This window comes from Gordonia tangerina (genome assembly GCF_021556435.1).
Lineage (GTDB): Bacteria > Actinomycetota > Actinomycetes > Mycobacteriales > Mycobacteriaceae > Gordonia > Gordonia tangerina.
The window spans coordinates 1-57671 of sequence record NZ_JAKGCU010000021.1 but is presented as its reverse complement, the minus strand read 5'-3'; the positions used below and the strand labels follow the sequence as shown (position 1 = coordinate 57671).

At 66.6% G+C, this 57671-nt stretch carries 45 protein-coding genes, 3 tRNA genes and 2 pseudogenes (1 of these 50 running past the window's edge); 20 read left to right on the top strand and 30 right to left on the bottom strand.

The window, feature by feature from the left end; all coding sequences use genetic code 11:
- The 4 genes from murI to rdgB all read left to right on the top strand — a co-directional run.
- A protein-coding gene (gene murI, locus L1892_RS18835) for a glutamate racemase (protein WP_235725207.1) crosses the window boundary here: on the top strand, window positions 1-133 show its 3' portion. Its footprint begins 668 nt before the window's first position; 133 of the gene's 801 nt are visible here — the last part of the coding sequence; its start codon lies off the left edge, out of view; its stop codon occupies window positions 131-133.
- A gap of 98 nt (window positions 134-231) precedes the next feature.
- Window positions 232-999, top strand: a complete 768-nt coding sequence (locus tag L1892_RS18830; protein WP_235725171.1) for a cyclic nucleotide-degrading phosphodiesterase — start codon at window positions 232-234, stop codon at window positions 997-999.
- Window positions 1000-1050: 51 nt separating this feature from the next.
- A complete protein-coding gene (gene rph, locus L1892_RS18825; protein ID WP_235725170.1) occupies window positions 1051-1806 on the top strand; it encodes a ribonuclease PH in 756 nt (251 codons plus the stop codon).
- Window positions 1806-2420: an RdgB/HAM1 family non-canonical purine NTP pyrophosphatase gene (gene rdgB / locus L1892_RS18820; protein ID WP_235725169.1), complete on the top strand. Its 615-nt coding sequence runs from the start codon at window positions 1806-1808 to the stop codon at window positions 2418-2420. Before rph ends, rdgB begins: the two co-directional genes overlap by 1 nt.
- On the opposite strand, the gene L1892_RS18815 is transcribed toward rdgB, so the two are convergent.
- The 3 genes from L1892_RS18815 to L1892_RS18805 form a co-directional block, all read right to left on the bottom strand.
- Window positions 2400-3536 carry a glycosyltransferase gene (locus L1892_RS18815; RefSeq protein ID WP_235725168.1) on the bottom strand — a complete coding sequence of 379 codons (1137 nt, stop codon included), beginning with the start codon at window positions 3534-3536 and terminating at the stop codon, window positions 2400-2402. The genes rdgB and L1892_RS18815 overlap by 21 nt on opposite strands.
- A 179-nt stretch (window positions 3537-3715) precedes the next feature.
- Window positions 3716-4060 carry a DUF3817 domain-containing protein gene (locus tag L1892_RS18810; protein ID WP_235725167.1) on the bottom strand — a complete coding sequence of 115 codons (345 nt, stop codon included), beginning with the start codon at window positions 4058-4060 and terminating at the stop codon, window positions 3716-3718.
- Entirely contained in the window at window positions 4057-4494 is a 438-nt protein-coding gene (locus L1892_RS18805; RefSeq protein WP_235725166.1) for a transcriptional regulator, read from the bottom strand. The genes L1892_RS18810 and L1892_RS18805 overlap by 4 nt, the downstream gene beginning before the upstream one ends.
- Window positions 4495-4572: 78 nt before the next feature.
- Between L1892_RS18805 and L1892_RS18800 the strand changes: the two genes are divergently transcribed.
- Window positions 4573-4657, top strand: a tRNA-Leu gene (locus L1892_RS18800).
- Between the two features lie 27 nt (window positions 4658-4684).
- On the opposite strand, the gene L1892_RS18795 is transcribed toward L1892_RS18800, so the two are convergent.
- From L1892_RS18795 to L1892_RS18770, 6 genes and pseudogenes are all read right to left on the bottom strand, one after another.
- Window positions 4685-5344 carry a thymidine kinase gene (locus L1892_RS18795; protein ID WP_235725165.1) on the bottom strand — a complete coding sequence of 220 codons (660 nt, stop codon included), beginning with the start codon at window positions 5342-5344 and terminating at the stop codon, window positions 4685-4687.
- A gap of 6 nt (window positions 5345-5350) precedes the next feature.
- Window positions 5351-5827, bottom strand: a complete 477-nt coding sequence (locus L1892_RS18790; protein ID WP_235725164.1) for a hypothetical protein — start codon at window positions 5825-5827, stop codon at window positions 5351-5353.
- A complete protein-coding gene (locus L1892_RS18785) occupies window positions 5817-7721 on the bottom strand; it encodes a primary-amine oxidase (RefSeq protein ID WP_235725206.1) in 1905 nt (634 codons plus the stop codon). The genes L1892_RS18790 and L1892_RS18785 overlap by 11 nt, the downstream gene beginning before the upstream one ends.
- Window positions 7700-7804 (bottom strand): annotated as a pseudogene (locus tag L1892_RS24940) (flavin reductase); the annotation flags it as partial. The pseudogene L1892_RS24940 and the gene L1892_RS18785, both read right to left, overlap by 22 nt.
- A 181-nt stretch (window positions 7805-7985) precedes the next feature.
- Window positions 7986-8807: a FadR/GntR family transcriptional regulator gene (locus tag L1892_RS18775; RefSeq protein ID WP_235725163.1), complete on the bottom strand. Its 822-nt coding sequence runs from the start codon at window positions 8805-8807 to the stop codon at window positions 7986-7988.
- 108 nt (window positions 8808-8915) lie between these two features.
- Window positions 8916-10331 (bottom strand): sugar porter family MFS transporter, encoded by a 1416-nt coding sequence (locus L1892_RS18770; protein ID WP_235725162.1) that lies wholly within the window; start codon window positions 10329-10331, stop codon window positions 8916-8918.
- A 118-nt stretch (window positions 10332-10449) separates the two neighbouring features.
- Here L1892_RS18770 and L1892_RS18765 point away from each other — a divergent pair, with 118 nt between their 5' ends.
- Complete coding sequence (locus tag L1892_RS18765; RefSeq protein ID WP_235725161.1) at window positions 10450-11475, top strand: LacI family DNA-binding transcriptional regulator; 1026 nt, start codon at window positions 10450-10452, stop codon at window positions 11473-11475.
- Window positions 11476-11661: 186 nt separating this feature from the next.
- Here L1892_RS18765 and L1892_RS18760 read toward each other — a convergent pair whose 3' ends face one another.
- The 4 genes from L1892_RS18760 to L1892_RS18745 are packed head-to-tail and all read right to left on the bottom strand — an operon-like array spanning window position 11662 to window position 15578.
- Window positions 11662-12648: a Gfo/Idh/MocA family protein gene (locus tag L1892_RS18760; protein ID WP_235725160.1), complete on the bottom strand. Its 987-nt coding sequence runs from the start codon at window positions 12646-12648 to the stop codon at window positions 11662-11664.
- Window positions 12649-12688: 40 nt separating this feature from the next.
- Complete coding sequence (locus tag L1892_RS18755; protein WP_235725159.1) at window positions 12689-13564, bottom strand: sugar phosphate isomerase/epimerase family protein; 876 nt, start codon at window positions 13562-13564, stop codon at window positions 12689-12691.
- Between the two features lie 21 nt (window positions 13565-13585).
- On the bottom strand, window positions 13586-14491 hold the full coding sequence (locus L1892_RS18750) for a sugar phosphate isomerase/epimerase family protein (RefSeq protein ID WP_235725158.1): 906 nt from the start codon (window positions 14489-14491) through the stop codon (window positions 13586-13588).
- A gap of 31 nt (window positions 14492-14522) precedes the next feature.
- Window positions 14523-15578, bottom strand: a complete 1056-nt coding sequence (locus L1892_RS18745) for a Gfo/Idh/MocA family protein (RefSeq protein ID WP_235725157.1) — start codon at window positions 15576-15578, stop codon at window positions 14523-14525.
- A 63-nt stretch (window positions 15579-15641) separates the two neighbouring features.
- On the opposite strand from L1892_RS18745, the gene L1892_RS18740 reads away from it, so the two are divergent.
- Window positions 15642-16679: a LacI family DNA-binding transcriptional regulator gene (locus L1892_RS18740; RefSeq protein WP_235725156.1), complete on the top strand. Its 1038-nt coding sequence runs from the start codon at window positions 15642-15644 to the stop codon at window positions 16677-16679.
- Window positions 16680-16706: 27 nt separating this feature from the next.
- On the opposite strand, the gene L1892_RS18735 is transcribed toward L1892_RS18740, so the two are convergent.
- The 3 genes from L1892_RS18735 to L1892_RS18725 are packed head-to-tail and all read right to left on the bottom strand — an operon-like array spanning window position 16707 to window position 18052.
- Window positions 16707-17105: a DoxX family protein gene (locus L1892_RS18735; protein WP_235725155.1), complete on the bottom strand. Its 399-nt coding sequence runs from the start codon at window positions 17103-17105 to the stop codon at window positions 16707-16709.
- 33 nt (window positions 17106-17138) lie between these two features.
- A complete protein-coding gene (locus L1892_RS18730; protein ID WP_235725154.1) occupies window positions 17139-17561 on the bottom strand; it encodes an organic hydroperoxide resistance protein in 423 nt (140 codons plus the stop codon).
- Window positions 17558-18052: a MarR family winged helix-turn-helix transcriptional regulator gene (locus L1892_RS18725; protein WP_235725153.1), complete on the bottom strand. Its 495-nt coding sequence runs from the start codon at window positions 18050-18052 to the stop codon at window positions 17558-17560. Before L1892_RS18725 ends, L1892_RS18730 begins: the two co-directional genes overlap by 4 nt.
- 149 nt (window positions 18053-18201) lie before the next feature.
- On the opposite strand from L1892_RS18725, the gene L1892_RS18720 reads away from it, so the two are divergent.
- Window positions 18202-19716, top strand: a complete 1515-nt coding sequence (locus tag L1892_RS18720) for a DUF7782 domain-containing protein (protein ID WP_235725152.1) — start codon at window positions 18202-18204, stop codon at window positions 19714-19716.
- Between the two features lie 38 nt (window positions 19717-19754).
- On the opposite strand, the gene opgC is transcribed toward L1892_RS18720, so the two are convergent.
- Together opgC and L1892_RS18710 are read right to left on the bottom strand one after the other, a co-directional pair.
- Window positions 19755-20915, bottom strand: a complete 1161-nt coding sequence (gene opgC / locus L1892_RS18715; protein WP_235725151.1) for an OpgC domain-containing protein — start codon at window positions 20913-20915, stop codon at window positions 19755-19757.
- Between the two features lie 126 nt (window positions 20916-21041).
- Entirely contained in the window at window positions 21042-22826 is a 1785-nt protein-coding gene (locus L1892_RS18710; RefSeq protein ID WP_235725150.1) for an AMP-dependent synthetase/ligase, read from the bottom strand.
- A 232-nt stretch (window positions 22827-23058) separates the two neighbouring features.
- Here L1892_RS18710 and L1892_RS18705 point away from each other — a divergent pair, with 232 nt between their 5' ends.
- The 3 genes from L1892_RS18705 to L1892_RS18695 all read left to right on the top strand — a co-directional run bounded on the left by L1892_RS18705 (window position 23059) and on the right by L1892_RS18695 (window position 29643).
- Window positions 23059-24837 carry a DEAD/DEAH box helicase gene (locus L1892_RS18705; RefSeq protein ID WP_235725149.1) on the top strand — a complete coding sequence of 593 codons (1779 nt, stop codon included), beginning with the start codon at window positions 23059-23061 and terminating at the stop codon, window positions 24835-24837.
- A gap of 152 nt (window positions 24838-24989) precedes the next feature.
- The gene (locus L1892_RS18700) at window positions 24990-25322 is read left to right on the top strand and encodes a rhodanese-like domain-containing protein (RefSeq protein WP_235725148.1); all 333 of its coding nucleotides are present in this window, start codon (window positions 24990-24992) and stop codon (window positions 25320-25322) included.
- 109 nt (window positions 25323-25431) lie between these two features.
- Window positions 25432-29643, top strand: a complete 4212-nt coding sequence (locus tag L1892_RS18695; RefSeq protein WP_235725147.1) for a PDDEXK-like endonuclease domain-containing protein — start codon at window positions 25432-25434, stop codon at window positions 29641-29643.
- A 33-nt stretch (window positions 29644-29676) separates the two neighbouring features.
- Here the strand turns inward: L1892_RS18695 and L1892_RS18690 are convergent, their stop codons facing one another.
- Window positions 29677-30471, bottom strand: coding sequence for an SIR2 family NAD-dependent protein deacylase (locus L1892_RS18690; RefSeq protein WP_308191725.1), 795 nt, complete (start codon window positions 30469-30471; stop codon window positions 29677-29679).
- Complete coding sequence (locus L1892_RS18685) at window positions 30468-30896, bottom strand: HIT family protein (RefSeq protein ID WP_235725146.1); 429 nt, start codon at window positions 30894-30896, stop codon at window positions 30468-30470. The genes L1892_RS18690 and L1892_RS18685 overlap by 4 nt, the downstream gene beginning before the upstream one ends.
- A gap of 513 nt (window positions 30897-31409) precedes the next feature.
- Between L1892_RS18685 and L1892_RS18680 the strand changes: the two genes are divergently transcribed.
- On the top strand, window positions 31410-40661 hold the full coding sequence (locus L1892_RS18680) for a type I polyketide synthase (RefSeq protein ID WP_235725145.1): 9252 nt from the start codon (window positions 31410-31412) through the stop codon (window positions 40659-40661).
- 20 nt (window positions 40662-40681) lie between these two features.
- The gene (gene acpS, locus L1892_RS18675; RefSeq protein ID WP_235725204.1) at window positions 40682-41074 is read left to right on the top strand and encodes a holo-ACP synthase AcpS; all 393 of its coding nucleotides are present in this window, start codon (window positions 40682-40684) and stop codon (window positions 41072-41074) included.
- A gap of 69 nt (window positions 41075-41143) precedes the next feature.
- On the opposite strand, the gene L1892_RS18670 is transcribed toward acpS, so the two are convergent.
- The 3 genes from L1892_RS18670 to bcp form a co-directional block, all read right to left on the bottom strand.
- Window positions 41144-42070 (bottom strand): hypothetical protein, encoded by a 927-nt coding sequence (locus L1892_RS18670; RefSeq protein ID WP_235725144.1) that lies wholly within the window; start codon window positions 42068-42070, stop codon window positions 41144-41146.
- A gap of 137 nt (window positions 42071-42207) precedes the next feature.
- Window positions 42208-42840, bottom strand: coding sequence for a TetR/AcrR family transcriptional regulator (locus tag L1892_RS18665; protein WP_235725143.1), 633 nt, complete (start codon window positions 42838-42840; stop codon window positions 42208-42210).
- Between the two features lie 24 nt (window positions 42841-42864).
- Complete coding sequence (bcp, locus tag L1892_RS18660) at window positions 42865-43338, bottom strand: thioredoxin-dependent thiol peroxidase (protein WP_235725142.1); 474 nt, start codon at window positions 43336-43338, stop codon at window positions 42865-42867.
- Window positions 43339-43597: 259 nt separating this feature from the next.
- Between bcp and L1892_RS18655 the strand changes: the two genes are divergently transcribed.
- The 6 genes from L1892_RS18655 to L1892_RS18630 all read left to right on the top strand — a co-directional run bounded on the left by L1892_RS18655 (window position 43598) and on the right by L1892_RS18630 (window position 49422).
- Window positions 43598-43819, top strand: a complete 222-nt coding sequence (locus L1892_RS18655) for a DUF3618 domain-containing protein (protein WP_235725141.1) — start codon at window positions 43598-43600, stop codon at window positions 43817-43819.
- Complete coding sequence (locus tag L1892_RS18650) at window positions 43816-45030, top strand: L,D-transpeptidase (RefSeq protein ID WP_372475236.1); 1215 nt, start codon at window positions 43816-43818, stop codon at window positions 45028-45030. Before L1892_RS18655 ends, L1892_RS18650 begins: the two co-directional genes overlap by 4 nt.
- A gap of 82 nt (window positions 45031-45112) precedes the next feature.
- A tRNA-Lys gene (locus tag L1892_RS18645) sits at window positions 45113-45188 on the top strand.
- 193 nt (window positions 45189-45381) lie between these two features.
- On the top strand, window positions 45382-46602 hold the full coding sequence (locus L1892_RS18640) for a L,D-transpeptidase (protein WP_235725140.1): 1221 nt from the start codon (window positions 45382-45384) through the stop codon (window positions 46600-46602).
- Between the two features lie 102 nt (window positions 46603-46704).
- Entirely contained in the window at window positions 46705-47847 is a 1143-nt protein-coding gene (locus L1892_RS18635; RefSeq protein WP_235725139.1) for an acyl-CoA dehydrogenase family protein, read from the top strand.
- A 78-nt stretch (window positions 47848-47925) separates the two neighbouring features.
- Complete coding sequence (locus L1892_RS18630; protein WP_372475234.1) at window positions 47926-49422, top strand: DUF4185 domain-containing protein; 1497 nt, start codon at window positions 47926-47928, stop codon at window positions 49420-49422.
- 41 nt (window positions 49423-49463) lie between these two features.
- On the opposite strand, the gene L1892_RS18625 is transcribed toward L1892_RS18630, so the two are convergent.
- The 5 genes from L1892_RS18625 to L1892_RS18605 form a co-directional block, all read right to left on the bottom strand.
- Complete coding sequence (locus tag L1892_RS18625) at window positions 49464-50072, bottom strand: DUF8020 domain-containing protein (protein WP_235725138.1); 609 nt, start codon at window positions 50070-50072, stop codon at window positions 49464-49466.
- 101 nt (window positions 50073-50173) lie between these two features.
- Window positions 50174-52231 (bottom strand): neutral/alkaline ceramidase, encoded by a 2058-nt coding sequence (locus tag L1892_RS18620; RefSeq protein ID WP_235725137.1) that lies wholly within the window; start codon window positions 52229-52231, stop codon window positions 50174-50176.
- Between the two features lie 61 nt (window positions 52232-52292).
- The gene (locus L1892_RS18615) at window positions 52293-52913 is read right to left on the bottom strand and encodes a TetR/AcrR family transcriptional regulator (RefSeq protein ID WP_372475232.1); all 621 of its coding nucleotides are present in this window, start codon (window positions 52911-52913) and stop codon (window positions 52293-52295) included.
- Between the two features lie 33 nt (window positions 52914-52946).
- On the bottom strand, window positions 52947-54425 hold the full coding sequence (locus L1892_RS18610) for a flavin monoamine oxidase family protein (protein WP_235725135.1): 1479 nt from the start codon (window positions 54423-54425) through the stop codon (window positions 52947-52949).
- Between the two features lie 278 nt (window positions 54426-54703).
- Window positions 54704-54865 carry a hypothetical protein gene (locus tag L1892_RS18605; RefSeq protein ID WP_235725134.1) on the bottom strand — a complete coding sequence of 54 codons (162 nt, stop codon included), beginning with the start codon at window positions 54863-54865 and terminating at the stop codon, window positions 54704-54706.
- Window positions 54866-55161: 296 nt separating this feature from the next.
- Here L1892_RS18605 and L1892_RS18600 point away from each other — a divergent pair.
- A pseudogene (locus L1892_RS18600) lies at window positions 55162-56378 on the top strand (MFS transporter).
- Between the two features lie 76 nt (window positions 56379-56454).
- Here the strand turns inward: L1892_RS18600 and L1892_RS18595 are convergent.
- Window positions 56455-56527: transfer RNA gene (locus tag L1892_RS18595), tRNA-His, on the bottom strand.
- 104 nt (window positions 56528-56631) lie between these two features.
- Window positions 56632-57231: an oligoribonuclease gene (orn, locus tag L1892_RS18590; RefSeq protein ID WP_235725133.1), complete on the bottom strand. Its 600-nt coding sequence runs from the start codon at window positions 57229-57231 to the stop codon at window positions 56632-56634.
- Window positions 57232-57671: the final 440 nt, after the last annotated feature.

The following is a 57671-nucleotide window of genomic DNA, read 5'->3' as shown; positions in this document are numbered from 1 at the left end:
GCTCGATCTGCTGCACCCGCACGGCGATCGCGATGCGGTACGTGAGTTCCGGGCTACCGGCGACCCGGAGTTCTTCGCCCGCCTGTCGACCCGCTTCCTCGGTCCCACGATCGGACAGGTGCAGCACCTGTAATTCGTGAGCAGATTCTCAGCTCGCGCCCAGACCATCGTTGGACACTCGTGACCCCGTAGCCGGACATCGCGGCGCCGCGGCGTGGCACAGTAGGGCGTATGCGTCTCACCGTCCTCGGCTGTTCCGGAAGTGTGGGCGGGCCCGGGAGCGCCTGCTCGGGATACCTCGTCGCGGTGGATGGACAACGACCGGTCCTGATGGACTGCGGACCCGGGGTCCTCGGTGAACTGCAGAGCCGCGTCGATCCCGTCGACGTCGACGTCATGCTCAGTCATCTGCACGCCGACCATTGTCTGGATCTGCCGGCCATGCTGGTGTGGCGTCGGTACGCGCCGAATCCGGCCGGCAACCGGGCTCGCCTGTACGGGCCGTCGGGCACCGCGGTGCGCGTGGGGGCGGCGTCGGCCGAGGTCGCCGGCGAGGTCGACGACATCTCCGACACCTTCGACGCGGTGGAGTGGCAGGACCGCGTCGATGTGGAGCTTCACGGTCTCACGGTCACCCCCGTCCGGGTGAACCATCCACCCGAGACCTACGGGCTGCGGGTGACCGGGCCGCAGGGGCAAGTGGTGGCCTTCAGCGGCGATACCGGGATGTGTGACGAGGTGGTGGAGGTCGCCGAGGGAGCCGATGTGTTCCTGTGTGAGGCCACCTGGACACATGCACCCGACGAGCGGCCACCGAACCTGCACCTGTCCGGGTATGAAGCCGGTCAGATCGCGACGAAAGCCGGTGTTCGCAGCCTGGCGTTGACGCACCTCGCGCCCTGGTTTGATGCCGAGGAGATTCTCGCGGAGGCGAGGTCGACCTTCGCCGGGCCCGTCGACCTGGTGCGGCCCGGACAGGTGTTCGACCTGGTCGAGTGAGCGCGCTCCCGCCTCGATCGGCGCGGGAGGCCGATCGTTACAGTTGGATCCGTGACCACACGAGCTGACGGCAGGGCCGACGACGAACTGCGACCGATCACCTTCACCCGCGGGTTCACCTCGCATCCGGCGGGGTCGGTGCTGGTCGAATTCGGCGACACCCGGGTGATGTGTACGGCCAGCGTCACCGAGGGCGTGCCGCCCTGGCGGCGCGGTTCTGGATTGGGCTGGCTGACCGCCGAATACGCGATGTTGCCGTCGTCGACTCATGAGCGCTCCAGTCGCGAGTCGGTGAAGGGGAAGGTGGGTGGCCGCACCCACGAGATCAGTCGGCTGGTGGGGCGCTCGCTGCGAGCGTGCATCGACCTGGCCGCCCTCGGAGAGAACACGATCGCCATCGACTGCGATGTGCTGCAGGCCGACGGCGGAACCCGAACCGCGGCGATCACCGGCGCCTACGTCGCGCTCGCCGATGCCGTCACCTATCTGAAGGCGGCCGGGCGACTGAAGGACCCGCAGCCGTTGTCGTGCATGATCGCCGCGGTGAGCGTCGGCGTGGTGGACGGCCGGGTCCGTCTCGACCTGCCGTACGAGGAGGACTCCCGCGCCGAGGTCGATATGAACGTGGTCGCCACCGACGCCGGCACGCTCGTGGAGGTGCAGGGCACCGGTGAGGGCGCCACCTTCCCGCGCGCCACCCTCGACAAACTGCTCGACATCGCGATGGTGGGCACCGACAAGCTCTTCGAGGCGCAGCGCGAGGTGCTGGCCGAGCCCTATCCGGGCACCTTGCCCAGCCCGTCCTGATGTCGACAGTGCTGGTCGCGAGCCGAAACGCTAAGAAGCTCGCCGAACTGCGCCGCGTCCTCGACGGTGCCGGTATCACCGGTGTCGACGTAATCGGACTCGATGCGGTCGCCGAGTACCCGGAGGAACCGGAAACCGGCGCGACCTTCGAGGACAACGCGCTGATCAAAGCCGTCGCTGGTGCGCGCGCGACCGGAATGACCTGTCTGGCAGATGATTCGGGATTGTCCGTGGACGCACTCAACGGTATGCCGGGGGTGCTGTCGGCACGATGGAGTGGTCGCCATGGTGATGATCGGGCCAACAACGATCTGTTGCTGGCTCAGATCGGCGACGTGCCCGACGAGCGTCGTGGCGCCGCCTTTGTGTCGGCATGTGCGTTGGTGACCCCGTCCGGCGAACAGACCGTGGTCCGCGGCGAATGGCGCGGCACCCTGTTGCGGGCGCCGCGGGGCGACAACGGTTTCGGATACGACCCGTTGTTCGTGCCCGATGATGACGTGGCCGCCGGCCGGTCGTCGGCGGAATTGTCGGCCGCCGAGAAAGACTCGTTGAGCCACCGCGGAAAAGCGTTGGCGCAGTTGGTGCCCGTCCTACGGTCGCTGGCCGGCTGAGATCGGCCCGTCGTCGGCGCCGCGATGTACGGCAAGCCTGGCGACCGAATCCGGCCAGCGAAAGCCGCTCGCGCGTCGGCGGGCCGCCCACTCCCGTTCCGGTCGGGGTAGTTCGAGGACCTGTTCGATGGCGGCGGCGAATCCGGCGGGGGTGTTGTGGGCCAGCGCACCGCACGTGGGATCCACCAGGCCGGCAACGGCGGACGAGCGTGACGCGACGACGGGTGTGCCCGACGCCAACGACTCCAACGCCGAGAGACAGAAGGTCTCGTGGGGGCCCGGTGCCAAGGAGATCTCGGTGGTCGCCAGCAGGGCGGCGACCTGCCGACGATCGGCGACGTGACCGAGGAAGGTCACCGGCAGGCCCCGGGCGGCGCGTTCGAGCGAGGGACGGCGCGGCCCGTCACCGGCCACGACCAGATGCACCCGGCGCCGTGCGGAGTGGAGTTCGGCGATCGCTGCGATGCTGCGGTCGGCGCGTTTCTCCGGCGACAGCCGTCCGCAATGGGTGATGAGTGTGGTGGTGTCGTCGGCGTAGCGCGCGCCGACATTGGGGTCGGCATGGCGCGGATCGAATACCTCGAGGTCTACGCCCAGTGGAGCATGTCGGACATTGGTGGCGCCGATCCTCCCGAATTCCGCCGCGGCGAAGTCAGTGGTACACACCACGGCATCGAAGGAGCGGGCGGTGCGTCGATTGGCCTCGTCGGCCATCGACCGGGCCGCGGCACGGGGCAGCACCATCCCGAAAAGTCGATCCAGGCGTTCGTGCGACACCATCGTCGAGTGGACGTCACGCGTGCGTGCCCACTGCCCGAAGCCCCGCAACGTCAGGCGATCCGACACCTCGAGGGCGTCGGGGCGCATGTGCCGCAGAATGTCGGCGACCCGGCCGGGAGGTGCCACCCGGTACCCGCCCGACATCGGGAGCCGCGGCGCACGCACCGACACCCGATGCACGCCGCTGGCGAGGGTCTCGGCGCCGTCGTGAGCCCCGGGCACCACCAATACGACCTCGTGGCCGGCGGCCACGTAGCCGGCGCCCCAACGATCGACCGCCGTGCGGAGTCCACCGGATCGGGTGCCGTAGAAGTTGGCCAACTGCACGATGCGCACGCGCTCAGTGTTGTCCGCAGCGCGTGAACGCACGACGACGACGGGGTCACGCGATGGCGATCACCTGGTGAAGCTCTGGCGGCTCCGGTCGATCGGAGGCGCCGACGAGCTCGCGCGCGCCGGTTGATCACGCGCGCGTGACGTTGCGCGCGCGAAAGGGAATCGCACGCGCGAGAACGTCACAACCCGTACTGGGTCTTCACTTCCTTGGTCCGGACGTGTTCAAACCAGAAGGACAGGAACGGGATGGTGCCCGCGATACAGGTGAGGATGATCTTGCCGAGCGGCCACCGCACCTTGATGGCGAGGTCGATGGTGAAGATGAGGTAGACGAAGTAGACCCAGCCGTGCACGATCGGAACGAAGTCCAGTGCGTCGACGTCGAAGCCGTACTTGAGCACCAGTTCGGCGACCAGCAGCAGCAACCACAGACCGGTGATCCAGGCCAGCACGCGGTAGCGCAGCAGCGCACCACGAACCTTGGCCACGGGCGTTCCGGTGGTGGGGTCGGTCGTCTCGGTCACCTCAGGTGTTCCTCACTGCTCTTGTGGGATGTGTCGGACCTGTCCAGGTCGGCCAGATAGCTGTTGTATTCGGCCAGCGAGGAGTCGTCGTCCGCCGACGATGCGCCGGTCAGCGACGACGCGCTCGGAGTCGAGGGCCGGTCCGGCAGGATTCCCGCCGGGATCTCGGTGGGTCCGCTCGCCTCGTTGGCCGCCTTGCGTTGTTCGTCGGGGTCGCCCTCCAGCACCACGAAGCGTCGGTACGCCCACAGCACGGCTACGGCGAAGGCGGGCCACTGCAACGCATAGCCGAGGTTTTGCGCCGTGCCCGACGACGACTCGTAGCGATCCCACTGCCACCACGCGAGCGCCAGGCACGCGGTGGCGGCAACGACCACCAGCGCGATGAGCGCCGGACGATGTCGACGTCCGGGGGTGGCGGAACCAGATGACATACCATCGACGGTACCTGGCCAGCACTGATCGGCCCACGGGCGGTAGGCTGTCTCGGGCGCCGGTGTGGCCGGCGACACGCGCGAGTGGCGGAATTGGCAGACGCGCTGGATTTAGGTTCCAGTGTCTTAGGACGTGGGGGTTCAAGTCCCCCCTCGCGCACCACCGGTCGTCGCCCCCGACGATGCGGCCTCAGGGTTTCGTGCGTCCCGCCACATGGTGTCGACGGCAGAGCGCTCGGTACATGACCGGTCCGTCGCCGGTGTCGCCGACCGCGACCACCTCTCCCGTGCGGGCAATCTGTCCGTCGACGATGCGCGCGTTCAGAAACGCCGGCCGCCCGCACCAGCACAGCACGATCGCCTGCATCCGATGCACCTCGTCGGCGATCTCGACGAGACGAGCCGAACCGGAGAACAGTATCGACCGGAAGTCGGTGAGCAAGCCGAAGGCGAACGCGTCGACGCCGCAGTCGTCGACGACCCGCGCCAGCTGCTCCACCTGCTCGGGCGTCAGGAACTGGGCTTCGTCGCACACGAGGTAGTCGAGTGGGTCGTGGAGGTGCCGATCGGTGACGATGGCGTACACGTCGTCATCGGCCCCGAGTGCCAGAGCCTGCGCGCGCAGGCCGATGCGACTGGTCACCACCGGTTCCGCGCTGCGGTCCATCGTGGTCAGCAGTAGCCCCGATCGTCCCTGCTGCCCCTGATTGAAGTGGGTCTGCAAGGCGAAAGTGGACTTCCCGGCGCCCATCGGCCCGTGATAGAAGATCAGCTCCGCGTCACTCGCCGTCATCGACACGATGATGCCGCACACACCGCCGGCGTGCGTGGCATCATCGATCTGGTCCATCAACGGTCAGTGCTGCACTCGCGACCGGGTGACGAACCACAGCGCGCCCAGCGCGAACACCAACTCCGCTGCGGTCGTCGCCATGAGCACTGTCATCTGCGAGCCAGCCATTGTGCCCGTGTCCTCGCCCATCGCGTCGGGGACCGCGGTGGCCATGCCGTGGTGATGTTGGTGCACCCCCGCCGAACCCGACCCGCCCATCGCAGTGAGATGGATGGCTACCATCGCCGTCGCCATCACCGCCGTGGTCGCCCATGCCCGTGCCGACGGTGTCCGCACCAGATGCACACCGCAGGCCACGCAAGAGATGGTCATGGCTACCGAGAGCACGTCGGCGAGCGGTCGGAGATGGCCGAGTGCGCTCAGATGTGCGCCCGCGGAGACGAGCGCCATCAGCAGGGCCATCACGCCGGCGATCCGCGGACCGCGGGTGGCGCGGACAACGGGTGCGGCGTGACCGACGGCCACGAGGTCAGCTGCCATGACCATGGCAGTGCTTGGCGGTGGTCGGCGGAACGTTCATCACCGGGCTCGCGTCGCTGAAGTTGTAGGGCTTGAGCGTGAAACCGGCGTAGTCGGTCGGCATGATCGGCCAGTCCTCGGTACGCGGGAAGTGGGTCAGACCGAAGGTGTGCCACACGACGATGTCCTCACCGTCGAGGGAACGGTCGGCCGACTGATAAGCGGGTAGGCCGCCACCCATAGCACTCTGATTGACGAAATCGCCTGCCGCATAACGCTCCTTGGCGTCATAGCGAGTCACCCACAGCTGTTTGGTGGTGAATGCGGCGCGCCCGGCGATCGACGATGCGGGGTCGGCCAGCAGGGTCGGGGTCTGCTCGGCGTGCAACGCATAGGCGGGATGATGGCCCATTCGGCCGGTCTTCTCGGTGTTGAGAATGTGCCAGGTCCGGCCGGTGGCCGCGTTGGCGCCGCGGGCACCGTCGGCCTCCGACCCGATCCGGGTCTTGGCGACGGTGAACGCGTTGCCCCACGGATTACCCTCGCCCATGGGCACTCTCGCCGCCTCGACCTCCTCGACGGCGTTGCGCACACCGTCCACCGCCATGTCCAGCCGGGTACTGAACAGATGCTGGTGGTACGGAAGTCCCAATCCGGGTGCCACCAAGCTCTGGTAGTCCGAGCCCTCCTCCGGGTAGGCGGCGGTGAACGCGATGCCGGTGAGCTTGGCCTCGAGTTCGATGGTGCCGTCGAGGTAGAGGTACCAGTAGAAGCCGTAGTCGTAGTTGCCGACTGTGGTGAAGAAGCTGATCACCAGGCGTCGTTGCCGGCGTACCTCGCTCATCCCGGTGAAGATGTCGGTGTGCTTCCAGAGGGTGCCGTAGTCCTCCTCGTGCATGCAGACTGCGTTGGAGATGGTGCGTGGGCTGCCCTGCTCGTCGGCCAGGGTGGCGTCGAAGTAGTAGATCTCTCCGAGGCAGTCGCAGCCCAGAGTCAATTCGTTTGCGTAGGGGCCGAAGACGTATTCGCCGGTGTCGAAGTAGTTCTGCCAATACCGGTTCGGCGACGGGTCACCGTAGGGCACCACCATCTCGTTGATGGACGCGCGATACATCACGTCGCGCCCCTGGTAGGTGAGCTTGCGTAGGATCAGGCCCTCGCGCTGATCGTAGGAGATGTCGAGGCTCCAGTTGGTCCACTCGATGTGCTCACCGTCGACGGTGAAGCTGGGGCCCTCGGGTTGGGTGATCTCGATCGGCTTGAGCCCCTCCAACGGCGGACCGGCGACCTCGGGGGTGTCGAAGTTGCCCGACTCGGCGGGCACGTCGAAGATCCGGTAGTCGACGAGGTCGACGATCTCGCGGTTGATGATGTCGACGTAAGCGCACAACCCGTCGACGGGGTGCGCCCACGGCAGATCCTTCTCGTGGTCCTGCACGAAGGCGAAGGACCGGATGATGCGGCGGCCGGCCTCGTTGGGATTGTCGTAGGTGCCTGCCGACAACGGCACGGCGACCGTTTTCGTTGGATCGACGCCGCGTTTGCGCAGCGCATCGTTCCACTGCGGTTCGCCCGCAAGGAATTCGGCGACGATCTCGAACTCGGCGTCGAGGATGGGGAGTTGTCCGACCTCTGCGTCGACGTTCTCGACGCCGAGGACGGTCGCGTCGGTCAGCGAGACGATCGCATCGGTGGCGGCGCCAGAGGCCATGTCGAGCATCATGACCCGGGCTCGGCGGTCGGGTGTGGGACCGTCTCCGGCCTCATCTGCGAGGACCTCTGACTTGTCGGGCTCCTCGAGTCCGACGTACACGAACCGAGTGGTGGTGGCGACCTGCTGCGCAGGATTCGAGACAGTAGTGCGGACTGCCGGTCCAGCGCGATCGAGACGAGGGCCGGTCGTAGCGACAGCGATGCGAGCGAGCTGACGGTCGCACCGTGCGGGCCTTCGATGTCGGCGGTGGTGACCACACTGACAGGTGCGCACACCCCGGCCATCAGATCTCGGAACTTCTGGTCCAACATGCCCGGCCTCCAAATAAACATGATTAATTACTTGGATCACAGCGTGCGGGTGACGTGACTCACTTGTCAATAGATTCCGTGAAATTAATCATGGTTATTTCACGCGACCGGCGCGCGGTTGACTGTTTTCCAGCGCAGCGGGTCAGCGGGCGGGTCAGCGTGTCGGCGGACGCAGCGTCATCGTGGGATCTGTGCGGCGCAGAGCGTCAACCGCGGCGTCGGCATCACGTCGGCCGAGAGCGTGCACGAAGTCTGCGGCGACCTCGGCGAGTCCGTCAAAGTAGACGGTGACGTGGGTGTTACCGCTGTCGCTGTCGGCCTCGAGGCGAGCGCGCAGGTGTGAGGTGCCCACGTCCATGATGCTCAGGTAGAGGCTGTCGAGTAGTTGGCTACGACCGAGTTCGGCGAAGCGGGCGTGAACATTCCACACGGCCCAGATGAAGCCGGCGATGTCTCTGGCCTCGCGGGTGCGATCGACGTGGGTGAGCAGGAGTTCCAACGACGCCTGGTCAGCATCGGTGATGGTAGCGAGCACCTCGTCGACGAGAAGGGGGGCCAGGGCGTTGCGGATCTGAATGGACTCCTCGAGTGCGGCCAGGTCGCCGGCGGCGTCTCGGAACCACCCGTTCATGCGTGACAGTGGGGTGGGGTCGGCGGCGAAGATCCCGCCACCGGGTCCGGGCCGGGAGGTGATCACTCCGCGTTCTTGGGCAAGTCTGATCGCCTCGTTGACCGTGCCGACCGACACGGAGCACATCGAGCGAATCTCGTCCTTGCTGCCGATGCGCTCACCGGCCTCGAAACCGGCAGCCACGCGGGCGATCTGGTTGGCGGCCTGCTCGGCACGTGAGTGGCCGACGGGCACAGTACCGGGCAGGCCCTCGGGGCGTCGCCAGATCTCGGGTGACAGGGCGGGTATGTCAGGCGTTCCGGAGCCGTGCGATCCCGACGTCTCGGGGTCGTGCGGCTCGGGCATCGTCAATCCTTGGCGCGTAGTGAGTATCGGGCTGTCCGCCGGTGGTGGCGAACAGCCCGATGGTACCCAATGATCATGATCGTTTCGTGTAGGTCGAGGTGTGCTCGATCAGGCCGCGACGGTGACCTTCGCGAACCGGTCCGTGTGGTCGGCCTCAAGTCGCTCTTCGAGCTCTTCGAGCGTGGTGCCCTTGGTTTCCGGCACGGTGCGGAAGACGAAGAGCCACGAGGCGATGTTGACCAGCACGAACAGCGCAAATGTGCCGGTGGAGCCCAGGGCCGAGTTGAGCAACGGAAACACGAAGGAGATCAGCGCGTTGGTGCACCACAACACGAAAACGGCGATCCCCATGGCGAATCCGCGGACGCTGAGCGGGAAGATCTCAGACAGCAGCAACCAGACGCAGGTCCCGATGAACATCTGTACGAAGGCCACGAATGCCACCATGCACGCGAGGATCACGTAGCTGCGCGTGGTCGATTCGGGGAGTAGGAATGTCGCGGCCAGGGCGGCCTGTGAGGCGGCGACCCCGGCGAAACCGGTCAGCAGCATGGCGCGGCGACCGATATAGCCGAGCAGGATGATCCCGATGATGGTGGTGACCACCGAGGTGACGCCCACCGCAATCGTCGCCACCAAGGCTGCGCTGACCCCCAGTCCGCTCTGTTCGAGGATGGTCGGGGCGTAGTAGTTGACGGTGTTGATACCGGTGGCCTGCTGCACGATCGCCAGGCCGCAGCCGATCAGCACGATGCGTCGAATCCATGGCACGTCCCGGATCACCGACAGTGGGGTGCGGTTGGCGGAGAGCATGTGGTGGGTGTGCCCGACGATGATGTCGAACTCGGCGGCGGCCTCAGCCGGTGTCCGGCTGCGTCCGAGCACTGTTCGGGCGTCATCCATTCGCCCCTTGAGGGCATACCAGCGCGGGGAGTCGGGCAGGGCGAGCATACCGATCAGCAGGGCGACGGCGGGGATGGCGGCCACCGCGAGCATCACCCGCCACACGTGCGGGTCGTCGATGACGTGATCGAGCAGTGCGTTCGTCGCGAAGGCGAGCATCTGTCCGGTGACGATCATCAACTCGTTGATCGTCACCATCCGGCCGCGGCGGTCGGCGGGGGCCATCTCGGCCAGGTAGAGCGGGCAGGTCACTGCTGCTGCGCCGACGCCGAAGCCCAGCAGGATACGGGCGGCGACCATTGCGGTGACCGTGGGTGCCAGCGCACATCCGAGGGCGCCGAGCAGGAAGATGGCGCCACATACCAGCAAGGTCCTTTTTCGGCCGAGGCGATCGGCGATACGGCCGCCGAACAGTGCGCCGAACGCCGCACCCGGAAACAACAGCGAACTCACGACGATGGCCTCGGTGAAGGAGTTCAGCGCGAGGTCGTCCTTCATGTAGAGCAGGGCACCGGAGATGACTCCGGTGTCGTAGCCGAACAGGAGGCCGCCGAGTGTTGCGATGACGGTGAGTTTGGTCAGGAAACGCCCGTTGGCGGCAGTACCTGTCGGAGCGGACATGGGAGAACCTCTGTGTGTCGGGGACCATCTAACGCGCGTTAGTAACGCGCGTAAGTACTATCATGTGAGATCTGGGTCACTGTGTCAACCGTCACGGTGCAATCGAAGGGAGTGCGCAATGCCGGCCAAGAACCGCAACGGTCGTCCGACGATGGCCGATGTCGCAGCTCGGGCGGGGGTCTCGCGGACGCTGGTGTCGTTCGTGCTCGACGGCAAACCCGGTGCCAGTGAGGACACGCGGCAACGCGTCCTTCGGGTCGCCGATGAGCTCGGATACCGTCCCGATGCCGCTGCGCGTCTGCTGGCACTCGGCACGAGTAGGACACTCGGTGTGCTGATGGATGTCTCGCAGTTGTTCGAGGCCGAACTGGTCAGCGGCATCTATCCAGCGGCCGAGAAGCTCGGCTACGACGTGCTGCTGACCGCAAATCTCGCCGGTCGCGACGAGACGTTGGCAGTCGAGACGCTGCTGGACCATCGCTGTGGCGCGGTGATCCTGCTCGGACCGATGGCGTCGCCGGCGGAGCTCGTCGCGCTGGGTGGGCGTGCCCCATTGGTGGTGGTCGGACGGCGGTTACCCGACGATGTGGTCACCGAACGTGTTGCGACGGTGCGCACCGATGACGCCGAGGGGGTGGCGCTGGCCGTCGACTATCTGGTTGACCTCGGGCATCGCGACATCCTGCATGTCGACGGCGGCAATGACCCGGCGTCCGACGACCGGCGGGCCGCGTATCGATCATCGATGCGGCGCCGTGGGCTCAAGGGCCAGATCCGCATCGTGTCGGGAGCGCACAACGAAGCGGCCGGGGCCGTTGCAGCGCAAGTGATCCTGGACAGCGATCACCTGCCCACCGCGATACTGGCCGGCAACGACCGATGTGCCTTGGGTCTGCTCGACGTCTTCACCCGCGCCGGTGTCGACATCCCCGGAGAGGTCTCGTTGATGGGTTACGACGACAGCCGACTGTCAGACAACCCCCGTATTGACCTCACCACGATCCATCAGGACGCGCAGGGCCTTGCCGAGCAGTCGGTGGAACTCGCCGTCGACCTGCTCACCGGCGCGGAGCTGGCAAAAAATGACGTGGTGCTCGAGCCGTCGTTGCGGGTGCGCGGCACGACGGCTGCGCCTCGGGCGTGATCTCGATACGCACGCTCGCCTGGCGGCTCGCGGGCTACTCGATCAGCGGGAGTTCGCGGGCTTCTCGATCAGCGGGAGTTCGCGGCGCTTCTCGATCAGCGAACGGAGCCGTTGAGCATTCTGGTGGTCGAGTAGGGGGCGAGCCGCTAGGCGAGATCCCGTATCGAGACCATCACCACCACAACATCATTCACCAGGAAACAGGATCCCGACCTGCGCTCTGATGCGATCCATGACATCGAGCGTCTCGATCACGTCGGCAGCCGGGTGGACCTCGGAGTCGGCTGCTCCCGCGGCGATCCGTCGGGCAGCGTCCACCGCGGAGAAATGCAGCCCGTCTGTGTGGGTACCCGGCTCCTCGTCGTGGACGAGCACGTCGCCGGTCCGCGGCACGAGCCGGAACGGCCCGGGCTGATAGAACGGCCCAGGCAGTTCCAGGTAAGCGTCCTCGCCGGCGACGAAGGCCGTCGTCGGCGTGTTGGACAGAATCGTCGTGTGCACCAACGACTGGCTGCCCCCGACGTGTCCCAGCGTCGCCGAGACCTGGCCGTTGAGTTCGTCGTTCGCCGGTTGACCGATGGCCGACACGGTAGCGACGTGACCAAGCGTCCAGTAAGCGAAGGCGATCGGATAGGTGCCGAGGTCGAGCATCGGTCCACCTGCCAATGCGGTGTCGTAGATGCGGTGGTCGGTGGTGAAGAACTCGCCGTGATCGGCGGCGACCGTGCGGATCTCGCCGAGCAGGCCGTCGGCGAGGATCTGACCGAGCGCGTCGAACTTGGGTAGGAAGCGGGTCCACATCGCCTCACCGGCGAAGACGCCGGCGTTCTGGGCGGCCGTGAACACCTCGCGCGCCTGACTGGCGTTGATACCCAAGGGCTTCTCGATCAGCACGTGCTTCCCTGCGGCAATCGCGTCCAGTGCGCAGCGATGGTGCTGTGGATGCGGGGTGCTGACATAGACGATCTCGACGAGCGGGTCGGCAAGCAACGACTCGTACGAGCCGTGAGCCGCCTCGACCCCCATTCGCCTGGCGAAATCATCGGCGCGCTGGGCGGAACGCGATCCGACCGCGACGACCTGCTGGGTGGTGTTCTCAATGAGGGCTTCGACGAAGCGCTGCGCGATCCACCCCGGACCCATGACACCCCAACGTAGTACCGGGGCGGTCATGGGATCGAGGGTGCGAGGTGCGGGCAACCGTGTCAGCACGTCAGCCCCGGTACTTGGCGACGTAGTCGGTCATCGCGGACAACTGGTAGCGCGAGACCTCGTGGGCATTCTCGTTCTCCGCGAACACACTCGAGACCATGACCGTGTCGTCGCGATCGTAGAAGCCGATCTCACCCAAGGTGCCGAAGAATTCGTCCCAATTGACGTCGCCATCGCCGATCTTGAGGTGCTGATGTACGCGCACCGCATTTCCGGGCGGATTGGTGATGTAGCGAAGACCATGAGAGGCATGATGATCCATGGTGTCGGCGACATGCACCAGACGCAGCATGTCACCGGCGGTGGTCATGATCTCGGCCATGTTCCCGCCCATGTGGAAGCTGTGGCAGGCGACGTACACCAGCCCGAAGTTCTTCGAGTTGATGCCGCGGATCATCCGGATGGCGGCCAGGCCGTCCTCGACGAAATCGTCGGGGTGCGGATCGATCCGGACGTCGATGCCTTCGCGCTCGATGATCGGCACGAGTTCTTCCATCGACCGGAAGAAGGCCCGTTCGGACTCCTCGGGCTTCTCGGGGCGGCCGGAGAACTCGGTGTTCATCACGTTGACGCCGAGGTCGACGGTGATCTGAATCGCCCGTTTCCAGTAGCGGACTGCGGCCTCGCGGGCGTCCTCGTCGGGCCCCGACCAGCGCAGCACCGGCAGCACCGAGGCGATGCCGACGCCCGCGTCGGCGCAGGCCTTGCGGAATTTCGCCACCAGGGCGTCGTCGGCCTTGGGGTGATTGAAGAAGGGGATCATGTCCACGTGCGGCGTCAACTGCAGGTACTCGTAGCCGAGATCGGCAACGACGCCGGGCAATTCGAGCAGTGAATAGCTGTGGTGGAACGGGGTGGGGTCGAGTGCAACCTTCATCGTCGAAACTCCTCAGCGTGGTCAGCGGAAGCGGACGGCCGGGACACCGCAGGAACCCAGGTACTTCTGGGTCCGCTGGGCGATGGGCAACGGAGCATCCGGGGAGCAGGGGTACATATCCTGCTCGACGATGGCGAAGATGTCGATGTCGAGGTCGGCGACCGCCTCGAGCAGCGGCGGCATCTCCGGGATGCCACGTGGCGGTTCGGTCATCGCGCCCAGGCGCACGGCCTCACCGAACGGCAGATCGTCGGCGGCCACCTTGGCGCGTACCGTTTCGTCTACCTGCTTGAGGTGCAGGTAGCCGATCCGCTCGGGGTGGTTGCGGATGATGGCGAGATTATCACCGCCGCAATAGCTCACGTGACCGGTGTCGAGGCAGAGGTTGACGAACTCACCGTCGGTGTTCTCGAGGAAGCGGTAGATGTTCTCCTCGGTGTCCACGTGACTGTCGGCGTGCGGATGATACTGCGCACGCACACCGTACTTCTCGAACATCGCCTTGCCGAGTTCGTCCATGCCCTCGGTCTTCTTGCGCCACTGCTCCTCGGTCAGGTCGCGGTCCTCGAGGACGTCACCGGTCGCAGGATCGCGCCACATCTCCGGGATCACCACGACGTGCTTGCCCCCGACCGCCGCCGTGAGTTTGGCGACGTCCTCGATCTGGGTCCATACCGCGTCCCACGAATTGTCCTGGTGCAGGTGCTCGAAGACAGTGCCGGCCGACAGCTTCAGTCCACGCTCGCCGAGTTCATCGAGCAGTTGCTTCGGGTCGGTGGGCAGATAGCCGAACGGGCCCAGCTCGATCCACTCGTAGCCCGATGCCGCGACCTCGTCGAGGAATCGGGTGTACGGGGTCTGTTGCGGATCGTCCGGAAACCAGACGCCCCAGGAATCCGGTGCGGAGCCGACGACGATGTTGCTCATGTGGGTGTATCCCTTCGGTGGGTCGGGTCGATCAGTGCGTGGTGACTGCGCTGGGCGTCACCGGGTAGGTGATGGTTTCGCGGTTGCCGGTCCGCAGCGAGCGCGCGGCGGCCTCGGCGATGGCCTGCGCCTTGAGCGCCTCGCCGAGCGTGGGGCCGATGTCTGCGCCGGTGGTGAGGGCCGCGAGGAAATGATCGAGTGCGGCGCGGTAGGTCGGTGCGACACGCTCGAACCAACCGGCATGCAGCCCGTCGCCGACTATGCGGCCGGGCCCGTAACGGGATACCGATCCGATTGGGCGGCAGCCGGATTCGATCATGCCATCCGAACCGAGAACCTCGATACGTTCGTCGTAGCCGTACCCCGTTCGCCGTGCACTGTCGATCTGCACGAGTGCGCCGCTGGGCATCCGTAGCGTGACGACCGAGGTGTCGACGTCGCCGAATTGGGCCATTCGCGGGTCGGTGAACACGGACCCGGCAGCGAACACATCGATCGGGTCCTCGCCGGTGATCCAGCGGGCCAGGTCGAAGAAGTGCACGGTTTGATCGCGCATCTGACCGCCGGAGGTCGCGATGTAGTCCAGTGGCGGAAGCGACGGGCCGCGCGAGGTCAACTGGACGAGCTCCACTCCGCCGATCTCGCCGGTACGGACCGACCGGTGCAACTCGCTGTGATCGCGATCGAATCGTCGGTTGAAGTCCACCATGGTCGCCACGCCGGACGCGGTCACCCGCGCCACGGTGTCGATTGCATGTGCCAGATCCAGATCGATCGGCTTCTCGCAGAAGGTGGGCAGTCCCGCTACGGCCGCGCGACGCAGGTGGTCGGCGTGGGTATCGGTCGACGATGCGATCAGGACCGCGTCGACCTGGTCGGAGTCGTAGATCTCGGCGTCGGTGAGCCGGTGAGTTCCCATCCGGACGGCGAGGTCACCAGCCCGGGCAGCATCGATGTCTCCGACACCCACAAACCGCACCTCGGGGTGCTCGGCGAGGTTCCGCGCATGCACCGAACCGATGAAGCCGGCGCCGACGAGAGCGATGCGTACCAATTGGGACTCCTGTGTGAGACAGCTGTGGGACATGACTGGGACCGGTCCCAGTCACGATACGTGGTGTGGATCACGGAGGCAATAGGATGATCGATCGTGAGTGAGAACGAAGCGGAGATCGACCTCGTCGGCAACCGGCGACCGGCGACGATCCGGGACGTCGCCGCTCATGCGGGGGTGTCGAAGTCAGTGGTGTCACGCGTGCTGCGCGATGAGCCGAATGTCAGTGCGGAGCGGCGGGCGCGGGTCCGCGACGCGATGGCCGAACTCGGGTACCGGCCCAACACCATCGCCCGCGGACTGTCGGAGTCGCGCAGCGGCACGGTCGGCGTGGTCATCAACGATCTGCGCAACCCCTGGTACGTGAGCCTTCTCGAGGGCCTCGCGACGACTTTCGACGCCGTCGACATCGCGCCGTTGTTGGTCGACAGTCGTCTGGACCACCAAGTCGGCCGCGACACCGTGGAGACGCTGCTGTCGCGGCAGGTCGACGGGCTGGTCGTGGTCGGCACCACCGACGCGCGGGTCGACGTGGAGCGTGCGGCGCAATCGATCCCGGTGGTGCTGGCGGGCACGCTGGAGCCCGACCTGCCGACCGTCGACATCGCAGTCGACGACGATCGGGTCGGTGCGCGCCTGGCGACCGAACACCTGCTGACACTGGGGCATCGCCGGCTGGGCCACATCCAGGGGCCGGGAATGGTCGGCCGGCTGCGCCGCGAAGGCTTCGAGGAGACGATTGCCGCGGCGGGTGCTGCCGACGAGTGCGTGGTGGAATACGGCGGGACCACCGAGGAGGGGGGATATGCGGCAACGGTACGCCTACTCGACTCGTCGTCGCCGCCGTCGGCGATCCTGGCGTTCAACGACATGGCCTCGCTGGGGGCGATGTCGGCCGCCGACGATCGCGGATTGTCGATACCGCGCGATCTGTCGTTGATCGGCTACGACGACACGCAATTGGCCAGTCTGCGGCACATTTCGTTGACCTCTGTGGACAATGGCAACTTCACGGTCGGCGCGCAAGCGGCCAAGTTCTTGCTGCGGCGGATGGGCAGGCTCGACGCCCCGCAGCAGATATATCGGCACACACCGCAACTGGTGGTGCGACGCACCACGGCCGAGCCGCGGTGAATCGCGACTCGGCCGTGACGTCGATTGTCAGCCGCGAGCGTGCCAGGCGGCGGCAACCAGCGCGGGCTGGCCGAACAGGCGGATGAATCGCTTTCGATCGGTGTCCAGCCCGAAGGCATCGATCTTGTTGCGGTACTGATGGATGTTGCCGGGGAACACCGCCACGAAGAACGCGGCGGCGACGGTTCCGATCATCCGACGATGCTTCGGCAGTGCGATCAATCCGGCGCCGAGGGCGATCTCGGCGACCCCGGAGCCGACCACGGTCAGGTCGGGGTCCAACGGCACGAAGTCTGGCACTTGGGCCTGGAACTCCTTGCGCTGGAAGGTGAGATGGCCGATGCCGGCGGTCGTCAAGATGGTGCCCAGAATCAGTCGTGCGGCTCGCCGCGACGTCGGTTCACTGCTCGGCAGAATGGAGGCCATGGTGCCCTTCCGGTCAAAAGTGTGTTCGGGTGATCAGTCTTCGGCCACGGAGAGTGAGACCTCGATGTTCCCGCGGGTGGCGTTGGAGTACGGGCACACCTCATGCGCCTTGTCCACCAGTTGGCGAGCTTCGGGTGCGCTGACGGCGGGCAGGATCACCTCAAGTTCCACGGCGAGCTCGAAACCGCCGGAATCGTTGGAACCGAGGGAAACCCGAGCGCCGACCGAGGAGTCGGTGACGTCGGCGCCGGCCTGTCCGGCGACCAGACGCAGCGCACTGTGGAAACACGCCGCATACCCGGCGGCGAACAGTTGCTCGGGATTGGTGCCCACCCCCGACCCGCCCAATTCTTTGGGCATGTCCAGGTCGAGATCGATTTTGCCATCCGATGTCCGTGCGTGACCGTTGCGGCCGTCTCCGGTGGCGAGTGCCTCCGCGGTGTAGATCGGGGTCATGTCGGGCGTCCTTTCGTGGGTTCGTCGAGATGTCGACGGAGCTCGTCGGTGAGTTGATGCAGGGTCGAGCGCAGTTGGGCGAGATCGTCTATGTCAAAGGAGAATTCGTCGTCTCGTTGGTTTTCGGCCGCCTCCGCGATGGCCGCGGTCAGCGAGTCGTAGACGCAATCCGCGCGGGCTCCGAGTGCGACGCCCTCGGGGGTGAGGGCGACGGTGACCGAGCGCTCGTCGGAGGCGGACCGCCGCCGGCTCAGGTATCCGAGCGTCTCGAGCCTGCGGAGCAGGGGTGACACGGTCCCGGAATCCAACTGCAGTCGACGGCACAACCGGGACACGGTGATCTCGTCCTCCTCCCACAGCACCAGCATCGCCAGGTACTGCGGGTAGGTGAGACCCAGTTCGGCGAGCCCCGGCCGTTGCGCCGCGATCACGGCACGAGACGCGGAGTAGAGCGCGAAGCACAGTTGCTCGTCGAGTCGAACGTCGGTCACGGATCCGACCCTACACGATTTATGTTGTGCACAACATAGTTGTGGCAGATCTCGGCCCGATGTCAACCAATGTTGACGATCGACGATGGCTGGTGCAGGGTGCTGGGAGTGTCCACCCAGGCGATGCGCAATAAGTATCGGAGATTCGGATGACCGGGCCACACCCACTGGCCGACCACGCCGTCGTCGATCGTCTCGGTCAGGACCTGCGGGCCGCCGGGTACACATCCGAAGGCGTCAATCAACTGATCGGCGCATCCGCCAATGAGGCACTGGGCCGCGGCGTCTGGTGGCCGGCACTTGCCGCCACCCGGGCGGCCCCCGACCACGACGCGCCGCTGGCCGCCATCGTCCGGCTGTTCTTGCTCGGTGCCGACGAACCCGCCGATGGTGTGGCGCGGGCCTTTCCGTCGGTGCGTCCCGACGCGCTCGTCGACGCGGGTGTGTTGACGGTCGGCGGCGCAGACGATTCGCTGCGCGCCGCCCTGGACATCCGCCCCCACGCCGACGATGTCCGGGAGTACCTGGTGGTGTCCGATCAGGACTCCGCAATGCGCGCCGGTCCGGTGGCCGCCGACCATGTCCTCGGGATCGGTGGGGCGTCGGTGTCGTTGGCGCGGGCGGTGATCCGCACGCCGGTGGGTAGGGCCCTCGACATCGGCACGGGCTGCGGTATCCAGGCGCTGCATCTGGACAACCACTGTGACGAGATCGTGGCGACCGACACCAACCCGCGGGCCCTCGCGTTGGCCGCGGCTACAGCGCGTCTGAATCAGATGGCCTGGGATCTGCGTGCGGGCAGCCTGTTCGAGCCGGTGGCGGGGGAGAGGTTCGACCTCATCATCTCCAACCCGCCATTTGTGGTGGGTGCCGGAGGCCAGGACTACATCTACCGTGATTCGGGGGTTGCCGGAGATGGGCTGTGCGCGGACCTGATCCGGCAGATTCCCGATCACCTGAATCCGGGTGGGACCGCGCAGATCCTGGCCAACTGGGTAGTGCCGCATGACACCGACTGGCGCGAGCGGGTGCGCGGCTGGCTGGCCGGCACCGACCTGGACGCCTGGGTGGTACAATGCGAGTTCGCCGATCCCATCACCTACATCTCGTTATGGCTCTCGGACGCCGGGGAATCGGCACAACAGGCGGCCGACCGGGGTGCGCGATGGTTGGACTGGTTCGCGGCCAACGGTATCGACGGAATCGGCATGGGCTCGATCACGTTGCGCAGGCGCTCCCGGGACGGCGGTGAACCCGATCAGACGATCGAGGAGATCACCGGCGCCGGCGAGGAGGTGACAGGGGTCGAGGCCGAGGCGTTCTTTGCTCGCCGGCACTACTTGCGCGACATCTCCGACGAACGGTTGCTTGCCACTCGGTTGTCGACATCGCCGGTGTTTCTGGAGGAACAGTCCTTGCCCGGGGGTGAGGGGTGGCAACAGGTCTCGGCGACGGTGCGACGTCCGGGCGGTCCGGGTGCGGTCCTCGCGGTGGATGAGGTCTCGCGGGCCCTGCTGGCCGGGTGCCGGGGACAGGTGCCGCTGGGCGCGCTGCTCGAACTGCTCGCGGGCTTCCATGGAGTGGAACCCGATGCCCTCGCCGCAGCCGCTCTGCCGGTGGTTCGCGAAGCCATCGGGCGGGGGATTCTGTACGAGGCGACGTGAGTCGACCACGCCCTTCGTGACGCTCGCAGGCTCGCTCCTCAGTGGTCAGGGGTGACAGTCGCGGGCGAGCTCGGCTCCGGAATCTGAATGGGCGCTGTCGGTTTTCGGGCTGCCCACAGGCGATCACGAACCACCATCGGTAGCCGGTGGAGCTTGTCGATACCGAATTCCTGGCGGAACTCCGCCCAGGCCCAACACAACCCGAACACCAGAACCACGACGCACAGCGAGGTGGCGGTGTTCCACGGCCGGTGGGCTATGTGGATGGGCAGAACCACCAGCGCGAGCGCCTGCAGGACATACGAATCCAGACTGCGCGTGCCGGTCATCACCAGTGGGCGTACCCAGTCCCGGTGCCAGTGGCGCAGCAGGAGGCGGAAGATGCCGTAGACCGCCGGTACCGCCAGCCATGCGCCGACGGCGCGGGCAGGGCGGAAGTCGAGTTTGTCGGCGAGCGTGGGTTCGAACCTGATCCATGGTCCGGCATCCACGCCGAGATGGAGAACGAGGGCGAACCCCACGGCCACCACGATGATCGGTGCCAGATGGCGGTCGACGAAACCGGCAACATCCCACTCGCGCCACTTCCAGCCGACGACGACCGCCGGGACGAACATGATCTGCCAGGCCGCCCAGTTCTGGATCCGGTGTCCGGCCGTGAACGAGGTGACGTAGAACCAGTGCGGTGACCACACCAGCGAGATGGCGTATGCGAGCACCGAACCCGCGAGGATGAGTTGCCACCGGTTGCGCATCAGCAGTGGGAACAGCAGGTAGGCCGACGCCATCAGCAGCATGTACAGCAGCAGGATGTTGCCGCCGCTGGGCAGGTACCGCATGGTGATCGCGAGCTCCAGCCCGTGCCACCAATCATCGACCGGCAACAGCAGGGTGAGCCATCGATGACCCGCCATCCCCGCAGCGACCGCAGTGAGCGCGATCGTCAGCTGACACAGATAGAGCACCACGATCCGACGCGCGAGTCGTCGGTAGGCGAAACCCAACGAGTGCCGCTCGATCCACCGCCGATAGACCAGGCCCAGAACGAGGCCGGACAACAGGACGAACGCCGACATCCCGTCGACGTACGGGTAGATGTGGGTGGGCGCGGCGATACGCGTGCCGGCGGCGAAATGCAGCGAGATCATGCTCCAGATCGCGAGCCCCCGCGTCGCGTCGATGGCGAGATCTCGATTCATCGCGAGTGAGAATACCGCCGCTCACGTCGGAACTCGTCATCGCGCGACAGTGATGTCGGCGACGACAACGCCCGGCTCCCGCCTTGTGTCAGTGGCGGGAAGCCGGGCGTCGCGTCGGCTATCCGATCAGGTGTACAGGTCGGCGATGGCCGCCTTGTGCGCGTCGTGGATCACGTTGCGCTTGAGCTTCATCGTGGGCGTCAGTTCACCGGACTCGATCGTGAAGTCACCCTCCAGAATGGCGAACTTCTTGATTGCCTCGGCGTTGGACACCGTGGTGTTGGCACTCGTCACGGCTTCGTCAATTTCGGCCCGCAGCGTCTCGTTGGTCGCGAGATCCGACATCGAGGTGTCCGCAGGCAGGTCGTGGCGCTCCAGCCACCCCGGTGCCGCCTCCGGGTCGATGGTGATCAGCGCCGCGATGAACGGCTTGTTGTCACCCACGACGAGGCACTGACTGACCATGGGATGGGCGCGGATGGTGTCCTCCAGTTGTGCCGGCGAGACGTTCTTGCCGCCGGCGGTGACGATCAGTTCCTTCTTGCGGCCGGTGATGAAGAGATAGCCGTCATCGAGTTTGCCGATGTCGCCGGTGTGGAACCAGCCGTCGACGATCGCCTCGGTGCTGGCCTTCTCGTTCTTCCAGTAGCCGCCGAACACGACCGGGCCCTTCAGCAGCACCTCGCCATCGTCGGCGATGGCCACCGAGACGCCCGGGATCGGTCGACCGACCGAGCCGACGCGCTGATGTTCCTCATTGTTCGCGGTGACGGCCGCAGTCGTCTCCGACAATCCGTAGCCCTCGTATACGGGGATTCCGACACCGCGGAAGAAGTGTCCGAGGCGGGCCCCGAGCGGCGCACCACCGGAGATGGCGCCCTCGCAGTTGCCGCCGAGCGCGGCGCGCAACTTTCCGTACACGAGTCGATCGAACAGTGCGTGCTTGAGTTTCAGGCCCAGACCGGGCCCGCCGTTCTCCAGGGCCTTGCTGTACTCGATGGCGGTGTCGGCGGCGCGATCGAAGATCGCGCCCTTTCCGCCGTCGTAGGCCTTCTGTTTGGCGGAGTTGTAGACCTTCTCGAAGACTCGGGGCACCGACAACACGTAATTCGGTTGGAACTTGCCCAGATCCTCGATGAGGTTCGGGATGTCGTTGGTGTGTCCGAGGATCACCCCGTTCTCGATGCACCCGACGGCGACGACGCGTGCGAATACGTGCGCCAGGGGCAGGAACAGGAGCGTGGACTTGCCCTCGACCATGCCGGCGCCGACGGCATCGCGGGTGGCTGCGCATTCGGCGAGGAAATTGGCGTGGGTCAGGACCACACCCTTCGGCTTACCCGTGGTGCCCGACGTGTAGATAAGGGTGGCCGCATCGGTTGCCAGTGCGTCGGCGTGGCGGGTGTCGAGTTCGCTGGTGTCGACCTTGGCCCCGCGCTTTGTGACGGTGGCCAACGCGTGATCGTCGATGATGAGCGTCTCGCGCAGCTCCGGCGCTTCCTCGATGACCCGGATGTGGCGGGTGTAATGGGAGTGCGCCTCGACGAACAGCAGTGAGGTACCGGAATCCTCGAGAATCCACTTCACCTGGTCGGGTGCCGAGGTCTCGTAGATAGCTACCGTCGTGGCACCGGCCCGCCAGATGGCGTAGTCGAGAACCGTCCACTCGAACCGTGTCGAGGAGAGGATCGCCACGCGGTCACCGGACTTGACGCCCGAGGCGATGAGCCCCTTGGCCACGGCGTCGACCTCGTCGGCGAATTGCTTCGCCGTGACGTTGATCCATTGGTTTCCCGACCGTCTCTTCAGCAGCGGCATCGTCGGCCGCTCCGCCCGATAGCGGAGAATGCTGTCGATCGTGGTCGCCTTGTCCTCGATGGTGAGGTCGGTCGGAGTGGTGTACTGCTGCATGGCGGCTCCCCTACGCGCACATTACCGGTCATAACGGACATCCGTGAGTTCCGCGACGACACGTCAACTTCTGTTGAGTGGGACTGACGGTACCAGTATCCGTGGCGACCATCACAGAACGGTGACCGTAGGGCGTATCGCCGATCACAGGCTTGGCGGCCGCGTTGCCGAGGATTCCTCTCGTGGGGCCTCGGACCACTAGAGTTGTCAGCGTGAACAGGACTGGATGCGCATGAGTGGCAACGAGGACGCGGCGAGCGGCGACGCACCGGGCGGCGACGTCTCATTCGACGACCTCGACATCGCGCCGAAGGTCCGGCAGGCGATCGTCGACGTCGGCTACGAAACTCCCTCGCCGATCCAGGCGGCCACGATCCCGCCGCTGATGAGCGGTCGCGACGTGGTGGGCCTGGCGCAGACGGGCACCGGCAAGACCGCGGCCTTCGCCATCCCGATCCTGTCGCGGCTCGATACATCCGCGCGCCGGCCGCAGGCCTTGGTCCTCGCGCCAACGCGTGAGCTCGCGTTGCAGGTTGCGGAGGCCTTCGGTCGCTATTCCGCGCATCTCCCCGAGGTGCGGGTACTGCCGATCTACGGGGGGCAGAGCTACGGCGTCCAGCTGGCCGGGTTACGGCGGGGGGCACAGGTCATCGTGGGCACACCCGGTCGTGTGATCGATCACCTCGACAAGGGCACCCTCGACATCTCCGAGCTCGACTTCTTGGTTCTCGACGAGGCCGATGAGATGCTGACCATGGGTTTCGCCGAGGACGTGGAGCGCATCCTGGCCGAGACGCCCGACGACAAGCAGGTGGCGCTGTTCTCGGCCACCATGCCCAGCGCCATCCGTCGGCTGGCGCAGCGCTACCTGAACGACCCGCAGGAAATCACCGTCAAGGCGCGGACTGCGACGGCCCAGAACATCACCCAGCGATATCTGCAGGTCTCTCACCAGCGCAAACTGGACGCGTTGACGCGATTCCTCGAGGTCGAGACGTTCGACGCGATGATCGTGTTCGTCCGCACGAAGTCGGCCACCGAAGAGCTTGCGGAAAAGCTGCGTGCGCGCGGATTCTCGGCGGTCGCCATCAACGGTGACATGGTGCAGGCACAACGCGAGCGCACCATCAATCAGCTCAAGGGCGGCACGATCGACATCCTGGTGGCCACCGATGTGGCCGCGCGTGGACTCGACGTCGACCGGATCTCGCATGTGGTGAACTACGACATCCCCCACGACACCGAGTCCTACGTGCATCGGATCGGCCGTACCGGTCGAGCCGGCCGCTCCGGCAACGCCCTGCTGTTCGTCTCGCCGCGCGAAAGGCACCTGTTGCGTGCCATCGAGCGGGCCACGCGTTCCACGCTCACCGAGATCGGGTTGCCGAGTGTGGAGGACGTCAATGCGCAGCGGGTGGCGAAGTTTGCCGACTCGATCACCGAGAACCTCTCTTCAGATCATCTGGACCTGTTCCGCAAGTTGGTGGAGGACTACGCCGGCGAACACGACGTCGCGATGGCCGATGTGGCAGCCGCATTGGCACTGGAGACGCGTGACGGCGGGTTCCTGATGGCCCCGGATCCTCCCGAGGGTCAGCGGCCGGAGCGCCGGGAGCGTGCACCGCGTGGTTCCGGTGGTCAGTTCGCGACCTATCGCATCGCGGTGGGCCGCAGGCACAAGGTCTCGCCTGGGTCGATTGTCGGCGCCATCGCCAACGAAGGTGGTCTGACCCGCGGCGACTTCGGCAACATCAGCATCCGCGACGACTTCTCGTTGGTGGAGCTGCCGGAGAATCTCGACAACGAGACGTTGGCGTCGCTGCGGCACACCAAGATCGGCAAGAATCCCATCGACATCCGTCGTGACTACGGGCCACCTCGCACGCGGGGCGGTGCCAAACGTGCGCAGGGAGGCCAGCGCGGCGGCCAGGGGCGTGACGGCCACCCCAAGCGCAACGAGAGCTGGGGCAAACGCGGAACCCGCCACATCGCAGGTCGCGGACGTAACTGAGGGAATGCCTTGGAGTCACTGAGAATTCGGTGACGCGTGGTATCGAACTTGCCGGATCGAGATAAATCCGTAACCTTTTGGGAGGGGTTCGTTCATTCCTGAACGGTCCCGCTATTCGACAACGCGATACACATAGGAACGGTGAGTCACCAGTGTCAGTGGTGAATTCGATTACAGCAGCCGACGCGCGCGAACACTGCGAGCACGAGCACGCGGTGCTCGTGGATGCCCGACCGCAGATCATGCGCCACCAGGGCAGCCTTCCCGGGGCGGTGGTGGTGGATCCGGCCGACGTCCGCGAGCGGTTCACGCCCACGCCCTCCGGCACGTTCCCCGTGGTACGCAATCCCGACACAGAGATCGCCGTGGTCTCGGTCAGCTCGCAGGCACCGGTGATCGCCGAAGAGATCGCCGGCCTCGGCTACACCAATGTCCGCTACATCGATGGCGGTTTCCGCGCTCTGCGGTCCGAACTGCCGACATAGCCGACATCCCTCTCCACGGGCCTGACTTGGTAGCGTTCTGCAGGTATCCACGCCCGTGAATCCAGCCGACGACGCCGGACCCGGCGCACCGAGGAGGGATCGAGCAACCATGGCGGACGAGGGGACCGACACGCAGGAGGCGAAACGGACCGATCAGGTCCGGCGGCTTCTCGGCTACCTGCGCGAACTCGTCCGGGCCCGATTCGAGGCCGTCACCGATGTCGATGACCATCCGGATGTGTTGTGGGTCGGAAAATCCACGCCGGTGGCGGTGCGCGCGGGTGCCGTGTCCGGTCAGACGGTCTGCGAGATCGCGCCGGACAATCCTGCCCACGCCGATATCGAGCGCATCCTCGCCACACTTCGCGACAACCCGGAGAACCTGGAGCTGGTGCTGGCCAACGTGCTGGTGTCGGTATCCGACGTCGACGATCGGCACGAGTCCGACGGCCCGACCGAGGTCGGTGCTCGGCGACTGCGTGAACATCTCCTCACCCAGCAGGTCGTCGCCGAACGCGACGCCGCCACCGGTGTTGTGCGGGTCGCACTCGGCACCGGGTCGGCGCCCGTCGTCCACGACGCCGCACTGCTGGCGACCGTCGAGGGTATCGACCTGTCCGGTGCGCTGAAGGCGCGTGCCAAGCTGACCGAACTTCCCAGCCCGGTCGGTGCGCGGGTCGGTGATGCCGTTGACACCTGGACACACCAGATCGCGGTCGACGGCGACACGCTCACCCTGAGTACCGACCTGCGTCCGGCGTTGGTGCTGCGCAACCGCGGTGTCGCTGCCGTGCTCGACTTCTATGACGCCATCCTCGACGAACTGCGCAACTCCCCGGACGAGCTGCCGGTGGGATTGGCCCAACTCGTCGCGCCCATCGAGGCGCCCGAACGGGTCGCCGCGCTTGACGCCACCGGCGCGCTGTCGCCCGAGGACCTGGTTCGTGATGCCCTGTATCCGCTGCCCGCCAACGTCGAGCAACGCGACGTGCTGGCCCAGCTCGGACTCGACAGTGGAGTGGTGGTGGAGGGGCCGCCCGGCACCGGCAAGACGCACACCATCGCCAATCTGACGGCGGCATTGCTCGCCAAGGGCCAGCGTGTGCTCGTGACCAGCGAAAAGGCGCACGCGCTGCATGTGCTGCGCGCCATGCTGCCAGCCGAATTACGGGATCTCACCGTGTCGATCGCCGACGTCGGCGCCGACGATTTCGAGGCCACCTCGTCCAGCGTCGAGTCGATCGCCGACCGCAAATCACGACACCAGCCCCGGGTGGTCGCGGCGGAGATCACCGATCAGCTGGGCAAGCGAGATCAAGCGGTCCGCCGTCGTGAGCGCGTGCTCCGCGAGCTCTGGGTCGCTCGGGAATCCGAGACCGAGGTGCATGAATGGGTTGCCGGCGATTATCGGGGCACCCCCGCCGAAGTGGTACGACAGTGCATGTCGGATGCGTCGCGCTACGACTGGTTGCCGGGGCCGGTCGAGGGCGCGACACCACCGCTGGATGCCGAAGAGTTCGAGGCACTTCGCGAGTTGCTCGTCGACCCCGCGGTGGGCGCTGTGTCGCGTCTGGGGCAGCGACTCCCGGATCTGTCCGACCATCTGCCCGAGCCGTCGGTGCTCGACGACATCTGTGCGCGGATAGCGCAACGCCCGAGTGAACCGATGGTCGGCAGCGGCTCGTTGCTGTCGATCCTGGCCGATGTCGACAGTGCTCGGCTGGTGCGGATCAAGGAGGTGTGCGAGCGACTCGCCGTCGCCGCGGGCGAGGTCGCCGCCTTCCCGCCGACGATGGTCGACATGGCCGACCGCCTGCTGGCCGGACACGCGGCTCATCTCTGGTCGCGGGTCATCGGACTGTCGCCGGTCATCGGGGAGGCCGCCGAACGCGACCGGGCGATCGGCGGCCACGTCATCGTCGTCGACGGGGCGCATCCCGGCGACGATGCGGTGTTCGCCGAGGCCGCCGAACATCTCGCGAACGGAGGACGTTGGCGCGGCCGGCTGCTGCGGTCGCCTCAGCAGCGTGCGGTCGAGGACTCGGGTGTGCGGGCTACCGTCGACGGTCGTGAACCGTCCGATGCGCGGGCGATGCAGTTGGTGGCCGATCATCTCGCGGTGCTCGACGCCGTCGGAAAGGTGCAGCGGGTCCTCGCAGATTTGCATGTGCCGGTCGACAATTCGGGATCTCGGTCGGCGCAGCTCAATACTCTGGTGCGACTCGACAGTCAGTTGGCGTGGATCTCGGAACTGATGGCCGGACGTGACCAGCTCATCCGCGAGCTCGAGGCGATCAGTCCCGGTGGGCCGCGGCCACGCAGCGTCGCCGACGTCACCGAGGTCGCGCTGCAGGCCGGGGCGATCGCCGCGACGAACGATGCGGTGCTCGCCGAACACGAACTCGCCGACTGTGCCTATCGTCTGTCCGCCGAGGTCGAACAGGGACCATCGCCCGAAGGCGATGCATTGCTGTCGGCATTGGCCACTGCCGATGCCGACAAGGTCCGGGCCGCCCGGCGCGCATGGAATATCGCCCGTGACGAACTCGACGCACAGACCACCCTCGACCTGCTGACGCTCCGCCTGCGCAGCAAAGCGCCGGAGTTCTTCGCCACCTTTGCCGAGACCGCCGCGGATCCGGTGTGGCACACACGGCTACGCGAGATCGGCGGCGCCTGGTCGTGGCGGCGGGCGCAGAGTTGGGTGCAGGAACGAAGCGACCCCACGCTCGAGACCCGGCTGCAGGCAGAACTCGATGAGATCGAGGCGGACATCGCCGCGCTGACCGTGCGGGTCACCGCGGCCCGGGCTTGGCAGGCGTGTCTGGAACGGATGACGGTGGCCGAGGTCCAGGCGTTGCAGTCCTACCGCGATCACATGATCAACCTGGGCAAGGGATCGGGTAAGCACGCCAACAGGTTTCGCGCTGCCGCCCGGGCCGCGATGGAGCAGGCGCAGGGCGCGGTGCCGGCGTGGATCATGTCCATCTCGCAAGTCGCGGAGACGGTGGAGCCGCGGCGCGACGCATTCGACGTGGTGATCGTCGACGAGGCCAGCCAGGCAGACATCACCAGCTCGTTCCTGCTCTGGTTGGCGCCGCGGGTGATCGTGGTCGGCGACGACCGGCAATGCGCGCCGACCGGCCTGATCGGAACGACACTCGACGACGCATTTGCCAAGCTCGACGCCCAGCTGCCCGACCTCCCGCACTATCTGCGCGACGGTTTGACACCTCGGTCCAGTCTGTTCGCGTTGCTGCGCAGTCGGTTCGGACACCTGATCCGGCTGCGGGAACACTTCCGGTCGATGCCCGAGATCATCGAGTTCTCCTCGCGTCAGTTCTACGCTGGGGCGCCGCTGATACCGGTCCGCCAGTTCGGTGCCGACCGGTTGCCGCCATTGCGGTCGGTCCATGTCGACGACGGGGTGGCGACCGGACAGGGCGCAGCGCTGGTGAATGAGCGTGAAGCGGAGGCGATCGCCGAGACTCTCGCGCGATGTCTGGGCGATCCCGCCTACGACACAGCCGATTTCGGTGTCATTGTGCTTCAGGGCAGCAAACAGGTCGACGAGATCACCCGACGTCTGCGCGCGGTGGTGACCGACGAGCAATGGAACTCCCGCCGGATCCGGGTGGGAACCCCACCGGACTTCCAGGGCGACGAACGACGCGTGATCCTCTTGTCGATGGTGGTATCGGATGCGGCGGCGATCGCGCCGCTGACCCGGGCCGAGTCGCAGCGGCGGATCAATGTGGCGGCTTCGCGGGCGATGGACCAGATGTGGTTGTTCCGGTCCATCGGTGTCGATGAACTCAAAGCCAACGACCTGCGCCGCTCGCTGGCCGGATACGTGGAGTCGACGCAGGGGCCGGCGCTGTTGCCGATGCCGGTCGATGTGTCCGATACCGAACGCAGACAACCGTTCTCGAGTTTGTTCGAACAACGGGTGTTCAATCGGCTTGCCGAGCGCGGCTATCACGTGATGCCCGGGGTGACCGTCAACAACCGGCTCATCGACCTGGTCGTCACCGGGGCCGATGCGCGGATGGCCGTGGAATGCGACGGGGATTCGTTCCGGACCACCGGAGAGCAGGCCCGTTCGGATATGGAGCGCGAACGCGAACTGCGCCGTTGCGGCTGGGAGTTCTGGCGGGTCCGGGAGTCGGAGTTCGAACTCGACCCGGACGTTGCGCTCGCCGGACTGTGGCATGCTCTCGACCGTCGCGGCGTCAAGCCAGGATCGGTGGCTGCACGTGATGACGGCGCGCCCACGCCGACGTCGGCGTGGTCTCCGATCGACCTCAGCGCCGGCGACTGAGGTGGTGCGCTACGCCGTCCGATATCGCACGGCTCAGGCCGCGGAGTCGAGGGCATCCACCAACGCCGATAAGCCGATCCCGGCCGGCGTACGGATGCTGTGGGTGGCCATGGCGCTCAAAGCCGAGGGCTCCGGATTGAACTCGATCACCGGGATGCCGCGTGCGGCCGCCCGTTCGGGCAACGCGGCTGCAGGGTAGACCCCTCCGCTGGTGCCCACGACGAGAACGACGTCGGCGAAGGTGAAGGCGCTTTCTGCCGAGCGCCAGGCGTCGTCGGGCAGTCCCTCGCCGAACCACACGACACCGGGCCGGATAGGGGACAGACACGTCGGACAGGCCGGCGGCTCGACCCGGAGTTCGTGCACGGCGTGCTCGGGTTGCGCGTCGACCCCGTGATACGGGCGGCCGCAGTTGCTGCAACGCGGGGCGAACAGACTGCCGTGGAGGTGGCTGACGGTGCTGCTGCCGGCTCGTTCGTGCAGGTCATCCACGTTCTGTGTCGCGATGAGGACGGAGTGGGTGCGCTCGAGGTGAGCCAGTGCGTTGTGCCCGGGGTTGGGGGCCGCCGCATGGACCACCCGCGCGCGCCATTGATACCAGGCCCACACCAGCCCGGGGTCGGACGCCCACGCCTGCGGTGTGGCGATCTGCGTCGGGTCGAACCGTTCCCAGAGCCCGGTCTCGACGTCTCGAAAGGTGGCGACTCCGCTCTCGGCAGACATTCCGGCACCGGTGAACACGGTGATAACCTCGGCGCGCCGCACCACGTCGATCACCTCCGCGGGCAGTACGGTGCGCGGCGCAGATGCCCCGCGGTCGTCGGTCACCGTGGATCACCCTCGAGTGCCGACCGCAGGATCTCCGCAGTGGTATCGGGATCGTTATCGCGACGCACCACGAGACCCTTGGCGAAGCTGAGCTTGTCGCCGTCGTGGCGTGGCACGACGTGTAGATGGGTGTGGAAGACCGTCTGAAAGGCGGCGCGGCCGTCGTTGACCACCAGATTCACGCCGTCGGCCGACAGCGTGCAGGACTTCATCGCCGCAGCCAGCCGCTGCCCCGCGGCGAACAGGCGGGCGCCGACGTCGGGTTCGAGATCGGCCAGGCCGGACGAGTGCTCCCGGGGCACGATCAGGGTGTGGCCGCGGGTCACCGGACGGATGTCGAGGAAGCCGATGACGGCATCGTCACGATAGACGATGCGCGACGGGGCGGTGCCCTCGACGATGGCGCAGAACACGCAAGTCGACATGACTGTCCAGCGTACTTTCCGCATGTTCGGTGGCGTCGCAACCAGCCTCGACACGAGCCGCCACCAGGAGTGGAACACATCACATAACGATTTCATAACGGGTCGCGAGCGTGCCCCGGGAAGCCGATCGAGCGCTCGGCCGCCGGTCCCTATCTGCACCGATGCGGTACGGCCCGGAACGTCGCTCAGTGAACACTTGTCCTACCGGCGGGGTTACCCACGGGTATACCGACGGGTCACAACGGAACATGAGGAAAGCCTCATTTTTGTGTGTCATCATTGGGTCACGTTCACGTCGGCGAAGGCTCATGGATGAGCCTCGCGGCCGCCAAACCCGTTGCGCGGCAGGCGTGTACACCAGTGTGTCAGAGACCGCTGCACTGGACGTGACCAGGCCATCCGACGACCCCCGCGCGAGCTTCTGGTGAGTCTCCGCGACACCCCCGCCGCCGACAACCGCCCCAAACCCGTGACCCGACACCTCCGTGACGTGTCGAGACAAGAGGAGTGCCCGTGACCGTCGACCATTACCGCTCCGGAGCGCAGGGTGCCGCGCACTCGAATCGCCCCGCTGCGACGCTGATCGATCGTCTCGCCGACGGCGAGCCGTATGCCATCAGCTTCGGCGGGCAGGGCTCGCCGTGGCTGCCCACCCTGGCCGAGCTCGTCGTCGATGCCGATCTGGAACACCGCATCGCCAAGATCGTGGCTGCCGCCGAGCGCATCATCGATCCGGTGGCCGATCAGGTCACCATCGCGCTGGCCGACGGTTTCCACCCGCTGACCTGGGTCCGCGCACTCGACGCCGAAGAGCCGGTCCCGAGCGATACCGAGCTGGCCGATTTCACCCTGTCCGGCCCCGGTGTGTTGCTCACCCAACTCGCTGCCATCGAAGCGCTCAAGAAGCAGGGCCTCGACACCGCGGCCATCGCGCCGCGCGCCGTCATCGGTCACTCCCAGGGCGCGATCGCGACCGACGCGATCGGTGCCGACGGTCATGTCGCCGAGACCGGGCAGGGGCTGCTACTGGCGATTGCTCAGCTGATCGGTGCCGCCGGCACCTTGATCGCTCGTCGCCGCGGGCTGGCGACCTCCACCGACGGCAGTCCGATGCTGGCGGTCAGCGGAGTCGCCCCGGAACGTGTCTCGGAGATCCTCGTCGAGTACCGCGCCGCGCTGAGCGAGGCCGAACGGGCCGCCGCGCCGGTTCTGGCGATCAACAACGGGCGCCGGTCGGTCGCCCTGTCGGGCGCCCCGCGTCATCTCGCCGCGTTTGCCGCGTTCTGTGAGCGCATCGCCGAGGCCGAAGCCGACGAGCGCAAGCGCAAGGTCACCGGCGGCGCGCCGTTCGCGCCGAAGTTCGATCACCTGGGCGTCAGCGTCGCGTTCCACCATCCGACGATGCAGCCCGCGGTCGATTTGGTCGCACAGTGGGCCGAGGCGTGCGGAATCGACGTCGACACCGCAGTGCGGCATGCGCGTGCCGTGCTGGTGGACCCGGTGGACTGGGTTGCCACCGTCGACGGCGTCGTGTCGGAGGGGGCCAAGTGGGTCCTGGACTTCGGTCCCGGTGATCTGGCCACCCGGCTGACGTCGACTCTGGTACGCGGACAGGGCGTGGGCTTGGTACCCGCGGCGCTGCGTCAGGGTCAACGCAACCTCTTCAGCCCCGGCGGCATCCCCGAGGTCGCCCGCCCGTGGCAGCAGTTCGCCCCGCAACTGATCACGCTGCCGAACGGTCGCACCGCGGTCGACACCGCGTTCACGCGGCTCACCGGACGTTCGCCGATGCTGCTGGCCGGCATGACCCCGACCACCGTCGACCCAGCGATCGTCGCCGCGGCCGCCAACGCCGGCCACTGGGCCGAACTCGCCGGTGGCGGTCAGGTCACCGAGCAGATCTTCGCCGACAACGTGGCACGTCTCACCGATCTGCTCGACGAAGGTCGGCAGGCGCAGTTCAACGCCTTGTTCCTCGACCCCTACCTGTGGAAGCTGCAGCTGGGCGGCAAGCGCCTGGTGCAGAAGGCCCGCGCGCAGGGCGCCCCGATCGACGGTGTCGTGGTCTCGGCCGGCATCCCCGAACTCGAGGACGCGGTCGCCCTCGTCGACGAGTTCGTCGAGGCCGGCCTGCACTACGTGGCGTTCAAGCCGGGCACCGTCGAGCAGATCCGGGCCGTCGTGCGGATCGCCGCCGAGGTGCCCCATCACCCGGTGATCGTGCAGATCGAGGGGGGCCGCGCAGGTGGCCACCACTCGTGGGAGGACCTCGACGACCTGCTCCTGGCCACCTACGGTGAGCTGCGCGCGCGCGACAACGTCATCATCTGCGTCGGCGGAGGCATCGGCACGCCCGAGCGCGCCAGCGAATACCTGACCGGCGCTTGGTCGTCGGCCTACGGATATCCGGCGATGCCGCTCGACGGCATCCTGGTCGGCACCGCGGCGATGGCCGCCAAAGAGGCCACCACCGCCCCCGAGGTCAAACAGCTGCTGGTGGACACTGTCGGCTGCGAAGAATGGATCGGTGCCGGACACGCCACCGCCGGAATGGCATCGGGGCGCAGCCAACTCGGTGCCGACATCCACGAGATCGACAACACGGCCTCCCAGTGCGGCCGACTGCTCGACGAGGTCGCCGGTGACGCCGAGGCCGTCGCCGAACGCCGCGACGAGATCATCGCTGCGATGGCCGGTACCGCCAAGCCCTACTTCGGCGACATCGCCGAGATGACCTACCGCGAGTGGCTGGACCGCTACGCAACCCTCGCGGTCGGCGACGGTCGTGCCGACCAGTACCCGTGGGCCGACATCACCTGGCAGCAGCGGTTTGTCGACATGCTGCAGCGCACCGAGGCGCGGATGAACCCGGCCGACTCGGGCGAGATCCCGACGATGTTCGGCGCGCTGGGCTCCACCGACGACCCGCACGCCGCCATCGACGCGATCGGCAGCGTGTACCCGCAGATCGAGCGCGACGTGCTGCATCCGGCCGATGTGGCCTTCTTCCTGGAGCTCTGCCGCACCCCGGGCAAGCCGGTGAACTTCGTGCCTGTCATCGACAAGGACGTGCGCCGCTGGTGGCGTAGCGACTCCCTGTGGCAGGCTCACGATGCCCGCTACCCGGCCGACGCGGTCTGCGTGATCCCCGGTCCGGTTGCGGTGTCCGGTATCACCCGCGTCGATGAGCCCGTGGGTGATCTGCTCGACCGCTTCGAGGCACAGGTGGTAACCGACCTGCAGGGGACCGGTGTCGAGGCGCTCGCCACCGACACCCGCAAGGACGCCGGGATGGTCCGCGGCGACGGCGCGATCGTCGCGGTGCTCGAGGCCGACGACGTCGACTGGGTCGGTCGGATGGTTCCCAACCCCATCGCGCTTCTCGGTGACGTGGATCGCTGGCAGCTGGTCGATCCCGACCGCGCAGAACACGAGCCGACCGGATCGGTCCTCGAGCGGGTTGCCGGCGACGCCGAGCGACTCGACGGGACGCGATTCGATCTGATCACCCCCATTTCCGGTGCGTCGGTGCGTATTCCGTTGCACGTCGACGAGACGATCCGCGACGGTGGAAACCCACGCGTCGGCGTCGACGAGGCCGCCACCGCGATGTCGGAGATCCTCACCGTCGCCGCCGGCGGTTCGCTGGCCGAGGTGTCCGACGGCGTGTCGGTGACCACGGTCGGCTGGAATCCAGATGACGTCGCCGATCACGCCGCCGTCACCGGCTACACGATGCCCGCGCATCTGCGTCCGACGACGCCGACCGAACCCTTCGGCTTCGCCGTCCCGGACACGCTGGTCGGTTCCTCGTGGCCCAGTGTCTTCAGTGTCATCGGCGCGGCACGCACCGCGTCGGGTGCGCCGGTGGTGGAAGGACTGCTCGATCTGGTCCATCTCGACCACGCCGTCACGCTGGTCGGTGATATCCCCACCACTGCGACAGAACTCACCGTGACCGCACGTGCCGGCGCGGTACACGACACCGAGGTGGGCCGGGTCGTCGAGGTGAGCGTCGACATCGCCGGGCCGTCCGGTGATATCGCGCACCTGCATGAGCGCTTCGCCATTCGCGGGCGACTCGGAGCCGAGCAGCTCAGCGACCCCGCCCGGGCCGGTGGCGCCGCCCGCGCCGAACAGTCGGCCACCCGCAAACTCGTGCGGCAGGCGACCATCACGGCCCCGAGCAGGATGACCGGTTTCGCCGCGGTCTCCGGTGACCGCAACCCGATCCACACCGATGCCAACGCGGCCCGACTGGCCGGGCTCGGTGACCCGATCGTGCACGGCATGTGGCTGTCGGCCGCAGCCCAGCAGGTCGTCACCGCCACCGACGGCAAGAACCCGATCCCGTCGCCGCGTCCGTTGATCGGATGGACCGCGCGTTATCTGGGCATGGTGCGCACCGGCGACTCGATCACGGTCCGGGTCGACCGGGTCGGACTCGATGCCGGACGAGAGGTCGTGGAGGTGTCCGCCAAGGTCGGCGACGACCTGGTGATGAGCGCGACCGGCCTGCTCGCCGCGCCGCGCACCGTCTACGCATTCCCCGGCCAGGGCATCCAGAGTAAGGGGATGGGTCTCGATGCGCGATCGCGCTCGAAGGCCGCCCGCGAGATCTGGGACCGTGCCGACAAGCACACCCGCGCCGCGCTCGGTTTCTCCATCCTCGCGGTGGTGCGCGACAACCCGACCACGTTGGTGGCCAACGGGACCACCTACAACCACCCCGACGGCGTGCTGTACCTGACGCAGTTCACCCAGGTCGCGATGGCGACCCTGGGCGTCGCGCAGATCGCCGAGCTCAAGGAGTCGGGTGGCTTCGTCGAGGGTGCCATCACCTGCGGCCACTCCGTGGGCGAGTACAACGCGCTGGCAGCGTGCGCGGGCGTCCTTCCGCTGGAGGCCGTCCTGGAGGTCGTGTTCCAGCGTGGCGAGGCCATGCACCATCTCGTGCCGCGAGACGAACTGGGCCGCAGCGATTATCGGATGGCCGCCATCCGCCCGAGCCAGTTCGGCCTGGCCGACTCCGAGGTGACCGCATTCGTCGCCGAGGTCGGCGACTCGGTCGGTGAGTTCCTGGAGGTCGTGAACCTCAACCTGCTCGGCTCGCAGTACGCGATCGCCGGCACGGTCCGCGGGCTCGAGCACCTGGAGAACGAGATCGAGCGTCGCCGACTGGAATTCGGTGGCAAGAAGTCGTTCATTCTGGTGCCCGGCATCGACGTGCCGTTCCACTCCAGTGTGCTTCGCGCCGGTGTGCCGGAGTTCCGGTCCAAGCTCGAGGATCTGCTGCCCGAGCACTTCGACCCCGCGATCCTCGTCGGCCACTACATCCCGAACCTCGTGCCGCGGCTGTTCAACCTCGAGCGTCCGTTCGTCGAGGAGATCGCGGCACTGGTGCCCTCGGACCCGTTGAATGCGGTTCTCGCCGATTGGGATTCGTGGGCGGAGAGGCCGAGCGATCTGGCTCGCGTCATCCTCATCGAACTCCTTGCCTGGCAGTTCGCCAGCCCGGTGCGCTGGATCGAAACCCAGGAGCTGCTCTTCGCCGGCACCGAACGTGACGGTCTGGGTATCCAGCGGTTCGTCGAGATCGGCCTGAAGGGAGCGCCGACACTGGCGGGTCTCGCCGGCAACACCCTCAAACTCGACGACTACGCATCGGCGACCACCGAGGTCGTCAACGTCGAGCGCGACTCGGACGTCATCCTGGCCAAGGACTCCGGTCCTGAGCCCGAGGCCGAGGTCGAGGAGTCGGCCGCCCCGGCAACGGAGGCCACTGAGGCGGCTGCGGCGGCCCCGGCACCCGCGCCCGCAGCGGCTCCGGCTCCGGCGGCCGCCGCCGGACCGCGGCCCGACGACATCGCCTTCGGCCCGGCCGACGCGGTCCGCTCGGTGATCGCGCTGTGGACCAAGATGCGCACCGATCAGATCGGTTCGGCCGACACCATCGAGGCACTGTGCGATGGCGTCTCGTCACGTCGTAACCAGCTGCTGCTCGACATCGGCGGCGAACTCGGCCTCGGTGCCATCGACGGTGCCGCCGAAGCGGACATGAACGCACTCTCCTCGACGGTCAACACCCTGGCCCGCGGCTACCGCCCGCTGGGGCCGGTGCTCACCGATGCCGTCGGTGACCAAATCCGCAAGGTCCTCGGACCGGTCGGAAAGCGCCAGTCATACATCACCGATCGCGTGACCAACGTGTGGCAGCTCGGCGAGGGTTGGGGTCTGCACACCGCTGTGGCCGTGGCGCTCGGTACCCGCGAGGGCGCCAGCGTGCGTGGCGAAGATCTGGGCAACCTGCTCGACGGGCCGCTGGCCAACGCCGATGCGCTCGACGCCCTGATCGACCGCGCCGTCACTTCGGTCGGTGCGCAGCGGGGCATCTCGGTGGCCAAGCCCGCCGCCGAGGGCGGTGGCGGCGCCACCGTGGACGCCGCGGCTCTCGGCGAGTTCACCGAGCAGATCACCGGACGTTCGGGAGCGTTGGCGTCGGCCGCGTACACCGTCCTGGCCAAGCTCGGGTTGGCCGACGATGCCTCGACCGCCGAGATCGTCGATGACCCGAACGCCGCTGTGGCCGAACGCGTCAGCGCCGAACTCGGTTCCGACTGGGCGCGCACCGTCGCGCCGGCCTTCGACACCGCCAAGGTCGTCCTCGTCGACGACCGGTGGGCGACCAGCCGCGAGGACCTGGTTCGTATCTGGCTGACCGCCGAGAGTGAACTCGACACCGATCACGACTCGGTTGTCGCGCGCTTCACCGGGGCTGGTGACACCGTCGCGCAGCATGCCACCTGGTGGCAGGGCAAGGCGTTGTCGGGTGGAAATGCCGTGCACGCACGGATTTTCGCCGACATCGCGAATGCTGCGGAGGCTCCGGGTGCCGGGCAGTACGCCGGCGAGATCGCTGTGGTCACCGGTGCGGGTAAGGGTTCGATCGCCTCCGGCGTGATCGGTGGACTGTTGGCCGGCGGTGCGACCGTGGTCGCGACCACCTCGCGCCTCGACTCGGCGAAGCTCGCGTTCTACAAGAAGCTCTACCGGGAGAACGCACGTTACGACGCCGCCCTGTGGGTGGCGCCGGCGAACATGGCCTCTTACACCGACGTCGACGACCTCGTCGAGTGGATCGGTGCGGAGCAGACCGAGAACCTCGGTGGCACCACATCGGTCATCAAGCCGACGATGAAGCCCACCCTGCTGTTCCCGTTCGCCGCGCCGCGGGTCGCCGGTGACCTCACCGACGCGGGCGCTCGGGCCGAGCTGGAGATGAAGGTGCTGCTGTGGTCGGTGGAACGGCTCATCGCCGGTCTGGCCGATATCCACGCCGACCACGACATCGCTGCCCGCATGCACGTGGTGCTGCCCGGTTCGCCCAACCGCGGCATGTTCGGCGGCGACGGCGCCTACGGCGAGAGCAAGGCCGCACTGGATGCCCTGGTCACCCGATGGGGCGCCGAGGATTCCTGGAACCAGAAGACGACCCTCGCGCATGCGCTGATCGGTTGGGTCCGCGGAACCGGACTCATGGGTCACAACGACGGCATGGTCGATGCGGTGGAGGCTGCCGGTGTCCGCACCTGGAGCACCGACGAGATGGCCGCCAACCTGCTCGGCTTGTGCACGCCGGAGCAGCGGGAGAGCGCGCGTAGCGCAGCCATCGTCGCCGACTTCACCGGTGGACTCGACCCGTCTATCGACCTCAAGGCCCTCGCATCGGCAGCCGCTGAGACGGCAGCCGAAGAGGAGCCGGCCGACGAGCGCGAGGTGGCGACGGTCGCGGCGTTGCCCGCACCGGCCCGTGCACCGAAGTCGATGACCCCGCAGTGGCCGTCGATCGACGCCCGACCCGAAGACCTCGTGGTCATCGTCGGCGCCGGCGAGCTGGGCCCGTACGGTTCGGCTCGCACCCGGTTCGAGATGGAGGTCGACGAGAAGCTGTCGGCCGCAGGTGTTGTGGAGCTGGCGTGGAATACCGGCCTGATCCACTGGGACACCGCGCCCAAGCCGGGCTGGTACGACACCGAGTCCGGTGACCCGGTGCCGGAGAGCGAGATCTTCGAGCGCTACCACGACGAGGTCGTCTCACGCTGCGGCATCCGCCGCTACGCCGACGAGGGTGCGATGGTGGACAACACCTCGCCGCTGCTCACCTCGGTGTTCCTCGACGAGGACCTCACCTTCACGGTGAGCTCGGAGGCCGAGGCCCGGGCATTCGCCGCGGCGAACCCGGAGAAGACCCGGGTCGCCGAGAACGCCGAGACCGGTGACTGGCAGGTGACCCGTCTGGCCGGCACCGAGATCCGGGTACCGCGACAGTTCTCACTGTCGCGTACCGTCGGCGGTCAGATTCCGACCGGTTTCGACCCGACCCGGTGGGGTGTCACCCCGGACATGGCCGAGTCGATCGACCGGGTGGCGCTGTGGAACCTGGTCGCGACCGTGGACGCGTTCCTCTCATCGGGATTCACCCCGTCCGAGCTGATGCGGTGGGTCCACCCGGGTCTGGTGGCCAATACCCAGGGCACCGGCATGGGCGGCATGACCTCGATGCGCGAGCTCTACATCAATACGCTGCTCGGCGAGTCGAAGGCCAATGACATCCTGCAGGAGGCGTTGCCGAACATCGTTGCCGCACATGTGGTCCAGTCCTATGTGGGCAGCTACGGCGCGATGATCCATCCGGTCGCCGCCTGCGCGACGGCCGCGGTGTCGGTCGAGGAGGGCGTGGACAAGATCCGCGTCGGCAAGGCGCTGTTCGCGGTGGCCGGTGGTTTCGACGACCTCGGCATCGAGGGCATCGTCGGATTCGGTGACATGTCGGCGACAGCCGAGTCGGCCAAGATGTCGGCGCGCGGGATCGATGAGCGTCGGTTCTCCCGGGCCAACGATCGTCGTCGCGGCGGGTTCGTCGAATCCGCCGGTGGCGGAACGATCCTGCTCGCCCGTGGCGACGTCGCCGCGCAGATGGGTCTGCCGGTCCTCGGCGTCGTCGGGTGGGCACAGAGCTTCGGCGACGGTGTGCACACGTCGATCCCGGCACCCGGCTTGGGTGCGCTCGGTGCCGCCCGCGGGAACCAGTCCTCGCCGCTGGCCAACGCACTCAACGCGCTCGGTGTCAGCCCCGACGACATCGCGGTCATCTCCAAGCACGACACGTCGACGCGGGCCAACGACCCCAACGAGTCCGAACTGCACGAGCGCATCGCGTCGGCCATCGGTCGAGGCGACGGCGCACCGCTGTTCGTGGTTTCGCAGAAGTCGTTGACCGGTCACGCCAAGGGTGGTGCCGCCGCCTTCCAGCTGATCGGTCTGTGCCAGCTGCTGCGTGACGGCGTCATCCCGCCCAACCGCAGCCTCGATTGTGTCGACGAGCAGATGCGCGAATACCCGCATCTGGTCTGGGCGCGTGAGACCCTGCACCTGGGGGAGCGGTTCCCGTTGAAGGCGGGTCTGCTCACCAGCCTCGGCTTCGGTCATGTGTCGGGCCTGATCGCGGTGGTCCACCCGGAGGCGTTCATCGCGACGCTCGACGCAGAGCAGGCCGCTCAGTACCGACAGGTGTCCGCCGAGCGGGCGCGCAAGGGCAATCACCGTCTACTCGAAGCAATGTGCGGTGTCGAGCCGGCCTACAAGCGGCCGCCGAACCGCCGCTTCGACGAGGCTCTCGACGAGCATGACGCCGAAGCCGGCCTGCTCCTGAACCCGTCGGTCCGCCTGGGCGCCGACGGCAGCTACGCCGGCGAGGCGGTGTGACCGCGGGCGCGGATGCGGCGATGAGCGTGCTGGGTGTGGGGATCGACATCGTGTCGATCCCGGAGTTCGGCGAGCAGTTGCGCCAACCCGGTACGACGTTCGCGGACCGGTTCACGGTTCGCGAACGTCGCGACGCCGCCGCCGGAACCGGAGACGAGGCCCGTCATCTCGCTGCGCGCTGGGCCGCGAAAGAGGCTGTGGTGAAGGCCTGGTCGGTGAGTCGGTTCTCCCGACAGCCGTTGCTGCCGTTGATCCGTCACAGCGACATCGAGGTCGTCACCGACAACTGGGGCCGCCCGGCCATCCGGCTCGGCGGTGAGATCGGCGACCTGCTCGCCGACACCCGGGTGCACATTTCGTTGACCCACGACGGTGACACCGCCGCTGCCGTCGCCATCCTCGAGGGCATCTGACGAGTTCGCGCGGCCGCTGATCAACCGCGCGTGAAATTTCACGCGCGAATGGTCGGCGGCCGCGCGAAGTCAGGCGGCCATCAGGTTCAGACGTGCGAGCCAAGCGCGGGCTTGCGCCGCTACGACTCCCTTTTCGAGATCCTTCCAGGTCCACCGGATCACCATGATGCCGAGCTTACGAAGGGCGTCCTCTCGGGTCTTCTCCCTCTTCATCGCCTGAAATGGTGTCTCACCAGGCTTGAGATGCTTGCGATATTTGACGTCCCCGTCGAACTCGGCCACGAGGAGCCCTGCCCAGTCGAAGTCAGTCCGGGCCACGTGTTCTCCGTCTTCGTCGTAGAACTCGTTCTGCAGGCGCGGGATCGGTAAACCGGCCTCGATGAGCTGAGCCCTGGACCACGATTCGCCGGGGTTCTCGGACGCGCCGTCCGCGTGGTGCAGCGCGCGTCGCGCCTGCCCTACGCCATGCCGGCGACGCCGGAGCATCGCGCGCATCACCTCACTATCGGCGCCTGCTCGCAGCGCTGAGTCGAACACGCTCAGCGCACCAGCGAACCCGTGCGGCGTCGTACACGCGACATCTACCGCGGTGCGTTCCAGCGACGTCACCCGGACGCCGTCCACAACGACGACCTCGGACTCGGTCAACGTTCCGGTGTGTTCGTGCCGGGTCGAGCTGCGATGCGCGCCCTGACTTCTGCCGGTCGTGGTGTGGACGCGCCGGAAGTTGGGTTTGAGCATCGCCAGCTGGTGCAGTGTCGCTGCGCTCTGATGACTGAGCGTGATCGGCTTGGTCGCCTGCTTACTCGCAGCGATCGCCGACAGCCGATGCAACTGCTCGGGTGTACGTTCGGCAGGTGTCACCGAGGCACCCGAACCGACGGATACCAGGTCGCCGCGTCGACGCGCTCGGGTCAGTTCGTTGTCGGTGTATCCGGCGGCGAGGGCTGTGGAACGAAAGATGAGGCCGTGCTCATCGGTGGGATAGGTGGTCATACCGATTGGACGCAGACCGACCGCCGCGGTGCCATCGAATTCTTGTCGCGCGCCTGCTGATCAACCGCGCGCGCAATTTCACGCGCGAGAAGTTGCCGGGCGCGCGAACTGGGTGGACCCGCGCGAACCAGCCGACCTCACTCCTCCGCTGTGGTCTCCTCGAGAAGCAGGTAGCCGGCCAGCATGCGCTTGAGTTCGGCGACCGTCTCGTCGTGGTCGTGACCATCCTGGACGGAGAAACTGAGCACCGAGTACGCCGTGTGTACGAGCACCTGCGACATCATCTCGCGCCGGTTGCGCTGGGTCGGGGTGAGCGGGGCGAGGATGCGGGCGACCTGATCGGCGAGTGCGCGTTCGTTCTCCGACGCCGTTGCGCGGGTGGCCGGCGTGGACTGGACCGCCAGCCACACCGCCCGCCGCGAGGGATCGTCGCGCCAGAGTGCAGCGAGATGGTCCAGGAACCTCTCGAGGAGGTGGGGCCACTCCAGTGACGGGATCTCGGTGGAGAAGGCGGCGAGTTCGTCTTGGACGCCGACGGTGTCCTGTCGATCGAGCTCACATACGATGACGTACTTGTTGGCGAAGTACTGATACAGCGTCCCGATCGGCACCTCGGCCCGCGATGCGATCTCCTCGCACGTCAGCGACTCGAAGCCCACCTCGATGAGCAGATCGCGTGCGGCGGACAGCATCGCAGAGAACTTCTTCTTGCTGCGCTCCTGTGTGGGGCGTTTACGCGGGAGCAGCGGCTCGGCAAGGGGTGCGGACATCGTCGTCGGTCTTGCGGGCGACCGTCACACCGACAGGTCGCGACGCAGCTTGGCGACGTGGCCGGTGGCTCGGACGTTGTACTGGGCGGCGGCGATCGTGCCGTTCTCGTCGACCAGGAAGGTCGATCGGATGACCCCGGTGACCGTCTTGCCGTACATCTTCTTCTCCCCGAATGCCCCCCATTCGGTGAGCACCTTCTTCTCCGGGTCCGACAGCAGCGGGAACGTCAGACCCTCGTCGGCGACGAACTTCGCCAGCTTGGCCGGTTTGTCCGGGGAGATCCCGACGACATCGATGCCGGAATCGTTGAGTTCGGCGAGGTTGTCGCGAAAATCACATGCCTGCTTGGTGCAGCCGGGAGTTGCAGCTGCTGGATAGAAGTAGACGATGACCTTCCGGCCGGCGTAGTCGGACAAAGACACCGCGTTGTCCTGGGCGTCGGGAAGGGTGAACGCGGGGGCGGGGTCTCCGACGGACAGCCGCGTGGTTGCTGACATGTAGGTCAGGCTAGTCGATCGTCGATGGAGATCACCTGTGGTCACCGGGGTGGGTTGTCGCGAACGCCCGGATCGGTGTCGGCCGACACGGAGGTTCGTCGCGCCGTCCACCGGGCGCGACGTCGCCCATGCCGTACCCTCGAAAAGTCGAGTGCGACGCGCGGCGACCTGGGTCGCAGACTCTCGGGCCCGCGTGACTCGAGCCCGTCGTGAACAGGTGAACGCAACCGCAGTGCCGTCGACCATTGGGAGGAACCACGTGTCCGGGGATACCGAACGTATCGAGCAGGAGATCGCGCAGGCGCGAGAAGATCTCGCCAAGACCCTGGACACGTTGGCCGAGCGCACGAGTCCGCAACGGCTGGCCGCCGACGCCAAGGAGAAGGCGGTGGCGACATTGAACTCGCCGGCGGTCAAGTATGCGTTGGCCGGTGTCGGTGCCGTCGTGGTGGTCCTGGTGGTTCGAAAGATCATGAAGTGACGCCGGCCCGCGGCGAGACGCCGCGGACCGTCCGCGCCCGCGGCGCCGCGGCGGCAATCGTCGTGGTGGCGGCCAGCCTGGCCGGATGCTCACTGGCGCCGGGCTACCCCGATACCGTCACCGATGCGCAGAGCCTCGATTCGCTGGCACAACCGACCATCTCGGTGACCGGGTGGGGCGACACCCCGATGAACGACAACGCCGTCGGCGTGATGCCCGGCGCGCCGATCACCGTGACCGCTCGTGACGGCAGTCTGTCGTCGGTGGTGATCGCCGGGCCCGATGGCCCGGTCGCGGGATCGACGTCCGCGGACGGGTCCCGGTGGACCTCGTCCGGGGCATTGGACTTCGGGACGGATTACACGTTGAACGCCGCGGCACGCGGTGTCGACGGCGTCGGCGCGCGCAAGATCGGCTTCACCACCGCGTCGGCCGAGTCGCTGGCATATGCGTCCACGGTGACCGCCGACGGTGAGACGGTCGGCATCGGACAACCCGTCGCGATCAACTTCGACACACCCGTAGCCGACAAACGCAACGCGCAGAACGCGATCACCGTGACCACCGACCCGCCGGTGCAGGGCGCGTTCTATTGGATCAACGACAGCATGGTGCGGTGGCGGCCCGAGCATTTCTGGGCGCCCGGCACCAAGGTCAAGGTCAGCGTCGACGCCAAGGGGGTCGATCTCGGGGACGGTGTGTTCGGGGACAACAATCTGACGTCGAATTTCACGGTCGGTCGCAGCCTCGTCGCGGTCGCCGACGACGACACCGAGCAGATCACCGTGTCGGTGAACGGCAAGGTGGTCAAGACGATGCCCACTTCGATGGGCAAAGACGCCACCCCCACCAACACCGGCACCTACATCGTCGCCGAACGCGAGCCCAGCGTGATCATGGACTCGTCGACCTATGGAGTGCCGGTCAACTCGGCCGAGGGGTACCGGGAGACCGTCTATGACGCCACCCGGATTTCCTTCAGCGGCATCTACGTGCACTCGGCACCGTGGTCCCTCGGCGATCAGGGGGTCGACGATGTGAGCAACGGGTGTCTGAACGTGAGCCCGGCCAACGCGAAGTGGTTCCTCGATCACGCGCTGCGCGGTGACATCGTTCAGGTCAAGAACACCGTGGGCCCACCGCTCCCCGGCGACGACGGGCTCGGGGATTGGAACATCCCGTGGTCGGTGTGGAAGAAGGGTAACGCCTGATCCGCCTGTGGTTCCCGGCGTTGCGAGGAGGCGATTTCACTTCTGTCGCCCCGACATGTAAGGTTCCTTCTCGCACCGGCAAGCGCCATTAGCTCAATTGGCAGAGCAGCTGACTCTTAATCAGCGGGTTCGGGGTTCGAGTCCCTGATGGCGCACCAGACATTCAAGACGCCCCGCGTAGCGCGGGGCGTCTTTTCTGTCGAGAAGGCTCCGAGTCGGACACCCGATCGACTCGGACAATCCGGCCACGGATTGTCTCGTACACTTGAGATCGACCGTGCTCTCGAGGGGGAGATCCTTACGTCGTCGACGTCGCACGGTGAGTTCGTAGGTGTTCCCAGGAGGAGATTCATGCGGATCAGTCGTACCCGCACCGGCCGGCGGTCACCGCTGGCCCTGTTCGGCGTTCTCGCCGCCGTCATCGCCATGGTGTCCGCGTGTTCTCAGGACGCGACGTACTCGTCTGATGTCAGCAGCTCCAACCTGTTTGACGACATGCTGCGGCCGGGTATGACCGTCACCGAGTTGGCCAACCGGCCGTTGGCCGACCAAGCGGTCGGTATCCAGCCGGGTGCGCCGATCACGGTCGCGGCCAGCGAGGGTTCGATCACCGGAGTTCGTATCGACAAGTCGGACGGCTCGCCGGTCAAGGGCGTGTTGTCGGAGGACGCCACCACGTGGACCAGTGCCGAGCCCCTGGGATACAACCGCACCTACACGTTGCAGGCCGACGCCGTGGGCATCGGCGGCCGCACCACCAAGCGGGTGTCGTTCACCACTCAGGCCCCCAACAACCTCACGCTGCCGTATCTGACTCCGTCGCCGGGCGAGACCGTCGGCGTCGGCCAGCCGGTCGCGATCAAGTTCGACGAACCGATCCCGAACCGCAAGGCCGCCCAGGACGCCATCAGGATCACGACCAACCCGCCGGTGGAGGGCGCCTTCTACTGGATCAGCGACTCCGAAGTCCGGTGGCGCCCACAGAACTATTGGGAGAGCGGCACCAAGGTCGACGTTGCGGTCAACACCTACGGCATCGACCTCGGCGACGGGCTGTTCGGTCAACAGAATGTGAAGACCAACTTCACCATCGGTCGTTCGATGATCATCACCTCCGACGACAACACCAAGCAGGTGACGTTCGCACGCGACGGCAACGTCATCCGCTCGATGCCGACATCGATGGGCAAGCCGGGGCACGAGACCGACAACGGGGTCTACCTGGTGTCGGACAAGCATGAGCACATCATCATGGACTCGTCGACCTACGGCGTCCCGATCAACGCTGCCGAGGGATATCGCACGCCGGTCGACTATGCAACCCGGATGTCCTACAGCGGCATCTTCTTCCACTCGGCGCCGTGGTCGGTGTGGGCGCAGGGCAATACCAACACCAGCCATGGCTGTCTGAATCTGAGCCCCGACGACGCGTTGTGGGTTATGCAGAACACCCTGCGCGGCGACCCGGTCATCGTGAAGAACACCGGGGGCGGGACCCTGTCCGGGACCGACGGTCTCGGCGACTGGAACATCCCGTGGTCGGAGTGGTCGAAGGGCAACGCCGACGCCTGAGTCGGTCAACCGGAGCGGTCGGGCTCCGGCCGCGCGCCAACTATGCCATCGATCACTGTTACGATCGGCGATGACAATCTCGCCGATCGTGAAGGATGCCTGATGACCGACCGCTCTGCCTGGGAAACCGACGAACTCGCCGCTCTGCGCGATCTGTCCCGCAGCTTCTGCGAGAAGGAGATCAAGCCCAACATCGAGCGGTTCATCGACCAGCACCACGTGGACCGTGAGTTGTGGAACAAGGCGGGGGAGCTCGGCCTGCTGTGCATGTCGATCCCGGAGGAATACGGCGGCGGTGGCGGAACCTTCGCCCATGAAGCGGTGCTGATCGAGGAGCAGGCGCGGATCGCTGATTCGTCGTGGGGTGCGAGCCTGCACAACGGCATCGTCGCGCACTACCTGCTCGCCTACGGGTCCGAGGAGCAGAAGCAGACCTGGTTGCCGAAGATGGCCAGCGGCGAGGTGGTCGGCGCGATCGCGATGACCGAACCCGGTACCGGTTCGGATCTGCAGAATGTCAAGACCAAGGCGAGCCGGCAAGGTGACGAGTACGTCATCGACGGATCGAAGACCTTCATCACCAACGGTGGCCAGGCCGACCTGATCATCGTCGTCGCGAAGACCGACGTCGGCGAGGGTGCCAAGGGCATCTCGTTGATTCTGGTCGAAGCCGAACGCGAGGGGTTCCGACGCGGTCGCGTCCTCGACAAGGTCGGCCAGCGCGGGCAGGACACCTCCGAGCTGTTCTTCGACGGTGTCCGCGTACCGACCTCGAATCTGCTGGGCGCCGAGGAGGGGCAGGGCTTCATCCAGCTGATGCAGCAGCTTCCGCAGGAACGGTTGATCATCGCGGTGGCCTCGGTCGCCGGGATGGAAGCGGCCGTGGCGCAGACCCTGGAGTACACCAAGGACCGCACCGCATTCGGACGCCCGATCTTCGGCTTCCAGAACACGAAGTTCAAACTCGCCGAGGCGGCCACCGAGACGCGTATCGCGCGAGTGTTCGTCGATGATTGCATCGTCAAGCACCTCGACGGACGTCTCGACATCCCCACGGTGGCGATGGCCAAGTGGTGGACCAGTGATCGGGCCATGGTGGTCGCCGACGAATGCCTGCAGCTCTTCGGCGGCTACGGCTACATGAACGAATATCCCATCGCGCGCATGTGGGCCGACAACCGGGTACAGAAGATCTATGCGGGCACCAACGAGATCATGAAGGAGATCATCGCCCGGTCCCTGTGAGGTCATCGGTGCGCGTGCCACCCGATCAGACGTGACGGGTGTTACATTCTCTCCTGACCTGGGGTCGAGGAGGGACTGATGATGCGGTGCGCGCGCTCGGTGGGTGTGCTGGGCGTCTGCGTGGGTCTGGCCGCGGCGATGCTCGGCACGACGCCGGCCGTCGCCGACGGATCACCGACACCGCCGTGGTTACCCAGCTCGGGCTGCGCGGCAGATCTACCGCCGAAGCCGTCGCCGGCGCCATTCGATCCACGTGAGCTGATCCCGGACCGGATCGGCATCCCTCTGCCGTATCCGCGCATCGTGCCGGTGCCGGAGCCCGAATCGGCGGCGGAACCGCCTACCCGCATACCGTCTGAGTTGCCCCCGCAGGACCCGTGCACCGACCCGTGTCCGGACATCACCGACCCGCCCGGGCCGCACGACGTCGGGCCGGCGTTGTCCATCGAGTTCCCCAAGATCACCCTCGATCCCGCTCCCCAGGACATCCCGGTGCCGGTCCCCAACCCGGACCCGGCGCCGCTCCCGCCGCGGCCGCCGGTGGTGCATCCGGGCACGGCGTCGGCGCCGGTGAGTGCCAAGCCGAGCGCACCTCGGGTCGCCGAGGTCGACTTCGTGTCGACGCTCACCGGTAAGGGTTCGACCAGCCGCACCGACAAGCGGTGGCAGGTCAACGGCACCGACTTGGGCATCATGTGGGAGTCCGAGCCGGGTCGGATCGCGATCGCCTTCGGCGACACCTTCGGTCGGGGGTTCACTCCGCCGGGGGCCAACGGTGGTGACTGGCGCAGCAACGTGCTCGGCTTCAGTTCCGACCGCCGGCTCGATGACGGGATGTCGATCGACACCATGGTGCAGGACAGTCGCTGTCATGCGGCGCAGGTGCTGCGCGCCCGTCACGTCAACCGCTACGAGATCACCACCATCCCGACGTCGGGTTTCGCCCTCGGCGACCGGCAGTACATGAGCTACATGTCGGTTCGCACGTGGGGACCGATCCCCGGTGTGTGGCTGACCAATCACGGCGGGTTGGCCTATTCCGACGACGATGGCTCCACCTGGACCAAGGATCCGTACGCACGCTGGGACAATCTGTTGGGCACCAGCAGATTCCAGGTCTCGTCAATGGTTCCGCACGCCGGTTACGTCTACATGTTCGGCACGCCCACGTCGCGCATCGGCACGGTGGGCCTGGCCCGCGTGCGCGCCGACGACGTGCTCAACAAGACGGCCTACCAATACTGGCGCGACGGCCGATGGGTGCCGACCCGGGACGGGGACGTGGCGTCGCCGCTGTTCGCCGGCGCCGCCGGAGAGGTGTCGGCGCGCTACGACACCGCCTCGCAGCGGTGGCAACTGAGCTACCTCGACGCATTCCGCGGAGCCATTGTGCTGCGTACGGCGCGTTCACCGCAGGGACTGTGGTCGGAGCCCGCCGAACTGGTGCACTCGGCCCGCTATGCCCAGCTCTACGGTGGGTTCCTGCACCCGTGGTCGACTGGTCGCGACCTGTACTTCACCATGTCGACCTGGACGCAATACAACGTCTCGCTGATGCGCGCCACGTTGCGGTGACACGCCTCCGCGGGACCTGAGATGCTCCCGGGGGACCGGGATTACGGCGTATTGATCCAGGTCAGGATTGCCTGTCCGGCCTGCGGGTCCCCGTTGTTGATCCCGACGACAGCTCCTATGGCCGCGCCCACGCCGGCGCCCCAGATGCAGCCGACCAGCACCAGACATCCCACTATGAGTCCGACGATCGCGCCGACTGCGGTGGCCACGCCGCCGCCGCGATTCCACCCGTTGTTGATGTGCCAGATCATCTTCTGGTAGGCGCGATCCTTCTTGGCCGATGCCGGATGCATGCCTGCCGCGATCGCGGCGCGGATCTCCGGGGTGATCTGCGGCGCCAGGGTTGCGGTGGTCCGATCTGCGCTGACCGTTGTGCGCAGTGGGACGTCGACCCCGTTGAGTGGGATCGACAGAGCGATTCGGTCGATGGTGTTGCCGTGCCGGTCGAGCACTGTCAGCCCATTGGTGTCGTGCTGACCAAAGGTGGCGTTGGTCAGCACCGAGGTGATCGACGCGCCGTCGGTGGACGCGAATGTGTGATGGCTCGCTGCGAGCGATGTCGGCGCGCCGTGTGCGGTAGCGGTGGCCACGGTGAGCAAAGTTGTGACCACGCCGGCAAGCGTCAGGACGACGAGTCTCATGATCTTCATGCGGTGGCGTTCCTGTTCGTGAGTGTCGTGCGGTGCAAGGTGAATCCCGGTGCGTGCCGGTGAATCCTGTTGACCCTATCGCGTTGGGTGGTGGCGGCCGATCAGCCGACGACGAAGCCGGGGGAGACGCCGTGGATCGGGCGCGTGCTGCCGTCGGCGCCGCGAGCGTCACCGCGATAACGAATGCGGAAGCGGCCGACGGTCCGTGCCGGGATCGTCCACTCGATCCGGACGATCGATGCGTCATTCTGGCCGGCCGGCCGCCGCCAGCGCAGTGTGGTCTCCCAGTCGTTGTCGTCGGCGACGGTGGCCCAACCCGTTGCGGTTCTGCGCTGCACCTCCAGATAGGTGCCCTCGGTGTGGAAGTCGTTGTTGGGGTGCGCGCCGACGAACTCGACGGCGGCCACTTTACCCGTGCGGTAGCGGGGCTCCGGCGCAGCCAGGACGTCGCCGTAGGCGTGCCCGGCCATGGGCTGGTCGGGAGGTGGTGGTGGTAGCAGATCGGGTTGGAAACCGGACTTGTCCAGCGGAGCCGGCCCTCGGCCGGGCGGGGTGCCCGACGCCATGGCGGCGGCGAGAGAGTGGAATTCCTGCTGATAGGCCGACAACGTCCAGCGACCGTACTGTGTCTCACCACCTTCGTACTGCTGGGAGTCGTACTCCTCGGGCGTCGTCACGTATTGCGTGTAGGCATTCGAATAGCCCTGGATGAGGACGTTGTCCACGCTGACCCGGAGCGCATCGGCGACAACGGTGCGCAGCCGCAATCCGGCGACGATGGTCACCTCGGCCGGAATGGCGACCAACACGAGTTCGCCGATGCGCAGCAGCTGCAGTGGAACCACGTGCGGGATCCACGGGGCGGGCGGGAGCAGGCCGAGTGGAAAGGCGATCAGCTTGGGCGCCTGCATGTCGCGCATCCACGGGGACACTGGCGGATGCTTGTCGCCGCCGAAGGCCGCGACCACCGGGTTCGTGGCGCCCTCCTGAAGAAACCCGAGTTGGGAACGCCAGTTGTCCTCCGTGCTGGTGGCCGCGCCGGCCGCGCCCATCATGGCCGGCGTCGTCGCGGCCGGTTTACCCTCCGGGGTGTACATGCCGTCGATCCGGATCGCGGACATGTCGACGTAGCGCACGATCGAGTCGACACCGCCACGGGTCATCGGCCGGGCCGAGTCGAATGCGCTGCGGCCGGCGAGATACTGGCGCTCGCCGACGATCTCGCAGTTGCGTTTGTTGTCGTCGGTCGGCCCGCTCGGATGCATCTTGATCAGGTTGAGATTCGGCGTCATGTCGCCGCTGTTGGTCTGCGGAAATGCTGCGACGAATCCCGGCGATGTGCTCTCCCAGCGGTAGCTCGCGTAACCCTTGTTGTCTCCGGCGATGAGCCGGTTGCGGTCGGTCAGCGAGGTACCGTGCGTCGAGAACCAGGTGATGGCGCCGACGTCGGTGCCGCCCCGGCTCAGGCGTAGCACGGTGACAGCCGGGTCGATCGCGCCGGGAAACTGCCGGCGCTCGGCAGTGGGATTGAGGTCGAAGGCAACCCGAGAACGGTTGCGGCTCGCGTCGTGCAGTTCGCCGCGGCCCAGCGAAATCGTTCCGGGCGCGAGGTCGTCGTGGGCGCGGGCGATGGCGGTGACGATACCGTTGACCTCTGCGTCATAGGAGTTCTTCTTGAAGCCGTACGCGGCCAGCGAATACGCGAAATCCCACGCGGTGCCACCACACGACGCGTGCGTGTGGGTGGCGTTGAGGTTCACATTGCGCTCGGTGTAGAGATCGCCGAAACGCTTGTGCAGCAATGGCATCACACCCATGTGGTGCGACTGGAACAGGCAGGCGATGTCGCTGGTGACAAACACGACGCGTTCCCCGGTCGCCCGATCGACGATGATGTAGGCGCGCGCCCAGCATCGTTGCAGGAGGCCGGCGGCAACCTGATCGGCGTCGGAATAGCCCATCATGCCCTGGCCCGCGATTGCGCCGGTCATGTCGGCGATACCCCGGCCGATCAGATAGCCGTCGGCACCGTTGCCCCCTGCCGGCGCCTGACCGCTCGGCGTCGCACTCGCTGTCGATTGTCCGGCAACGAGTGCGACGCCGCCCCCGACGGTGGTCGCTGCTGCTCCCAAGAGCAGTGATCTCCTGGTCACTTCCATGTCGCCCCCTGTGTGGTTGTGATGTGGTGCGACGACGCTGTCGCGGTCGATGACGCCGCGGTCACCTCCGGACGACGTGTCCGAGCATCAAGGTGACGGTCGCCTCGGCGATCCGATCGCAGATCGATCTGTCCCGGGTGTTGAGGTAGGCCAGCGTGATCCCGTCGGTGGCCGCCACCACCAGGGGAGCGAGGTCGACGACGGGTCTGTCCCACTCGACGTGCGCCTGCGCCGCCGCCCGGGCCAGGCCCTCGGCGATGGCCGCGTAGTACCGGCGGTACATGTCGGCGCCGAGCCAGGCGAGATCGCTGGTCTGGCGCGCGTACTGGTTGAGCGAGATCATCGCCTGTTCGCGGTCGGGGTCGGCCACCACACCATCGATGTAGCCGAACAGACTCTCCCGCAACATGAGCCGGATGCCGTCGTATCCGTCGACGAGATCCTCGGCGGCCGCCGACAACGCCTCGGCGATCACCGAGATCTCGTTGTCGGTGCCACGTGCGACCAGTGCGGCGAGGAGATCGTCGCGCGACTCGAAGACGTAGTGGAAGGTCGACAGTGTCACCTGGGCCTCGCTGCTGATGGCTCGGGTGGTTGCGCCGTCGACGCCGCTACGTGCGATGACCCGAAACGCAGCGTCGAGCAACAGGTCTCGTCGTTTCTCTACGGGCATTCGAGCCATCATGTGTCCTTGCTGTACCGGATGGAGGATCGGTTAGTTCAGCGAGCCGAGTACTTCTTGTGCTGCGCGCTTGCCCGAACGGACAGCGCCATCCATGTAGCCGGTCCAGTAGTCGGCTGTCTCGGTACCCGCCCAGTGGACCGGACCGACCGGCGCGCGCAGCGCGGGACCGTAGGTGGTCAGGGTTCCCGGCGATGAGACCGCCACCGGGCCACCTTGGGCCCACGGGTCGAGGTCCCATTTGTAGATGCCGTGATCGATGAAATCGCGTGCTTCGGGGCCGAAGTAGTCGACGAAGTTGCCGATGCACTCGCGGACGATCTGGGATTCCGGTGCCCGGTCCAGCCGTCGCATGGCGTCCGCGGAGATGAACCCCATCAGGATGTGTCGATCCTCGGCGTAGCTTTCGAAGGTGACATCGATGGGTCGACCGTTGCCGTATACCTGGCCGGACAGGCCCTTGTCGCGCCAGAAAGGACGGCGGTACAGCGCCGCGAACTTGCTGACCGCGCCCATGTGATAGCCCCTGGTGATGCCGATCCGGGCGGCCGGGAGTCCGGGAGAGTACCTGATCTGATCGCTGATGGCCGGCGACATCGCGACTATCACCTTGCGTGCGCGGAAGGTTCCGGCGGTGCTGGTCACCGTCGCGATCTCGCTGGTGAAGTCGATGGACCGTACCGGGGCGTTGTAGACCATCCGGTCGCCGAGGGCCCGCGCCATCCGCAGTGGGATGAGTGCGGCGCCCCCTTCGAAGAGGCTCTCCTGGGCGCCGTCGTCGGTGCTCAACAAGCGGATGAGGGTGCCGGGGTTGTTCTCGTCGCCGGACGCGGCGATGTAGTTCAGGAAGTACAGAGCCGAGACCTCGTCCGGGCGGACCGACAGCGGCGCAGACATGGCCACCTGCATCAGCGCCCGGGCGGTCGATGTCGTCGCGATCTGGTGGCTGTACTGCTCCCAGGTCAACGAGTCGAGGTAGCGCGCATTGGGATGCTTCCACGGCTCGCCGACCGGGAAACCGGCCAACGCGTCGGCCTGGGCCCTGGCGAGACCAGCCCCCGCCTGCAGCGTCTCGGCTTGCAGCGGCAGCGGCAAAGCGGCCGGCATGCGTGAACTCTGACCGCTGTTCCAGAAGATGCTGTCGCCCTGGTTGTAGGTGGGGATGGTGCGCACGTCGTACTCGCGGGCAAGGGCGGCGATGTGATTTTGCGTCGGTCCGATGAACTCGGCCCCGGCATCCAGGGTGGCCCCGAGTTTCGGTGAGGAGATGTTGTGGACGCGGCCGCCGGCCCGCTCCCGAGCCTCGAGTACCACCACCGAGGCGCCCGCGGCGACGAGGGACTTGGCGGCGGCCAACCCGGAGAGCCCACCGCCGACGACGATGGCGTCGACGGTGTCGCCGGGTAGGGCGCGTGCACGGCCGATCCCGCCCAACGCGGACGCACCTACTGCGGCCCCCGCCGCGGCCAGTGTTGTACCGAGCAAACGCCGACGTGAGATGTCCTGGCTCATGGCGACCTTCCGTGCCGTGGACCCGCTGGTCCTGGGTGTGCGAGCAACGCTATCGACGCAATGTTTAGGTCATTTGACCTGAAGTAACGGCATGGTAACAGGTCGGTGTGGCGCTCGTCGCACCTTCTGGCTGGTACCCGATCGCCAGCGCATGCGCCCTGTTGGAGGCAGGGCAACGAAAGATCCACCCTCTCGGGTCCGCGGCGGGCGTCGTGGTGACGCGACAGCCGGGTCGGGAGGGTGGATCTCGGAGAGCGTCCGGATGAGGTCCGGGTGTGTCAGGCGTGGTCGGCAATAATCGATGCAGCCTGATCCGCGTCGACGTTCTTGGCGATCAGCTTGGCGTTTTTGGTCTTTCGGATGGAGTACAGTCCGTCCTTCTTGGCGTGTGCGACGTGCAGTCCGGCCTTCTTCGCTGCCTTGTTCAGGTCCTCGAGCATGGCGGCGATGGTACGGCATGAACGTGAACGTTTCGTGCCGGTGCAGCGGCGGGTTGCCCAGGGGTGCGTTGAGGGGTGGGGAGTCGTCGAAAAATGTTGCATCACAACAGTTCTGATGTCACGTCGAGGTGAGGGGCGGCACCTCACACGCGGTGCGCGGGGGTGTGCGGGCACCTTGATGGTCGTGTAACCGGATGCATACCTGGTAACGAACCGTTCATACCTTCATCGCGTACTTCTCGGGCAGCGTCGCCCAGTTCACTGTCGCCACTTCCCACCGACGAAAGTACCTTGAGATGACTTCAACCCTGGAATCTTCGCGCACCTCCGACGAGGTATTGCTCGATCAGCAAGGTCATTGGATCCGCCACTGGCAGCCCGACGATCCGACGTTCTGGAACAGGATCGGCAAGAAGGTCGCCTTCAAGAACCTCTGCTTCTCGATCTTCGCCGAGCACATCGGATTCTCGGTGTGGTTGCTGTGGAGCATCGTGGTGGTGCAGATGACCGCCAACTCCGATGGCACCGCGGCCGCATCCGGTCCAATCCTGACATCCCGTTCGCTCTGCTGCTGGTGATCGCGGCGACTGCAGGTTTCGGCGGCGGCAACTTTGCCTCCTCGATGGCCAACATCTCCTTCTTCTACCCGGAGAAGGAGAAGGGCTGGGCCCTCGGACTGAACGCAGCCGGCGGAAACATCGGTGTGGCGGTTGCGCAGAAGATCATCCCGACCATCGTGGTCATCGGCGGCGGGGTCACCCTGTCCTATGCCGGCTTGTTCTATGCGCCACTGGCCGTGGGCGCCGCAGTGCTCGCGTTCTTGTTTATGAACAACCTGTCGGAGGCGAAAGCAGATGTGAAGCCGGTGTGGGACTCGCTGCGCCACCAGGAGACGTGGGTGATGTCACTGCTCTACATCGGTACGTTCGGGTCGTTCATCGGCTACTCTGCGGCCTTCCCGAGCCTGCTGAAGGCGGTGTTCGACCGTGGCGACATCGCGCTCACCTGGGCGTTCCTGGGGGCCGGCATCGGATCGATCGCCCGGCCGCTGGGTGGCAAGCTCTCCGACGTGATCGGCGGCGCGCGAATCACCGCGTTCAGCTTCGTCGCACTGGCAGTGGGTGCGGCCATCGCTCTGTGGTCGGTCAAGGCCGAGAACCTGCCGGTGTTCTTCGCCGCTTTCATGCTGCTGTTCGTCGCGACCGGCATCGGCAACGGCTCCACCTACCGGATGATCTCCAAGATCTTCCGCGTCAAGGGTGAGGATGCCGGAGGGACGCCCGAGATCATGACGAACATGCGGCGCCAGGCGGCCGGTGCCCTGGGCATCATCTCGTCGGTCGGTGCGTTCGGCGGTTTCATCGTGCCGCTGGCCTACGCGTGGTCCAAGAGCGCATTCGGCAACATCGAACCCGCGCTGTGGTTTTACGTCTTCTTCTTCATCGCGCTGCTGGGGGTGACCTGGTACAACTACATCCGTCCGAGCACGCGGATGGCGCAGGCCGGAGTCTGAGCCGCGACAACTCCTGGTCCACTGACGACGATGGCCCCCGGTCCGCTCGATGCGGACCCGGGGGCCATCATGTCGGGGTGGATGACGGGACTCGAACCCGCGACAGCCAGGATCACAACCTGGTGCTCTACCAACTGAACTACATCCACCATCGGCGTCCGTCACCCAGGATTTCTCACCGGGCCCCAGAGCCAGGGACTTACTCTAGCGGGTCGAGGTGGCCGAACTCCAATCGGTCCCGCATCGCGCGTGTTCACGCAGGTCCGAGGTCTTTCACGATCGTCGCGAGCTCGTCGGCCTCCGGTCCGGGAGCCGCCACGAACGCGGCGGCACGGTAGTACTTCAGTTCGCGGATCGACTCACGGATGTCGGCGAGTGCGCGATGGGCCAGGCCCTTCTCCGGCTGGCCGAAGTAGATCTTGGGATACCAGCGACGGCACAGCTCCTTGATCGAGCTCACGTCGACCATCCGGTAGTGGAGGTAAGCGTCGAGTTCGGGCATGTCGCGGGCGATGAATCCCCGGTCGGTGGCGATGGAGTTACCGGCCAGCGGGACCGCGCCCGCGGTGGACACCTGGGTGCGGATGTAATCGAGTACCTGCTTCTCGGCCTCGGCGAGGGTGGTGGTCGACGCCCGCACCTCCTCGGTGAGGCCGGAGGCCGCATGCATCTTGGTGACCACATCCGGCATCGCCGCGAGGTCCTCGTCGGATGCGTGGATCACGATGTCCACGCCGTCGCCGAGCACATTGAGTTCGCTGTCGGTAACCAGCGCGGCGATTTCGATCAATTTGTCGGACTCGACCCGCAGACCTGTCATCTCGCAGTCGATCCACACCAGTTTGTCCTGCACGCGGTCAACCTTAGCCGCCGTCGCGCGTACGGTATCGCGTCACCGGTGCCGACGATTCCGGCCCGATGTTCCGGCGGAGGGGTCCACGGGACTGCTGATCGAGTGGCCCGGCGTGCCAGCGCAGGGTTGACCGGCTGCTGATCGAGTGGGCCGATGTGCCGGCGCAGGGTTGACCGGCTGCTGATCGAGTGGGCCGATGTGTCGGCGGAGGGTTGACCGGCTGCTGATCGAGTGGGCCGATGTGCCGGCGCTGGGTTGACCGCTGCTGATCGAGTGGCCCGGGGCGCTAGCCGAGGGCGTATCGAGATCCCTGCACCACTCAGTACGGTGGTGGGTTCTGTGTGTTCCAGCGTTCCATGGCGCGGGTGTCGGCGCGCTCTACCGATTTCGCGCGTTGGCCGCGGAGGGTGTCGATGCGTTGTCGGGCGGGGTCATCGGGT

Excerpts from the sequence above, each read along its gene's own strand:
- L1892_RS18830 (WP_235725171.1), top strand. The coding sequence starts at position 232 with ATGCGTCTCACCGTCCTCGGCTGTTCCGGAAGTGTGGGCGGGCCCGGG.
- rdgB (WP_235725169.1), top strand. The coding sequence starts at position 1,806 with ATGTCGACAGTGCTGGTCGCGAGCCGAAACGCTAAGAAGCTCGCCGAA.
- L1892_RS18805 (WP_235725166.1), bottom strand. The coding sequence starts at position 4,494 with ATGTCATCTGGTTCCGCCACCCCCGGACGTCGACATCGTCCGGCGCTC.
- L1892_RS18795 (WP_235725165.1), bottom strand. The coding sequence starts at position 5,344 with ATGGACCAGATCGATGATGCCACGCACGCCGGCGGTGTGTGCGGCATC.
- L1892_RS18790 (WP_235725164.1), bottom strand. The coding sequence starts at position 5,827 with ATGGCAGCTGACCTCGTGGCCGTCGGTCACGCCGCACCCGTTGTCCGC.
- L1892_RS18775 (WP_235725163.1), bottom strand. The coding sequence starts at position 8,807 with ATGCCCGAGCCGCACGACCCCGAGACGTCGGGATCGCACGGCTCCGGA.
- L1892_RS18770 (WP_235725162.1), bottom strand. The coding sequence starts at position 10,331 with ATGTCCGCTCCGACAGGTACTGCCGCCAACGGGCGTTTCCTGACCAAA.
- L1892_RS18765 (WP_235725161.1), top strand. The coding sequence starts at position 10,450 with ATGCCGGCCAAGAACCGCAACGGTCGTCCGACGATGGCCGATGTCGCA.
- L1892_RS18760 (WP_235725160.1), bottom strand. The coding sequence starts at position 12,648 with ATGACCGCCCCGGTACTACGTTGGGGTGTCATGGGTCCGGGGTGGATC.
- L1892_RS18755 (WP_235725159.1), bottom strand. The coding sequence starts at position 13,564 with ATGAAGGTTGCACTCGACCCCACCCCGTTCCACCACAGCTATTCACTG.
- L1892_RS18750 (WP_235725158.1), bottom strand. The coding sequence starts at position 14,491 with ATGAGCAACATCGTCGTCGGCTCCGCACCGGATTCCTGGGGCGTCTGG.
- L1892_RS18745 (WP_235725157.1), bottom strand. The coding sequence starts at position 15,578 with ATGTCCCACAGCTGTCTCACACAGGAGTCCCAATTGGTACGCATCGCT.
- L1892_RS18735 (WP_235725155.1), bottom strand. The coding sequence starts at position 17,105 with ATGGCCTCCATTCTGCCGAGCAGTGAACCGACGTCGCGGCGAGCCGCA.
- L1892_RS18730 (WP_235725154.1), bottom strand. The coding sequence starts at position 17,561 with ATGACCCCGATCTACACCGCGGAGGCACTCGCCACCGGAGACGGCCGC.
- L1892_RS18720 (WP_235725152.1), top strand. The coding sequence starts at position 18,202 with ATGACCGGGCCACACCCACTGGCCGACCACGCCGTCGTCGATCGTCTC.
- opgC (WP_235725151.1), bottom strand. The coding sequence starts at position 20,915 with ATGAATCGAGATCTCGCCATCGACGCGACGCGGGGGCTCGCGATCTGG.
- L1892_RS18710 (WP_235725150.1), bottom strand. The coding sequence starts at position 22,826 with ATGCAGCAGTACACCACTCCGACCGACCTCACCATCGAGGACAAGGCG.
- L1892_RS18705 (WP_235725149.1), top strand. The coding sequence starts at position 23,059 with ATGAGTGGCAACGAGGACGCGGCGAGCGGCGACGCACCGGGCGGCGAC.
- L1892_RS18695 (WP_235725147.1), top strand. The coding sequence starts at position 25,432 with ATGGCGGACGAGGGGACCGACACGCAGGAGGCGAAACGGACCGATCAG.
- L1892_RS18685 (WP_235725146.1), bottom strand. The coding sequence starts at position 30,896 with ATGTCGACTTGCGTGTTCTGCGCCATCGTCGAGGGCACCGCCCCGTCG.
- acpS (WP_235725204.1), top strand. The coding sequence starts at position 40,682 with ATGAGCGTGCTGGGTGTGGGGATCGACATCGTGTCGATCCCGGAGTTC.
- L1892_RS18670 (WP_235725144.1), bottom strand. The coding sequence starts at position 42,070 with ATGACCACCTATCCCACCGATGAGCACGGCCTCATCTTTCGTTCCACA.
- L1892_RS18665 (WP_235725143.1), bottom strand. The coding sequence starts at position 42,840 with ATGTCCGCACCCCTTGCCGAGCCGCTGCTCCCGCGTAAACGCCCCACA.
- bcp (WP_235725142.1), bottom strand. The coding sequence starts at position 43,338 with ATGTCAGCAACCACGCGGCTGTCCGTCGGAGACCCCGCCCCCGCGTTC.
- L1892_RS18640 (WP_235725140.1), top strand. The coding sequence starts at position 45,382 with ATGCGGATCAGTCGTACCCGCACCGGCCGGCGGTCACCGCTGGCCCTG.
- L1892_RS18635 (WP_235725139.1), top strand. The coding sequence starts at position 46,705 with ATGACCGACCGCTCTGCCTGGGAAACCGACGAACTCGCCGCTCTGCGC.
- L1892_RS18630 (WP_372475234.1), top strand. The coding sequence starts at position 47,926 with ATGATGCGGTGCGCGCGCTCGGTGGGTGTGCTGGGCGTCTGCGTGGGT.
- L1892_RS18625 (WP_235725138.1), bottom strand. The coding sequence starts at position 50,072 with ATGAAGATCATGAGACTCGTCGTCCTGACGCTTGCCGGCGTGGTCACA.
- L1892_RS18620 (WP_235725137.1), bottom strand. The coding sequence starts at position 52,231 with ATGGAAGTGACCAGGAGATCACTGCTCTTGGGAGCAGCAGCGACCACC.
- L1892_RS18615 (WP_372475232.1), bottom strand. The coding sequence starts at position 52,913 with ATGGCTCGAATGCCCGTAGAGAAACGACGAGACCTGTTGCTCGACGCT.
- L1892_RS18610 (WP_235725135.1), bottom strand. The coding sequence starts at position 54,425 with ATGAGCCAGGACATCTCACGTCGGCGTTTGCTCGGTACAACACTGGCC.
- L1892_RS18605 (WP_235725134.1), bottom strand. The coding sequence starts at position 54,865 with ATGCTCGAGGACCTGAACAAGGCAGCGAAGAAGGCCGGACTGCACGTC.